51 protein-coding genes and 2 pseudogenes (1 of these 53 running past the window's edge) are annotated in these 57671 nt (G+C 43.7%); 39 read left to right on the plus strand and 14 right to left on the minus strand.

Going from position 1 to position 57671, the window contains the following annotated elements:
* Positions 1–200, plus strand: a pseudogene (locus FZC78_RS24025) (group II intron reverse transcriptase/maturase); the annotation flags it as partial.
* Positions 201–316: 116 nt separating this feature from the next.
* Here the strand turns inward: FZC78_RS24025 and FZC78_RS16055 are convergent.
* Complete coding sequence (locus FZC78_RS16055) at positions 317–592, minus strand: hypothetical protein (protein ID WP_148941119.1); 276 nt, start codon at positions 590–592, stop codon at positions 317–319.
* A gap of 177 nt (positions 593–769) precedes the next feature.
* Here FZC78_RS16055 and FZC78_RS16060 point away from each other — a divergent pair, with 177 nt between their 5' ends.
* The 17 genes from FZC78_RS16060 to FZC78_RS16140 all read left to right on the plus strand — a co-directional run bounded on the left by FZC78_RS16060 (position 770) and on the right by FZC78_RS16140 (position 14261).
* Complete coding sequence (locus FZC78_RS16060) at positions 770–2239, plus strand: DEAD/DEAH box helicase (protein WP_148941121.1); 1470 nt, start codon at positions 770–772, stop codon at positions 2237–2239.
* Entirely contained in the window at positions 2236–2946 is a 711-nt protein-coding gene (locus tag FZC78_RS16065; RefSeq protein WP_148941122.1) for a ComF family protein, read from the plus strand. Before FZC78_RS16060 ends, FZC78_RS16065 begins: the two co-directional genes overlap by 4 nt.
* Positions 2947–3015: 69 nt before the next feature.
* Positions 3016–3420, plus strand: coding sequence for a TIGR03826 family flagellar region protein (locus FZC78_RS16070; RefSeq protein WP_148941124.1), 405 nt, complete (start codon positions 3016–3018; stop codon positions 3418–3420).
* 98 nt (positions 3421–3518) lie between these two features.
* On the plus strand, positions 3519–3782 hold the full coding sequence (flgM, locus tag FZC78_RS16075) for a flagellar biosynthesis anti-sigma factor FlgM (protein WP_148941126.1): 264 nt from the start codon (positions 3519–3521) through the stop codon (positions 3780–3782).
* Between the two features lie 18 nt (positions 3783–3800).
* Positions 3801–4295, plus strand: coding sequence for a flagellar protein FlgN (locus tag FZC78_RS16080; RefSeq protein ID WP_148941128.1), 495 nt, complete (start codon positions 3801–3803; stop codon positions 4293–4295).
* Between the two features lie 33 nt (positions 4296–4328).
* Positions 4329–5930 (plus strand): flagellar hook-associated protein FlgK, encoded by a 1602-nt coding sequence (flgK, locus tag FZC78_RS16085; RefSeq protein ID WP_148941130.1) that lies wholly within the window; start codon positions 4329–4331, stop codon positions 5928–5930.
* A 15-nt stretch (positions 5931–5945) separates the two neighbouring features.
* A complete protein-coding gene (gene flgL, locus FZC78_RS16090) occupies positions 5946–6851 on the plus strand; it encodes a flagellar hook-associated protein FlgL (RefSeq protein WP_148941132.1) in 906 nt (301 codons plus the stop codon).
* Positions 6852–6926: 75 nt separating this feature from the next.
* Positions 6927–7517 (plus strand): DUF6470 family protein, encoded by a 591-nt coding sequence (locus FZC78_RS16095; RefSeq protein WP_148941134.1) that lies wholly within the window; start codon positions 6927–6929, stop codon positions 7515–7517.
* A gap of 17 nt (positions 7518–7534) precedes the next feature.
* Complete coding sequence (fliW, locus tag FZC78_RS16100; RefSeq protein WP_148941136.1) at positions 7535–7978, plus strand: flagellar assembly protein FliW; 444 nt, start codon at positions 7535–7537, stop codon at positions 7976–7978.
* 4 nt (positions 7979–7982) lie between these two features.
* Positions 7983–8204, plus strand: coding sequence for a carbon storage regulator CsrA (gene csrA / locus FZC78_RS16105; RefSeq protein WP_148941137.1), 222 nt, complete (start codon positions 7983–7985; stop codon positions 8202–8204).
* A 144-nt stretch (positions 8205–8348) separates the two neighbouring features.
* Complete coding sequence (locus tag FZC78_RS16110) at positions 8349–9563, plus strand: flagellin (RefSeq protein WP_148941139.1); 1215 nt, start codon at positions 8349–8351, stop codon at positions 9561–9563.
* Between the two features lie 520 nt (positions 9564–10083).
* A complete protein-coding gene (locus tag FZC78_RS16115; RefSeq protein WP_148941141.1) occupies positions 10084–10950 on the plus strand; it encodes a methyltransferase domain-containing protein in 867 nt (288 codons plus the stop codon).
* A gap of 202 nt (positions 10951–11152) precedes the next feature.
* Entirely contained in the window at positions 11153–11512 is a 360-nt protein-coding gene (gene flaG / locus FZC78_RS16120; protein WP_148941142.1) for a flagellar protein FlaG, read from the plus strand.
* Positions 11513–11527: 15 nt separating this feature from the next.
* Positions 11528–13084, plus strand: coding sequence for a flagellar hook-associated protein 2 (locus FZC78_RS16125; protein ID WP_148941144.1), 1557 nt, complete (start codon positions 11528–11530; stop codon positions 13082–13084).
* A gap of 21 nt (positions 13085–13105) precedes the next feature.
* On the plus strand, positions 13106–13510 hold the full coding sequence (fliS, locus tag FZC78_RS16130; protein WP_148941146.1) for a flagellar export chaperone FliS: 405 nt from the start codon (positions 13106–13108) through the stop codon (positions 13508–13510).
* Positions 13510–13857, plus strand: coding sequence for a flagellar protein FliT (locus FZC78_RS16135; protein WP_148941148.1), 348 nt, complete (start codon positions 13510–13512; stop codon positions 13855–13857). The genes fliS and FZC78_RS16135 overlap by 1 nt, the downstream gene beginning before the upstream one ends.
* 8 nt (positions 13858–13865) lie before the next feature.
* Complete coding sequence (locus FZC78_RS16140) at positions 13866–14261, plus strand: hypothetical protein (RefSeq protein ID WP_148941150.1); 396 nt, start codon at positions 13866–13868, stop codon at positions 14259–14261.
* Between the two features lie 168 nt (positions 14262–14429).
* On the opposite strand, the gene FZC78_RS16145 is transcribed toward FZC78_RS16140, so the two are convergent.
* Together FZC78_RS16145 and FZC78_RS16150 are read right to left on the minus strand one after the other, a co-directional pair.
* Positions 14430–14798: a hypothetical protein gene (locus FZC78_RS16145; RefSeq protein WP_148941152.1), complete on the minus strand. Its 369-nt coding sequence runs from the start codon at positions 14796–14798 to the stop codon at positions 14430–14432.
* A gap of 199 nt (positions 14799–14997) precedes the next feature.
* Positions 14998–17553, minus strand: a complete 2556-nt coding sequence (locus tag FZC78_RS16150; RefSeq protein WP_187444964.1) for an EAL domain-containing protein — start codon at positions 17551–17553, stop codon at positions 14998–15000.
* A 455-nt stretch (positions 17554–18008) separates the two neighbouring features.
* On the opposite strand from FZC78_RS16150, the gene hpf reads away from it, so the two are divergent.
* Both hpf and FZC78_RS16160 read left to right on the plus strand, forming a co-directional pair.
* A complete protein-coding gene (gene hpf / locus FZC78_RS16155) occupies positions 18009–18584 on the plus strand; it encodes a ribosome hibernation-promoting factor, HPF/YfiA family (protein WP_148941155.1) in 576 nt (191 codons plus the stop codon).
* Between the two features lie 368 nt (positions 18585–18952).
* Positions 18953–19786 (plus strand): DUF1028 domain-containing protein, encoded by an 834-nt coding sequence (locus tag FZC78_RS16160; RefSeq protein WP_148941157.1) that lies wholly within the window; start codon positions 18953–18955, stop codon positions 19784–19786.
* Positions 19787–20129: 343 nt separating this feature from the next.
* On the opposite strand, the gene FZC78_RS16165 is transcribed toward FZC78_RS16160, so the two are convergent.
* The gene (locus FZC78_RS16165) at positions 20130–21194 is read right to left on the minus strand and encodes a glycosyltransferase family 4 protein (protein WP_148941158.1); all 1065 of its coding nucleotides are present in this window, start codon (positions 21192–21194) and stop codon (positions 20130–20132) included.
* A gap of 36 nt (positions 21195–21230) precedes the next feature.
* Positions 21231–21980, minus strand: a complete 750-nt coding sequence (locus tag FZC78_RS16170; protein ID WP_148941159.1) for a sulfotransferase domain-containing protein — start codon at positions 21978–21980, stop codon at positions 21231–21233.
* Positions 21981–22285: 305 nt separating this feature from the next.
* Here FZC78_RS16170 and wecB point away from each other — a divergent pair, with 305 nt between their 5' ends.
* Genes wecB through FZC78_RS16190 form a run of 4 tightly spaced genes read left to right on the plus strand, consistent with a single transcriptional unit; the run spans position 22286 to position 26076 of the window.
* Complete coding sequence (gene wecB / locus FZC78_RS16175) at positions 22286–23380, plus strand: non-hydrolyzing UDP-N-acetylglucosamine 2-epimerase (protein ID WP_148941160.1); 1095 nt, start codon at positions 22286–22288, stop codon at positions 23378–23380.
* Positions 23364–24356: a polysaccharide biosynthesis protein gene (locus FZC78_RS16180; protein WP_187444965.1), complete on the plus strand. Its 993-nt coding sequence runs from the start codon at positions 23364–23366 to the stop codon at positions 24354–24356. Before wecB ends, FZC78_RS16180 begins: the two co-directional genes overlap by 17 nt.
* Positions 24356–25186: an SDR family oxidoreductase gene (locus FZC78_RS16185; RefSeq protein ID WP_148941162.1), complete on the plus strand. Its 831-nt coding sequence runs from the start codon at positions 24356–24358 to the stop codon at positions 25184–25186. The genes FZC78_RS16180 and FZC78_RS16185 overlap by 1 nt, the downstream gene beginning before the upstream one ends.
* On the plus strand, positions 25183–26076 hold the full coding sequence (locus tag FZC78_RS16190; RefSeq protein ID WP_148941163.1) for an NAD-dependent epimerase/dehydratase family protein: 894 nt from the start codon (positions 25183–25185) through the stop codon (positions 26074–26076). Before FZC78_RS16185 ends, FZC78_RS16190 begins: the two co-directional genes overlap by 4 nt.
* Before the next feature lie 311 nt (positions 26077–26387).
* On the opposite strand, the gene FZC78_RS16195 is transcribed toward FZC78_RS16190, so the two are convergent.
* The 5 genes and pseudogenes from FZC78_RS16195 to sat form a co-directional block, all read right to left on the minus strand.
* Positions 26388–27272: a glycosyltransferase gene (locus FZC78_RS16195; protein WP_148941164.1), complete on the minus strand. Its 885-nt coding sequence runs from the start codon at positions 27270–27272 to the stop codon at positions 26388–26390.
* A 174-nt stretch (positions 27273–27446) separates the two neighbouring features.
* Positions 27447–28043 (minus strand): adenylyl-sulfate kinase, encoded by a 597-nt coding sequence (gene cysC, locus FZC78_RS16200; RefSeq protein ID WP_148941165.1) that lies wholly within the window; start codon positions 28041–28043, stop codon positions 27447–27449.
* A 479-nt stretch (positions 28044–28522) separates the two neighbouring features.
* A pseudogene (locus FZC78_RS16205) lies at positions 28523–29616 on the minus strand (SLC13 family permease).
* Positions 29511–29948 carry a hypothetical protein gene (locus FZC78_RS23755; RefSeq protein WP_187444971.1) on the minus strand — a complete coding sequence of 146 codons (438 nt, stop codon included), beginning with the start codon at positions 29946–29948 and terminating at the stop codon, positions 29511–29513. The pseudogene FZC78_RS16205 and the gene FZC78_RS23755 overlap by 106 nt, the downstream one beginning before the upstream one ends.
* A 28-nt stretch (positions 29949–29976) precedes the next feature.
* Positions 29977–31125, minus strand: a complete 1149-nt coding sequence (gene sat / locus FZC78_RS16215) for a sulfate adenylyltransferase (protein WP_187444967.1) — start codon at positions 31123–31125, stop codon at positions 29977–29979.
* A 96-nt stretch (positions 31126–31221) separates the two neighbouring features.
* Here sat and FZC78_RS16220 point away from each other — a divergent pair, with 96 nt between their 5' ends.
* Complete coding sequence (locus FZC78_RS16220; RefSeq protein WP_148941169.1) at positions 31222–32640, plus strand: hypothetical protein; 1419 nt, start codon at positions 31222–31224, stop codon at positions 32638–32640.
* Between the two features lie 73 nt (positions 32641–32713).
* On the opposite strand, the gene FZC78_RS16225 is transcribed toward FZC78_RS16220, so the two are convergent.
* A complete protein-coding gene (locus tag FZC78_RS16225) occupies positions 32714–34027 on the minus strand; it encodes a hypothetical protein (RefSeq protein WP_148941170.1) in 1314 nt (437 codons plus the stop codon).
* Between the two features lie 1683 nt (positions 34028–35710).
* Here FZC78_RS16225 and FZC78_RS16230 point away from each other — a divergent pair.
* The 14 genes from FZC78_RS16230 to FZC78_RS16295 all read left to right on the plus strand — a co-directional run bounded on the left by FZC78_RS16230 (position 35711) and on the right by FZC78_RS16295 (position 54751).
* Positions 35711–36904, plus strand: a complete 1194-nt coding sequence (locus FZC78_RS16230; protein ID WP_148941171.1) for a hypothetical protein — start codon at positions 35711–35713, stop codon at positions 36902–36904.
* Positions 36905–36997: 93 nt separating this feature from the next.
* Entirely contained in the window at positions 36998–37630 is a 633-nt protein-coding gene (locus FZC78_RS16235) for a hypothetical protein (RefSeq protein WP_148941172.1), read from the plus strand.
* A 138-nt stretch (positions 37631–37768) separates the two neighbouring features.
* Complete coding sequence (locus FZC78_RS16240) at positions 37769–38188, plus strand: M67 family metallopeptidase (protein ID WP_252183649.1); 420 nt, start codon at positions 37769–37771, stop codon at positions 38186–38188.
* A gap of 107 nt (positions 38189–38295) precedes the next feature.
* On the plus strand, positions 38296–39048 hold the full coding sequence (locus tag FZC78_RS16245; protein WP_148941173.1) for a glycosyltransferase family 2 protein: 753 nt from the start codon (positions 38296–38298) through the stop codon (positions 39046–39048).
* A 242-nt stretch (positions 39049–39290) separates the two neighbouring features.
* On the plus strand, positions 39291–40523 hold the full coding sequence (locus tag FZC78_RS16250) for a glycosyltransferase family 4 protein (RefSeq protein WP_148941174.1): 1233 nt from the start codon (positions 39291–39293) through the stop codon (positions 40521–40523).
* Positions 40524–41523: 1000 nt separating this feature from the next.
* On the plus strand, positions 41524–42576 hold the full coding sequence (locus FZC78_RS16255; protein WP_148941175.1) for a YecA family protein: 1053 nt from the start codon (positions 41524–41526) through the stop codon (positions 42574–42576).
* Positions 42577–42761: 185 nt separating this feature from the next.
* The gene (locus tag FZC78_RS16260; protein ID WP_148941176.1) at positions 42762–44231 is read left to right on the plus strand and encodes a methyl-accepting chemotaxis protein; all 1470 of its coding nucleotides are present in this window, start codon (positions 42762–42764) and stop codon (positions 44229–44231) included.
* 529 nt (positions 44232–44760) lie between these two features.
* Positions 44761–47280, plus strand: coding sequence for a preprotein translocase subunit SecA (gene secA / locus FZC78_RS16265; protein ID WP_148941177.1), 2520 nt, complete (start codon positions 44761–44763; stop codon positions 47278–47280).
* Between the two features lie 785 nt (positions 47281–48065).
* A protein-coding gene (gene prfB, locus FZC78_RS16270) for a peptide chain release factor 2 (RefSeq protein ID WP_148941178.1) occupies positions 48066–49167 on the plus strand; the annotation gives its coding sequence in 2 pieces (ribosomal slippage) (positions 48066–48137 and positions 48139–49167; 1101 coding nt in all).
* Positions 49168–49610: 443 nt separating this feature from the next.
* Positions 49611–50486, plus strand: a complete 876-nt coding sequence (locus FZC78_RS16275) for a YitT family protein (protein WP_148941179.1) — start codon at positions 49611–49613, stop codon at positions 50484–50486.
* Between the two features lie 59 nt (positions 50487–50545).
* Entirely contained in the window at positions 50546–50902 is a 357-nt protein-coding gene (gene cccB, locus FZC78_RS16280; RefSeq protein WP_148941180.1) for a cytochrome c551, read from the plus strand.
* Positions 50903–51776: 874 nt separating this feature from the next.
* Positions 51777–52463, plus strand: a complete 687-nt coding sequence (ftsE, locus tag FZC78_RS16285; protein ID WP_148941181.1) for a cell division ATP-binding protein FtsE — start codon at positions 51777–51779, stop codon at positions 52461–52463.
* A complete protein-coding gene (ftsX, locus tag FZC78_RS16290) occupies positions 52453–53337 on the plus strand; it encodes a permease-like cell division protein FtsX (protein ID WP_148941182.1) in 885 nt (294 codons plus the stop codon). Before ftsE ends, ftsX begins: the two co-directional genes overlap by 11 nt.
* 31 nt (positions 53338–53368) lie before the next feature.
* Positions 53369–54751, plus strand: a complete 1383-nt coding sequence (locus FZC78_RS16295; RefSeq protein WP_148941183.1) for a murein hydrolase activator EnvC family protein — start codon at positions 53369–53371, stop codon at positions 54749–54751.
* A gap of 439 nt (positions 54752–55190) precedes the next feature.
* Here the strand turns inward: FZC78_RS16295 and FZC78_RS16300 are convergent, their stop codons facing one another.
* The 3 genes in view from FZC78_RS16300 to FZC78_RS16310 are tightly spaced (each overlapping or abutting the next) and all read right to left on the minus strand, a layout consistent with a single transcriptional unit that may run on beyond the window.
* Positions 55191–56414, minus strand: a complete 1224-nt coding sequence (locus FZC78_RS16300) for a Ger(x)C family spore germination protein (RefSeq protein WP_187444968.1) — start codon at positions 56412–56414, stop codon at positions 55191–55193.
* Positions 56411–57508 carry a GerAB/ArcD/ProY family transporter gene (locus FZC78_RS16305; protein WP_148941185.1) on the minus strand — a complete coding sequence of 366 codons (1098 nt, stop codon included), beginning with the start codon at positions 57506–57508 and terminating at the stop codon, positions 56411–56413. The genes FZC78_RS16300 and FZC78_RS16305 overlap by 4 nt, the downstream gene beginning before the upstream one ends.
* Positions 57505–57671, minus strand: partial view of a spore germination protein gene (locus FZC78_RS16310; RefSeq protein ID WP_148941186.1) — the 3' end only. Its footprint extends 1363 nt past the window's final position; the window shows 167 of its 1530 coding nt (coding positions 1364–1530); the start codon falls outside the window, past its right edge; its stop codon occupies positions 57505–57507. The genes FZC78_RS16305 and FZC78_RS16310 overlap by 4 nt, the downstream gene beginning before the upstream one ends.

Genomic DNA, 57671 nt, shown 5'->3' on the forward strand with positions numbered 1-57671 from the left:
AGAAAGTTAAAACAAAACATAGAAACCTAACGAAGTTAGGAATACAAACTAACAAGGCTTGGGAATGGGCAAATACTAGGTTGGGTTATTGGCGTATCGCTAAAAGCCCCATCTTAGATAGAGCCCTTGATAACCAATACTGGTCGAATCAAGGGCTCAAGAGTCTGCTTATGAGATATCAAACTTTGCGTTTGACTTAATTGAAACCGCCGTATACCGAACGGTACGTACGGTGGTGTGAGAGGTCGGGGGTTAGTCACCCCCTCCTACTCGATTTAATTATTTAAGTACGTTAGTCCGTATACTGGGACATGAATCATCCTTTGCGCCTCTTTATCTCCTCGAAGATAAAAACAATCAAAAAGAGAATAAGGCTTGCTCCTGTAACAAGCAATCCATCAGACACAGCCCCGGTTCCTGCCCAGCCGTTTGTATGATTTGTTCCAAGAACCATCATTCCGGAGCCGATGCCAAAAACAATAATGGGAATCAGATATCCATCATTTCTTTCAATCAAGGATCGCCCTTTTGTCGCCAGCCAAATCAAGGAAACTGACAAATATAAAATCTTAACTATTGTATGGCCTGTCACCTTCGTCCTCTCCTTGCTGCCCGCTATAATCAATTTATTTAGTGCTAAGGACCTAATCTCTGCCTGTTAGACGATTTTAATAGAAAAGTAGTTTCAATTAAAGTATTAACACCTAGACGCGCCAGGCAGGAATCCCTCCCATAGAGGAGAATATAAAAAGAGAAAGGAGTGTTTTTCTTGAGATCGCTCTATGATAAGGTAAAGTTTATTACCGAATCCCAAACAAACAACCAACCTTCCGACTTCCCTAGCAGCCCGCCCACTAACCCGTCATTCACATTTAACCCCGAACTCCAATCCCTTTTAGAAGGAAAAGCCCTCCTCCCGGACGAAATTCCCCACCCATTAGAAGTAATCCAAACTCACTATGAGAATGGCCACCTCTCTTATTCAAAAGGAATACAACTTCTAAAAACAAACCCACAATGCAATCGCTGCGGCAACCAGGATCCATCACTATTCGCCAGTTTCCCTTGCAGCCGCTGCAATGAGCAATGCACCTACTGCCGCAAATGCATCATGATGGGACGGGTCTCCCAGTGCACCCCCCTCATTCAATGGACCGGGCCTTCGCAAAACATAACAATCGACTCTCTGCAATGGAAAGGAACCCTTTCGCAAGGACAGCAAACGGCATCCGATAAAGTGACAGCATCCATTCAGGGAAACACAGACCTCCTGGTATGGGCGGTTTGCGGTGCAGGTAAAACAGAAGTGCTGTTCCATGGCATTCATCAAGCATTAAAAACGGGAAAAAGAGTCTGCATTGCCACGCCAAGAACCGATGTCATCCTGGAACTCGCTCCCCGCCTGCAAAAGGTCTTCCCGGAAGCCCATCCCATCGCCCTTTACGGAGGAAGCGAAGACCGGCACAAGTATTCCCAGCTCGTCCTCTCCACCACCCACCAGCTCTACCGGTACAAAGAAGCCTTCGACACCCTCATTGTCGATGAAGTCGATGCCTTTCCCTACTCATTCGATACGACCCTGCAATACGCTGTCGAAAAAGCGCGAAAACCAATGTCCTCTCTCATCTATCTTACCGCCACTCCCAACAGCACCCTGCAGAGAGAATGTTCCAGCGGTAAAAGAAATCACGTCACCATCCCGGCAAGATACCACAGACACCCTCTGCCGGTTCCCGCACTACAGTGGGGAGGAAACTGGAAAGCCGTTCTGGAAAAAGGAAAACTCGCACTTCCCATTAAAAAATGGACTGAAAAGAGGATCACAACAAACAAGAAAGCCCTCCTCTTCCTGCCGTCCGTCAAAACCATGGGAAAAGCACTGCCTCTTTTTCAAAAAATACACCCTGATATCCTATCAGTTCACGCCGAAGATCCCGAACGAAAAGAAAAAGTCCAAAAAATGAGAGACGGAGAGATTCCGATATTACTGACCACCACCATCCTGGAAAGAGGAGTAACCATCCCGAATATCGATGTCGCCGTCATGGGAGCCGAGGAAGAAATCTTCACAGAAAGCGCCCTCGTCCAAATAGCCGGCCGTGCCGGCAGAAGCGCAGAGCATCCTACAGGAGACATCACGTTCTTTCACTACGGAAAAACCCGCTCCATGATAAAATCCGTTCACCATATAAAAGAAATGAACCGGCAAGGAGCCAAAAGGGGGCTGTTAGACGAATGAATACCCATTGCCTCGACTGCCACAGTGAAATCGAGTACAACATGACATGGAATTCGTTTTTGTTCACACCAAAAGAACGCTGGCTCTGCGGAAAATGTGAAGTGCAGCTCCAATTCATAGCCGGAGAGGGATGCAGCATATGCTCCCGCCCGCTTTCCCTTTTAGAACCACAGCACATAAAAGAAGGCAACTGCCTCGACTGCCTGAGATGGGAGCAGGATCCCCAATGGAGGGGAGTCCTCACCAAAAACACCTCACTCTTCCTCTATAATGAATACATGAAAACATACCTGGCGAGATTCAAATACCGCGGAGACTACACCCTGTCAAAAGCCTTCGCCGCAAACATCAAAGAAGCCGTCTCAGCAATGAACACAAGTATCATCGTCCCGATACCGCTAAGCCCAGAGCGGCTCAAAGAACGAGGCTTCAACCAGGCAGAAGCACTGGCAAAAGAAGCCGGCCTTCAAACCCAGCACCTGCTCATCCGTAAACACTCCGAAAAACAATCCAAAAAATCCCGCCACGAACGAATCCACAGCGAAACGGTATTCGATCTGTCTCCCGATGAACTAAACATCAATAACCAATCCATCCTCCTCATAGACGATATCTACACCACCGGCACCACCCTCCGCCATGCCGCCCAATGCTTAAAGCAAGCCGGAGCAAAGCAAGTGTGCTCCCTGACTCTCGCACGGAGCTGATAAAGCTAAACAGTCCCGCGAGCCTGCCGATATAAAAAGCAGAGAGCAATCACGAGAGGTGGAAGGACCATGTCAGAACTACTAAATTGCCCAGAATGCAACGGGCTTTACGTGAAAAATATGTTTAAAGATACATGCGATAAATGCTTTAGAGAAGAAGAAAAAAAGTTTGAAGAGGTTTATGCGTTTTTAAGAAAACGTGAAAACCGTGCAGCATCAATTGAGCGTGTGGTGGAAGTCACAGGAGTCAGAGAAAAATTGATTCATAAATGGGTGCGGAAAAAACGACTCCAGCCTGCTCATTTCCCAAACATGGGTTATCCATGTGATAATTGCGGGAAGATAATACCAAAGGCAAAGCTTTGTGACGAGTGCACAAATAATCTGACGCAGGATCTGCAAAAGCTTTCCTCCGAACAAGCATTCCAAGATAAGAAAAAATTGACACAGCAATCTACCTACTATTCAAAATAGGAATAAACACCCACTGCGTAACACTAAACAAAATGAACCCGTATCCGATATAATGGGTATGAATATCTGAACGGACCAAAGAAAGCGAGGGAAGCCTCATGAAAATCAATAACATAAATAATTCAGGAATCAACCCTTATAAGCGCCAGATGAATAAAGTAGATCAAGCAGCAAAAACAAACCTTCAAAAAGCTGACAAGATTGAAATTTCTTCAGCGGCCAAGGAAATGCAGGGAACATCCAAGCTGGTACAAGAGCGGAAAGCGAAAGTAGAAGAATTAAAAATCAATGTGGAAAACGGTACGTACAAACCGGATCCTCAAAAGATTGCCACAGGACTTATCAATTTTTATAGAAACTAACAAAGGGAGGAAAGCATCATGCAAGCCGATCAGCTACTCACAACCTTAGAGAAACTTTATAAATTACATCGCAGCTTGTATGATCTTTCTCTGGAGAAAACGAACATCATCAAAAAGGGTGAGACGGAAGCCTTGAATGATGTCATGATAAAGGAGCAGAACTATCTGACAGCGATCAATACGCTGGAAATCAAAAGGCAGCAGCTTGCCGCTGAGTTTCTTACCTCAAAGGGAATCCGCTTTTGGGAAGCTCCGTCTCTAATGGATGTCATTGAAAGAGCGGACGAACCAGAAAAGGCCCGCCTGAATCAAATAAGGCAGAAGCTTTTGAAGGTTACCGAGGAACTGAAGGAGCAGAACGAACTGAATCAGAAACTGGTCTATCAGTCTCTGCAATTCGTCAATATGAATCTTTCCATGTTCCAGCCTCAGCCGCCTAAAGGGAACTACAGCAGGCCAAATCAGAAAAAAGAACAGTCGGAACAAACATCGATGTTTGATTCTAAAGCATAAATACAGAATAACGTTTGAAATGGAGGAAGCAGCATGCGTTCCACTTTTATGGGACTTGAAACCGCCAAGAGGGGAATGTTCACCCAGCAGGGAGCCCTTTATACAACTGGACATAATATCGCCAATGCCAATACACCAGGGTACAGCCGCCAGAGAGTGAACTTCCAGCAGACGGAGCCATATCCGCCTGTCTCCATGAACCGCCCGCAGATTCCAGGCCAGATGGGATCTGGTGTCGAAGCAGGTTCCGTTCAGCGTGTCCGCGAAAAATTCCTGGACGTTCAATACCGTGGAGAAAACAATAAGCTCGGCTACTGGGAAGGCAAAATGGAAGCCATGAAGAAGATGGAAGAGGTCATGAATGAACCTTCTGATTCCGGTTTGGCAAAAACCATGGATATGTTCTGGCAGTCCCTGCAAGATCTCGCGGTCAATCCGACCAACTCAGGGGCACGTTCGGTTGTGCGCCAGCGTGGAGTCGCAGTTGCCGAAACCTTTAACTACATATCTTCATCTCTATCAAGTATCCGTAAAGATCTGAAAAACGAGATAAACGTTTCAGAGAATCAACTTAATTCATTGACCAGGCAGATTGACAACCTGAACAAAAGAATCGGCGATGTCGAGCCGCATGGCTACCTGCCGAACGATCTGTACGATGAGCGTGACCGGTTGATTGATGATCTTTCGAAACTAGTAGATATACAAGTTACATACGAATCCAGCGGCGGCGCCTCAATGCCGATTGCAGACGGCCAAGCCAGGATCACCCTGATGAATGAAAATGGGCAGGCTTCTGCTGAGTTAGTAGGCGCAGACGGAGCGAAGGAAATCAAGGTTCTAACGGAAGGACCGAATGGAGAAGTCAGCAAGATCCAAGTCGGTACAACAGAATTGAATCCCAACGATTTTACCTCTGAAGGAAAATTAAGAGGGTTAATGGAAATGTACGGATACCAGGACTTCTCCGCCAATCCCCAAGGAGAAGTAAAGGGAGCGTACACGGATATGCTCTCTGAACTGGACAACCTCGCCTTTACGTTTGCCAGGGAATTCAATGAGATCCATGCGGCTGGTATGGGCCTTAACGAAATTGAGAATGGCACGAACGAGGAAAACGTATTCTTTGTTGAACCAGGGCAAGGAACAGGCGGAACATTGCCAACTGGCTCTAATTTAACAGACCATCTAGGCGAGCGAGAAGGCTTTGCGAGCAGAATCGGCATTTCTCAAGTCATCAAAAATGATTTAGATAATATTGCTTCCGCAGATGGAAGCAACCCTGCTGCCGGTACAGCTGGAGATGCTTCTGTCATAAAAGAACTCGCAGACTTGATTAATAAACCTTTTGAATATAAAGAAGGGAGCGGTGAAGAAGCCGACTTCCGTAACTACTATGAAGGTGTCATCGGTTCCATGGCCGTCATCTCCCAGGAATCAGTCAGAATGACCAATAACAGTGATGTCCTGCGCCAGGCAGTAGAAGAACGAAAAATGTCGGTCAGCGGCGTCTCGCTGGACGAAGAAATGACCAACATGATCAAATTTCAGCATGCCTACAACGCATCCGCAAGAATGATCACACTGCAAGACGAAATGCTCGATCGAATCATTAACGGCATGGGTGCCAGATAAGGATGGTGAAGTAATATGCGCGTAACACAAAGTATGCTCACAGGTAATTCAATGCGAAACTTAAGCTCCTCCTACGACAGGATGGGCAAGCTTCAGGACCAGCTGGCCACAGGCAAAAAAATCACCAAGCCTTCTGACGACCCAGTCGTGGCGATGAAAGGGATGTTTTACCGTTCGAACCTGACGGGAATCGAGCAGTATAAACGTAACCTTTCAGAATTATATCTTTGGATGGAAAACTCAGAATCAGGGATCGACCAGGCAAACCAGGGTCTTCAGCGAGTCCGGGAACTGACCATTCAAGGAAAGAGCGGTACGCTCAGTCAGCAAGATCAACAAGCCGTTGCGAAAGAGATAGACCAGATTAAACAAGACCTTGTTAATGTAGCTGATACTCAAGTAGCAGGAAGATATATTTTTCACGGTACGGATGTCAGTAAATCTCCTATTGCCAATAAAGGACTGGATAATACCCGAGCTCCACAGGTGGCAGCCAATATGGATGATCCTTCGATAGATAGCTATGAAATTGAAGTTTCCCGTGGGGTGTCTTTAAAGGCGAACGTTAGTCCGAATAATATTTTTAGTCAGAAAATGTTTGATACGGTGCATAATATTCAAAAGGCATTGGAAAATGGAGATACTGCGGGATTGGATGCAGAATTAGGCAGTCTTGATGATATTATGGATCAATTATCAGCAGAACGCTCAGAATTAGGTGCGAGATATAACCGCCTGGAAATGGTGGACGATCGCCTTATGCAACAGGAAATCACTGCAAGCAGAGTATTGTCAGATAATGAGGATGCTGACATTGAGCGTGTGATAACTGAACTGAAAACCCAAGAAAGTGTTCACAGAGCTGCACTTGGGGTAGGTGCAAGAATCATGCAGCCAACATTGATGGATTTCTTAAGATAAATCACGCTGAGGGACTGACCCTTTAAGGTGTACTGTCACCTTGGAGTCAGTCCTTTTTATTTTGGAGGTGAAACGATGAACTTTCCGCAAATCCGCTTGCAGTCCTCACCTGCAAGCATCTCAATACAGACCACTCCAGGCAGAGTCGAAATCGAACAGCCTCGAGCTCAGCTTGATATCCAGCAGCCAAAAGCTATACTGGACATAGAAACATCTTCTGGAAAGCTGACTATTGACCAAACAGAAGCATGGGCGGATATGAATATAAAAAGCGTCTTTCGAATGACTGAAGACAATGCCCAAGAAGGTCAGCAGGCTGTACTAGAAGCAACAGGATCTGCAGCGCAGGACGGCGATGAACTGATGAGGATTGAAAACGGAGGAGGAGCAATTGCCTTCCAAGCCAAACGTAATGGAGAATCACCTATATATGATTTTAATATCGGTTGGATACCGAGGCACGGAAGCGTCAAGATACAGTATGATCCTGCGTCAGTGATGATTGATGCCCGCCCTCAGGAAGTTATCAATAATACAAGGACTCAAAAACCAGTTATTGAACATGTGCCTTCTCAAGTAGATATTAGCCTGAAACAGCATGGAAGCCTGGATATTGATTTTGAAGGACTGAAATTTGTCGGCATCAATTACGAACAAGAAATCTAGTAGAAGGAATGTGAGATATGAAAATTCTAACAAAGTACCATGGTGAAATAGACATCAGCCAAGACGATATCTGGACTTTTGAAGGAGGAATTCCTGGCTTCCTCGATGAAAAGCAATTTGTACTCCTAGCTCTTCCGCAAATAGATGGCTTTTCAGTTTTACAATCTATCAGAACTCAAGAATTAGGGTTTGTTGTCAGTGATCCTTTTCAGTTTTTTACAGACTATGACTTCACACTGAGTAACTCTACTCTAGAACTCTTAAATTTAAATGAAGAGAAACATGTGAAGGTCCTATCTATTCTAACGGTAAAAGATCCCATAACAGAAACAACCGCAAACCTTCAGGCGCCCTTAATCTTTAATACAGAAAATAAAAAAGGAAAACAAGTCATCCTTAACGAAACAGATTACAAAACAAAGCACTTCATCTTCACAACAAAACAACCGGTGAAGGGGTGAGACAATGCTCGTACTGACAAGAAAAACAGGAGAAGCTATTAAAATCGGCGATGACATAGAAATCACTGTCCTGAGCCTTAAAGGCGACCAGATCAAGCTGGGCATCGAAGCTCCCAAAAATATTGACATTCATCGCAAAGAAATATACCTATCCATCCAGGACGAAAACGCAGAAGCATCACAAGGTGTCAACAACCTGCTTTCACTACTTTCTAAAAAACAATAAAAATATTTTTAAAAACTATTAAAAGCCAGAGCTTCCTGACGATATAAACAATGTAAAGAGAAAGAAAGGGCGGCCGACCTTTCACTCTCTAAAACAAGAAGTTCACAAGGATGTGGACTCTACATTCAAGGAGGAAATTATACAATGAGAATTAATCATAATATCGCTGCGTTAAACACGTACCGTCAGTTGGGTAATGCAAACAATGCACAACAAAGTTCAATGGAGAAACTATCTTCAGGTCTTCGTATCAATAGTGCGAAAGATGACGCTGCTGGCCTAGCAATTTCTGAAAAAATGCGTGCACAGGTACGTGGTTTAGATCAAGCTTCATCTAATGCTCAAGATGCTAACTCATTAATTCAAACAGCAGAAGGAGCTCTAAACGAAACAACAGACATTCTGCAACGTATGCGTGAATTAGCTGTACAAGCAGGAAATGATACAAATACAACCAATGACCGTGAAGAAATTCAAAAAGAAGTTAACCAATTAACTTCTGAAATCAACCGTATTGGTAATACTACTGAGTTTAATACTCAAAAGTTACTCAATGGTTCGAAGGATGCTGGTGCAGATGCTGTTGCTGCTACTCAAGTTGATGTTGGTGGCCTAACGTTTGATACTACAGGTGGAGCTCTTGAAGGATATACTTTTAAACTAGGTACTGTAGCTGACGGTACTAATGAATCTGCATCTGTAGACACAACGAATAAAACTATTACAGTTAATGGGGATTTCACTACCTCGGGTACATTTGCTGTTGCAGCAGATGTAGAAACTGCTATAAATGATGCATTAGAGGGCGAAGGGATTACTCAAACTGTAGATGTAGGGGGAACAGCTGAAGTAACTTCAACTGGTGCAGAATCTGCTACTGTTAGTGGTGGAGTAGATGCAGGTGCTTCTCTTCAATTCCAAATCGGTGCTAACGAAAATCAAAGCCTAACATTAGATATCTCTGATATGAGGGCTGCGAATTTAAATCTTACAAGAGATGGTACTGATGCTAAATTCGCTGTTACAGATGGTACAAGTAATGATGTTAAGGAAATGGCTCTTGATGTAACATCACACGCTAGTGCAGCGGATGCTGTAACAAAAATTCAAAATGCTATTGATACAGTTTCAGGTGAACGTTCTAAACTTGGTGCAACTCAAAACCGTTTAGACCACACTATCAATAACTTAAGCACATCTTCTGAGAACCTAACTGCTGCGGAATCTCGTATCCGTGATGTAGACATGGCGAAAGAAATGATGAATCAAACTAAGAATTCTATTCTTGGCCAAGCTGCTCAAGCTATGCTTGCTCAAGCTAACCAGCAGCCACAAGGAGTTCTTCAACTTCTACGTTAATTTTCATAACTCTTCAGGAGACTCTAGTTTGTTTTACTAGGGTCTCTTTTTGCTTGAAAGTATTTGATTAGATTTTGGAGCTTTTTTCACTCCGGTAATAAGGGAAGCCACCCTTGTAAATAACTGTAACCAGGCAAGGCAAAAGCAAAAGAGTAATACATTATACAATATATAGATTTAAGTAAATGTCACAATTCCTCCTAGAAAATTGGTGAAACTTCTTCTTTCATAAATTCTTCTGAGCTTCTTGTTAGACAAATTTACTACTTCTCTCCCTCTCAAAAACACCACTAAAACCTTCTTTCCATTGTTTTTTCGACTGAATTTTTACAGATCACCTTTATCATATTTAGATTCCTGTTATAATTCAAATCAGTATGGCTACTGTATAGATTTTTGTATGACAATCAAAGTAAAAAGAAATAATTTTCCTTTATAAAAGAGTGCTGGGGGAAAGAGTACAGATTTATACTAGTTAATAAAGTTATGATCATAAGAATAAAGATTAGGAAGTGAAAATATGTCATCTCAAGAGAAAGATAAATTAGGTCAGTTCATACCCTTACATTACCATTATCAAATGCTGTCTGATCGTGATAGAGTCCAGGCATTTAAGATGGCAATTGAACGGATTGTTAAACCAGGACATAGAGTGGTCGAGTTAGGAAGCGGTACTGGGGTATTATCCTTTTTCGCAGCAAAGCAAGGCGCGCAAGTTCAATCTATTGAATTCAATTCTGCCCTAGTAGAAAGAAGCAGAGTCTTGATAGAACAAAACGGGATGGGAGAACGCGTAGAGGTGATCGAAGCAGATGCATCCTTATGGGTTCCGTCAGAGCCAGTCGATGTAGTAGTTTGTGAAATGTTACATAGTGCTCTTTTGCGTGAAAAACAGGTCGAGGTAATTGAAGCCTTTCGAAAAAATCACAAAGAAAAATTCGGTGAAATTCCCATCATGATTCCTTCGGCAACCTTGCTCGGTGTCCAGCCTGTATTGCAGGAATATTCCTTCGAAGGTTATCATGCTCCGGTGCCGCTCTTTCAATCACCGTATACTCTTTCACCGGAAACGCAGGATGTTCATAACCCTGAAGTGTATCACATTATTGATTATGATCATGCAGAAGTGGAAGTTTATTCGTGTCATGCTTCATTTTCCTTTCAACGAGAGGCTGAGTTTAATGCCTTCCGGTTTATTACAAAGAACCTGCTAGCCAGTGGGCCGCAGGGTGAGGATATGGTTGATTGGCATAATCAATATCTGATTTTTCCTACTGAAAAGGAAATTTCGGTTAAGGCGGGACAAACAGTTTCAATCTCCTTTTCATACACCCCTGGCGATTCAATTGAAGTATTATCTCAATCTCTTAAGGTTTCTGTTCTTTAAAAAGGCCTTTAAGCAGTTCTGCTCAATCTAACGAGTATTTTAGCTAATTAATCCTAACCTAACTAACTGTAACTATTAAGAGACTCCAGTTCGCTGGTGTCTCTTTGTCGTTCGCAAAATGCTTCACGAAACGTTCCCATAAACTAAACATTTCTGTTTCTCCAACCGATATAACTCATATAACTCATAGGAGGATCAGAACATGATCGAAAAAGTGACAGGTGGTTCATCGGCTTTTCAATCAATATCTACTAGACAAAGCAGTGAAACGAAGGAAATAGACAAAATACATAGAGTGCAGGATAAACAACAAGAATCTCCTCCCCAAGAACCTGTCACAAAAGAGAAAGTGGAAGAAGTCGTTAATGGAGTGAATGATTTCTTAGAAGCTTCTAATACTTCTGTTCAATTTCAATTTCATGAAAAGTTAAAAGAGTACTATGTAACAATTGTAGATAATAATTCAAAAGAGGTCGTCCGTGAAATTCCTGCGAAGAAAATGTTGGATATGTATGCGGCGATGACTGAATATATAGGATTAATGGTAGACAAGAAGATTTAGAGATGAGGTGGCACTATGAGTGATATGCGTGTAGGTGGTTTGGCATCAGGAATGGATACCGATCAAATCATTAAGGATTTAATGAAGGCGGAAAAGTTGCCTTTGGATAAAATGGAACAGAAGAAAACTTATACGGAATGGCAGAGAGATGACTATCGGGAGATCAATAAAGAGCTGTTTGATTTTAGTAACTCGATTTTTGATGGTGTTATGAAGCAGAGTACTTATACACAGAAAACGGTGAATGTATCCGATCCTAATGCTGTTTCTGTTAAAAATATTAGTTCTGCTTCTGATTTCACCGGGAGCATTAAGGTTAACCGGTTGGCAACTGCTGCGACAATGTTTGGTTCTGGCCAAATCACAGACCCGGATGAACCTGAAAAGCCAGCCAGTCCTTCCGCAAAGCTTAGTGACTTATTTGGGATAACCGAAGACCAGTCAATTACAATAAAGGCTGTCAACAAGGAAGGAATCCTGGAAGGGAAAACTTTAACCCTTACAGAAGATATGACACTACAGGGTATGATTAATAAAATCAACTCTAAAACTGGAGTAGCTATGTTTTATGATCCTCATGAAAAAGTCATGTCGGTAACGGCTAAGAATACCGGAAGCAATGAGAACGGACCGGAAATTGAATTTTCGGAAGGATTCCTGACTACCCATCTGAAGCTGGATACTACGAATGTGATAGCAGCTGCAGCTGATGCGGATGGTAATGCAGAAACAGAGGGCAAAAGGGGTTCACTTGGAGAAAATGCATCTTTCATGTATAACGGCTTAACGACAGAAAGAGCCTCAAACACATTTCAGATTAACGGTTTTGAACTTTCACTTAAAGAGGCAAATCGCGATAAAACAATCACCTTCAGCTCTGCACCGGACACAGATAAAGTTCTAGAAAAAATTGTCAAATTCGTCGATGACTACAATAAACTCATCGAAAAAGTAAACGGTGAAATCGGGGAGAAAAAGTTCCGTGACTTCCAACCGTTATCGGCTGAACAGAAAGAAGCGATGGAAGAAAAGGAAATCGAGTTATGGGAAGAGAAGGCCCGCAGCGGCACCCTTCGTAATGACTCTGTGCTTTCTTCTGCTATGAATAAAATGCGGACAGACTTGTATACTCCGATTTCAGGGGGAACATCAGAGACGAATCAACTCGCTCAAATCGGTATTAAAACATCAAGCAATTACCTGGACCGAGGCAAATTGATCATTGATGAAAACAAGCTGAAAGAAGCCATTTCAAAAGATCCAAATGCGATCTATGAGCTTTTTGCCAAGAATGGAGAAGCGACAGGTGAAAAAGGGATCGCCCGCCGCTTAAGAGACACGATTGGTTCCACAATGGACAGTATTGAGCAGAAGGCAGGAAAGCTTACAAGCACAAATTCAACTTTTACATTGGGCAGAAATCTCGACAGCATCAATAATCAGATGAGCCGCTTCCAAGATCGTCTGGGACAAATAGAAGACCGCTACTGGCGCCAATTCACGGCGATGGAAAAAGCCATCCAGCAGGCAAATTCTCAATCATCGTACTTAATGCAGCAATTTAGTATGTAAATCAACTAAAGGAGTGTCATTATGGCAATCAACAATCCTTATAAAGCCTATCAAAATAACTCAGTAACAACAGCATCACCAGGGGAATTGACCCTGATGCTTTATAACGGAAGCTTAAAGTTTATCCATATCGCCCAAAAAGCCATTCAGGATAAAAATGTGGAAGTGAAAAACACCAACATCCAAAAGGCCCAGGCTATTGTACAGGAACTGATGGTGACGCTGAATATGGATATCCCTATGTCCAAAAACATCCTGTCACTTTATGACTACATCAACCGCCGCTTAATGGAAGCCAATATTAAGAGTGACGTCGCTATTCTTGATGAAGCGGAAGGTATGCTGACGGAACTGCGTGACACATGGAAACAGGCTATCCAGATTAACCGCCAGCAGCAGCACGGCGGCCAGCGTGACCAGGCGTAATGAGTAAGGTTCAAGAGTGCTGCATCATCACAGAGAAGCTGGTAAAGCTGGTAAAAAGCCCATATGAGACGCAGCGTGATGAGGTTATAGCTGAAGTAGAATCCTTATTGAAGCAACGGCAGGCAGTCATGGCCGACATGAAAGGGCCTTACTCAGAAGAAGAGAAGAAGCTGGGGAAGCAGATACTAGTTTGGAATTCGGAAATCGAAAGAGGCCTTGCGAATTTACGAAATGATATCAAGCGGAACATGAACAACGTGGCTAAAAAGAAAACCTCAGCCAAGAAGTATACGAACCCATATGAATCCATGCAGTTCGACGGCATGTTTTACGATAAAAAGAAATGAGTGATTCTTTGACTAACAAGGTGATACTAGACGAAACACAGCATACGTTCGTTGGGGAGTATAGCGAGATGCTTTCTACCATTGAAGAAGCATTCCATTATGTAATCGCCAGCTTTGAGGACTACGAAAAAACAGAAGGGGACACCATTCTTACAGACATCTTCCAAGCACTTGCTCAAATCGCTGAGAGCAATACCCTTTTAAAGAGTCTGTTCACAGACCAGCCTTTAATCACAGCGGCAATCAATCAGTATGAAGAAGTTACGAATGAAGCAATGAAGCTCGACGGCAGTTTCGCTGATCAGAATTTGAAAGAAACGGTGATTAAAGAAAACCTATATCCAGCTTTTGCTGCTTGGCACGGAGAAGTAAGAAGAGAGCTTGATCCATATACGAACAGTTAAAGACGCAGAAGACTGCGTCTTTTTTTATGAATAGGCATAAAGGCTATAGAAGAAACGTTTTGGTACTGTGGCCGTGCAGTCCTTAATAGCTTTAAGACTCTTCATTAACAGGTCTGTTGTCCGGCAGCAAAAAGATGCAGAGGTTTGCTTAAACTGATAGTCTTCGTACTAAGGAGTATTCATACCCAGCCGCTGTATAATGATGAAGGGTATGAATATCGAAAAGCAATACACATATAAGAAAACAATTTTATGGTAGTAATGTTGTGTGGGACCTTCATCTGAAGGATCAAACTTTAACCAGCCCATGAGTCCGACAATAACTAATATACTTCCATAGATTAAAGCACCCGTCTCGATTTGAAAGGTCTCTGTATCAATCACAAATTTAATATAATAGATTAAAAACAAAGCTAACAAGCCAAGGAAATATATTCTAAAAATAGTGAATAGCAACTTAAGGCGAGTAGAAAAAATATACCCAAATAGTACATATGATAAAATGAAGCCAGCAAATTCTACCCAATAGATCTTCATGATCGTTTCCCACCTTACAACAAGCTGTTTACCTAATAGTGAATAATCTAGGTCTGCCTATTTATAAAAGTTTAATACTGCTTTACTCTTCTACTGTAAGAGACCTTTCGCCCTACTGGGGAAAGGTCTCTTTTAGCTTACAGCCATGTGGAGTTGTGCGGGGGGAACGGAATTAAAACAGCCGCGAAAGAGTACTCTCTCAATGCTTCCCATCCTCCAAAAAAGAAAACAAATCCTTTTCTATCAATCCAGTATTCTCAGGAACACCGTCTCTCTTGAAAGCCAAAGAGAGTGCATTCAAGGACACGGTCAGAGATTCTCTTTCTGTCTCCGTCATTTGAAACTCCACTCCATATCGGCAGAACTCTTCGTCGGCTTCCTCTTTCCAAACCACTTTTCCTATGAGTGTGATCTCTTCTCCAAGTATTTTCAGGGAGAAATGCAGCAAGATGTCACGGTTTTCGGGAAATTGGATATGAGAGATGAACGCCAAGCCGCCTGGACCTATGTTGGTGATAGGAATTCGAGTTTTGCCAGTCGTGACTGTCCTTTTATTCATACTGGAGATCGTCACATACCCCTGCAGCGGAACAGGAGGCTGGATTCGGAAGTGACGGCGCCTTTCATGAGGAACATTTTTATTAACTGCTGAGAGGGGCTTGATGGTTTTGCCCTTCAGGATGGTTTCGAGTTCTGCACCTGGCACCGGCCTGCTGTAGATGTAGCCCTGTATCAAATGACACTGGATGTCATTAAGGACTTCTAGTTGTTCTTTCGTTTCGATTCCCTCGATTGTGGTTGACATATTTAAGTCAGCAGAGAGGTTTGCCAGGTTCTTGATGATGGCCCTGCTTTTCGGATCATGAGCCAGGCTCTTCGTGTATGAGCGGTCAATTTTAATCCCATCGACGGTCAGGTCCTTCAGATAAGCGAATGATGTGTATCCTGTTCCAAAATCGTCAATGAGGATTTTCATTCCGCTTTCTCTCAATTCTTCTATGGTCTGCTTGACGACCAGAGCTTGCTGAAGAAAGACGGCTTCCGTGATTTCCAGCTTGATAAGTGTTGGCGGGATATCATATTTTTCCAAAACGGAGAGGAAGCTGGTTTTTAAGTCTTTGACAAGAAAGTGCTGTGGAGAAAGGTTGATTGAAATCGGTACAAGGGGAATACCCCGCTTTCTCCATTCTTGAAGAGTTTGGCAGGCTTTTTCAAGTACCCATTCGCCTACCTGGACGATAAAACCATTTTCTTCCGCATAAGGAATGAAGTCATTGGGTGAAACGATTCCCCATTCGGGATGCTCCCAGCGCAGAAGTGCTTCTGCTCCAACTATTTGATTCAGGCGGGAATCGACTTGCGGCTGAAAGAAAAGCTGCAGTTCCTCCTTCATCAGGGCAAGCCTGAAGTCTTTTTCCAAGACAAAACGTTTGTAGGCATCAATACTGTTTTCCGGAGAAAAGATTTGAAAAGAGTTTCTGCCATTTTCTTTTGCCCTGTTCATTGCAGCGATACTATTTTGAAACAGATCGGTGATTCCGTTCGAATCGGATGGATAGAGGCTGACGCCAACCGATATCGTCAGCAGCAGTTCAAATTCCTTGATTTCATAAGGCTCTTTCAGACAATCGATGACCTCTTTGCACAAGCTGGAGACATTGGTCAAATTACCAAAGTCCTTTAGTAACACCACAAAGTCATCATTCGAAAATCGCGAGACGAAAATTCCTCTTTCCTGAAACCTTTTCAGTCTGCGCGCGGCCTCTTCCAAAATTGCATCTCCTATAACAGGACCCAATGTTTCGTTCATATATTTAAAACGGTTAAGATCGATATAAATCATGGCGAATTCCACATTCTCTTTGATGAGTGAGGTCATTTCCGTTTCAAGAGTCTTCCGGTTAGGCAGGGCGGTCAGTGAATCATGGTGAAGAAGATGCTTTACCCGGTCTCCCAGTTCTTTATCCTTGGTGATATCGGTGATGATGCCGTGATAGCGGATGATCCTGTTGTGATCATCTAGGATTGGAATGATCTTATCGTTTACCCATTTCATTTTTCCTGAAGGGGTGATGATTCGGTAATGATGGCAGATGGTTTTCCCTTGTTTTAAAGGCTTTCGGTCTTCATCAAACTTCTTTCGGTCATTTATGTAGACTAAATTTCTCCATTTGGTTTTTCCTTTTATAAATTCCTCTGCTTCGGTTTCGGCAATGAAGTTAATTCCCTGGGTGCAGAAGGTTATGGACTTTGTAAGGTTGTCATAGGACCAAATCGCTGCCTCCAGAGCTTGCGAAACCTGTTCCATTTCCTCCTCTTTCGTCTCGAGTGCGGACTGGAGGGCTGCTTTGTCTGATACTTCATGGATGATTGCATAAACCCCTGCTGTTTCTGTGTTCTCCTTAATAGGGATATAGGTAATGTCTATGTCTAAAAGATATCCATCTTTATGGTAAGCCTGGGAAGAAAAGTTCTCTATATTTCCATTCAACGCAGATTGAAAGTGCCTCCTTACCTGGTCTTTCAACCCATCTGGAGTATAGTCGGTAAGAGACGGGGGCTGATCAGGCAAGTGATGTCCGGTTATACAGGTAGTGGCTTTATTGATATTTAATAAATTCCCATTGTAATCAAAATGCAAAATGATGTCGGGTGAATGCTCAAAAAGAAGCTTGAAATATTCCAGTTCTGTTAAATTTGAATTCTTATGTACGGACTGGTTATTCATTTGAAGGGAATTTAGCAAAGTTGACAAGATACCACTCCTTTGGGAAAACATGCTGTATATCTAGTATAAAAGTACCAATAGAGTACAGCAATAGAAAATAAGACAAAAAATTCAAAAAATCGTGGTAATTCTTTCTTTTTTTGACGAAAAACGTCGTTTGCTAGTCTTAGAAGCTCGAATCTTGTCGAATAAAGAGAGGAATCTTAATGAAGATGCAGAAAGTTTGAGTTATTGAAATCATAGAAATCAGGGCTCTGAGCTCTTGATTGTGAATCAATTCACAAATATTTCGTTAATAATCTGCTTGCAAAAAGCATATCCATGAGAAAATAATAATAGAAATATATTTCTCTAAACCCTTTCATGACAGCCTTCTACAAGAATTTTGAGAAGTCGTCAAAATTTTTAGAAAGATTAAGAAGGAATATTGAAGGGAATAGAGAAATATATAAACATAGCTTTATCTAAAAGGAGGAGTTTACATGTTGAACTACAACATTCGAGGCGAGAACATTGAGGTAACTCCAGCGATTCGCGAACATCTGGAGAATAAGATTGATAAGATGAATCGTTACTTCAATGAAACTCCTGATGCTGACGTAAATGTTAACTTGAAGGTTTATCCTGATAAGAAGACAAAGGTCGAAGTGACAATCCCGATGCCGCACTTAGTACTGCGCGCTGAGGAACGCCACGACGATATGTACGCAGCAATTGACCTGATCGTAGATAAATTGGAGCGTCAAATCCGAAAACACAAAACTAAAGTGAATCGCAAAATGCGTGAAAAAGGCAGCCCGAAAGAATTTTTCGCCGCTCAGGAAGGCTTGACTACAGACCAGCTCAATGAAAAAGCGCAGGAAGATGAAACGGATATCCCTAATGAAGTCGTGAGAACAAAGCAATTCAACCTGAAGCCGATGGACAGCGAAGAAGCCATTCTTCAAATGGACCTTCTCGGCCACAATTTCTTCATCTTCACAGATGCTGAAACAAATGCGACAAACATCGTTTACAAACGCAGAGACGGTAAATATGGTTTGATTGAAACAACATAAGGTAAAGTCAGCATCCTGCAGGTTTACTGCAGGGTGTTTTTATATAGTAAAAGGTTCAGATGAAGTACCTGATTCTCGAAGTCGGTGCTATGTAATTTTACATAAAGGTTCATGAAGAGAAAGTGTAGTGCTGGATATGAAGCAAATTTTGCTAAAATAAGTTACTAACCTAGTTAACTGCGGATAGTTTTGTGTCAAAGAAGGTTGCTTCTTAATAAAAAGGTTGGACATATATATACAGTCCCGGTTGATTGGAGTCGTACACCTGAAGCGGAAATCTAACAACTCCTAGTGTATAAAGAAAAAAGGATTTATCCTTCGTGTGTCGAAATTAGTCTAATAGAATATTGATCAGGGAGGAAACGAGCATGACATTCAGTATCGTCGGGTTTGATCCAAAAGAGAAAGAGTGGGGGATCGCTGTTCAATCGAAGTTCATCGGGGTTGGCGCTGTGGTGCCGTTTGCCCGTGCAGGTGCGGGAGCGGTTGCGACACAATCTTATGCAAACACTGCTTACGGTCCTCAGGCTTTGCAGCTTATGGAAGAGGGGAAAACAGCGGAAGAAGCGGTGGAGCTCATTATGAAGGATGATCCGGAACGGCATTTGCGCCAGGTAGGGCTGATCGATGCCCAAGGCAATGCAGCCACTTTTACAGGAGAAGGCTGCTATGAATGGGCAGGCGGCATGACGGGGGAGCACTTTGCCGCACAAGGAAATATCCTCGTTGATCAGCGGACGGTTGAAGCGATGGCTGAAACTTTTGCTGAAACGGAGGGCACCTTGGCTGAACGCTTGCTGAAAGCGCTGGATGCCGGACAGGAAGCAGGCGGTGACTCACGCGGTAAGCAGTCTGCGGCCATCTATGTCGTCAAGGAAGCAGGCGGGTATGGTGGATTCAATGACCGTTTGATTGATCTCCGGGTCGATGACCATGGGGATCCCATCAAGGAACTCATCAGGATATTCAATCTTCATCAGCTTTATTTTGCACCATCCAAGCCGGAGCGGATTGTACCTGTGGACGGAGCAGTGCAGGAAGAATTGAAGGCCGAATTGGAGCGCCATGGCTATATGAAAGCCGACAAGACGGTGAGTCAGGCACTGCGGGATTACCTGCATACCGAGAACTTCGAGATGAGGGAGCATGAGGGAAGTATTGATCTCGATGTTCTGGAGTTTATGAAGAAGCAGGGGAGATAGCGGAAGGTGTTCACGTGATTGCAAAATGAGTAATATATATAGTAAAGATTAGCAAGAGGACGAAATCGCTTATGATTTCGTCCTCTTTTTTGATTGATATAGAAAGGTAGAGACTGTCAGCTAAAGGGCAATAAATAATTATCTTCCTGCTAGAACTTTATTCTCACTCTCTAATAAGGTGATTGAGCATTCCCAATTTGACTATGATCTTCGTGGAACCACTGCATCCGCATATTAACTCCCTCCAGAGACCAGCCCATCAGTGCAGCGGAAATTACACCAGGAACCTGTGACGATTGCCGGTAACAAATTACAATTCTCTACCGCATACCTGATTTCAGGCTCACAAAGCCCGAAGCATCTCCATAAAATTCTCGGCATAAATCTCAGGAGTGAAATGCTGTTTGATGTACTGCTGTGCATTCTGCCTTATTTGGGCTTTCAACGGTGCATTGTGGATGAGGTCTATGGCTTCGTGGGCAGCCCGCGTGACGTCTCCCTGCCGATAGATTTTGCCTGTTACGTTATGGAAGATGAAGCTTTTGATGCCGTCCGAGTCTGTGGTCAGTACCGGGCAGAGGCAGCACATCGCTTCCACAATGGCGTAACCGAACCCTTCATATTTTGAGGTGGAGCAGAGCATTCCGCCTGAGTTTCCGATTCTGGAGTAATAAGCCGGCATTTTGCTGTGTGGCACATTGGAAAAAATGGTGATATATTTACTCAGGTCAAGTGAGCGTACCATTCTTTTAAAGGCTGTCACTTCCTGTGGTGCGTTCAAATTGCTGTCGGTGAAGATCCAGATCCGTAAGTTGGAATAGCTGGAGGTGAGTTTTGCCGCCAGAAGCAGGAACTCCTTCCAGTTTTTGTTGTCTTCGAATCTTCCTACCCAGCCGAGCAGCATGTAAGGCTCGGTAGTCAGCCCCTCTGTGACATAGGAGAAATTTTTTGTATCGATGCAATTATGGAAAGAGAATTTTTTCTTTAATGGATAATACTTTTCAATGAGTGTGTTCAAGTGAGGTGTTTTGGGATAAAGGATGGCGTCTGCGTGCTTGTTGATTAAAGGCTGTGCATATTCAAGGATGACATCCGCCTCTTCAAACTGGCCCATTCCCTGAACCTCGTAGATCAGCTTTCCTGTAAAGCCGAGATTTCGCACCCTTTCAAGGAAAGCATAATCCGATCCCACTATGATGGCATCGAATTTTTCGGATGCTAAAATAGTGCGTATTTTAGTGTCATCATTGGTAATCCACGTTTTTTCTTTGATATTCTGCATCCCTGCTCCTTGGGCGAAAAACAGGAACTGAAACTGTACCCCTTTTGGTGCCAGTGCCTCGGTCCGCTGTCTGGCCAAGGTTTCGACACCTCCGCTCGGAACATAATAGACAAATAGAATTTTCATTGTATCAGACTCCTTTTTATCATTTATCTTGTGAGGCTACCAGTTATAATCCTTTTCATACCCCAGCCGGATTAATAGATCGCCGGCAACTTCCTTGAACACTCTCTTATGCTCGGGAGTGAAGTCCTTTCTCCAGTCTCCGATGCTTCCTTTCCTGAAAGTAGCCGACTTGTCAGGATTTACATTTCGGAGCATTCTTTCAACAATCTCTTCTTTGGTCAGGTTGAACACGTGCAGTCCATCCCAAAGGTGGTCAGTAATCCTCTGCAGGGTATTGTGTTTGGTTTCCGTGTCTCCTGCCAGGTCTTCGAATTTCACCCAGCACACATGCTCATAATCCAGCCATTTCATGATGTCAATCGAGTAGCCGCGGATATTCTGGATGATAAGCGGCCCCCCATATAGGGGATCTTCTACTTTTGCCCCCTTGATCATGGTCATGATTTGATCTTCGTAAGAATGAAGTCCCAGTCCAAGGTAAGGATTATAGGGATGGTTGTATTGATTCCGCAGGATAAAGTGAACGAGCGAGATGACATTGTCACGCAGGTCCCTTGTTATGAGAATCATTTTGATATTGTTCTTTCTTATATACTCTTCGGCCGAACTGCTGTAAGGGAGGTGTGCGGGCGCGAATATTCCTTCCTTTATAAGCGAGAGTTTTTCCTCCGGATCTATCCAGCTTCCTGCTATTTTCATCTTCGGTATCCCTTCGACAAGCTGAAGCATTAAGTGCGTCCCGCTTTTGGGGATGGAATTGACTAAGATTCTGCATGGATTTTTCAAAAGTATCTCCTCCTTTCATAAAATTTAAGTCATTTCTGTTTCCTATATGGGAGTGTGAATGGATTTCTTGTTCCTTTTAATTTTCGTAGCTCAGAAATGATATAAACCTATCAATATAGTATGTCCGGCTGGAATTTTTGGTATAGGCAGCCGTGTTCATTCTTACCCCTGCTGTTCAACAGGGCATGTCCCTCTTGTCCATGAGGCAGAAATGATAGAAGTTTCTGGAGTAAATTAGGAGATATAACTAGTACACTTTTTTTTTGCGAGAATAGGTTATTTATAGGAAGCAAAGGAGGGACAACATGAAAGTATTGACCATTTTGGGTACAAGGCCTGAAATCATCAGGCTGAGCCTCATTATGAAAAAACTGGATAAGCTGGCGGACTCTCATATCATTGTTCATACCGGGCAGAATTTTACTCATTCCTTAAACGACATTTTTTTTGATGAACTGGGATTGAGGGCACCTGATTATATTCTTTCATCTTCGCAGCAGTCGCTTGGCGGGCAGATGTCGATTCTCTTCCGGGAGCTGGAAACCATCCTTCTGCAAGAAAAGCCTGATAAAGTACTTGTGCTTGGTGACACCAACAGCGGATTGAGCGCTATTTTAGCAGAAAGAATGATGATTCCTGTCGTCCATATGGAAGCGGGAAACCGCTGCTTTGATCTCAACGTGCCGGAAGAAAAGAACAGGAAAGTGATCGATGCTGTGTCTTCTTTTAATCTGCCTTATACCTATAACAGCAAGCAGAATTTATTAAAAGAGGGAGTTTCACCTGGCAGGATCATGGTTTGCGGGAATCCAATTTATGAAGTGCTGACACATTACCAGGAGGAAATTGATAGCAGCAAGGTCTTGGAAACCTTACAGCTGAAGGAGCAGGACTATTTCTTAGTAACGATTCACCGAGCTGAGAATGTCGATAATCCGACTCATCTAAAAAGTATCGCTTCCGCCTTGAACAAACTGGCAGAACTCTATCAAAAGAGGATTATCTTCAGTACGCATCCGCGGACGAAATCAAAGCTTGATAGAGATCCTTCCATTAAAATGCATCCACTGGTGGAGAGCCTGGAGCCTTTTGGATTTTTTGACTTTGTAAATTTGGAACAGAAGGCTCTATGTGTGTTGACGGACAGCGGCACCGTTCAGGAAGAGTGCTGTCTTTTTCATGTGCCGGCAGTGACTGTGAGAAAGACCACGGAAAGACCTGAAACGGTGGACTGCGGAAGCAATCTGGTGTCAGGTCTGGAGGAGGCGGCCATCCTCACCGGCGTTAAGACGATGTTGAATGAGCCGAAAAACTGGGACTGCCCGGAAGAATATTTGAAACAGAATGTCTCGGCGACTGTGCTGAAAATCATATTGGGAGGGAATGAAATTGTTTACTGATAAAACGATTCTTGTAACAGGGGGAACCGGTTCGTGGGGCTATGAGCTGATCCGGCAATTGCTGGAAAAGAACCCACGGGAAATCAGGATATTTTCAAGAAATGAATCCAGTCAGGTGAGCATGCAGCAGAAATTTGACCACAATCCCAAGCTGAAGTTCATTATTGGCGATATTCGTGACAGGGAAGCGATGCTGGAGGCTTGCCGTCGAGTCAACTATGTTTTTCACTTGGCTGCTTTAAAGCATGTTCCGGTTTGCGAGTACCAGCCGCTTGAAGCGTTGAAAACAAATGTGACGGGCACTCAGAACGTCATCGACGCAAGTTTGGCAAACAAGGTGGATAAAGTGGTGTACATCTCAACGGATAAAGCTGCAAATCCATCCAATTTCTACGGATTCACGAAAGCGCTGGGAGAAAAGCTGATCATCAATGCCAATGCGCTGACAGATGACACAACGTTTGTCTGTGTGCGGGGCGGCAATGTTTTGGGAACGAACGGCAGCGTCATACATGTCTTTAGACATCAAATTGAAAAACATTCGAAGGTCGGAATTACGGATAAAAACATGACACGATTTTTCCTGACAATAGAAGATGCCATCAAGCTGCTTTTCAAAGCAACCTATGAAAGCTATGGCGGCGAGATTTTTGTCATGAAGATGCCTACCTGCAAGATTCTTGATTTGGCTCATGTGTTGATCGAAGAATATGAGGGCAAGGATATTGAGATTGAAGAACTGGGCATCAGACCGGGGGAGAAGCTGCATGAAATCCTTTTAACAGATTTCGAAAGCAACAATACGATTATATATGATGAAGAGTATTTCGTCATACTGCCGACCATTGAAATAGACGGACTGAATGAGTATTATCAGGCTTACCCTAAAGTGGATCTTGAGACGTATTGTTCGAGTGATAACACAATCAACAGGGAAGAGATCAAGCAAATGCTAAAAGATGGAGGCTTTCTGTAATGAACGTCCTCGTGCTCGGCGGCCAAGGCATGGCGGGACATATGATTGTGGACTACTTGAAGCGGCAGGAAGGATACGGGGTTCATTTTACAACAAGGACAGGGGGAGGCGATTCCATCCAGTTGGATGTGCGTGATCTCTCCTCGGTTTCAAGAGTGTTGAAAGAAATCCGCCCCGAGGTCGTGATCAATGCAGTTGGCTTGCTGAATGAAGCCGCAGAACAGAATCTTAAAGATTCCTTGATTATAAACGGCCTGCTTCCTCATCATATCACCGAAGTCCTTGAAGATATGGGAGCGGGCGGCAGGCTTGTTCATATCAGCACCGATTGTGTTTTCTCGGGAAAAGCGGGAGAGTATGATGAGCATGCCGTCAAGGATGGGGCGAGTGTCTATGCCAAGACAAAATCTCTTGGAGAAGTGACGAAGAGTCCCCACCTTACCATCAGGACCTCCATCATCGGACCGGAATTGAAGGAAGACGGACGCGGCCTATTTCTTTGGTTCATGAAGCAGGCCGGGGAGATCAAAGGATTTGACCGGGTCTACTGGAACGGTGTGACGACTTTGGAATTGGCAAAAGCGATCGAACACTCTCTCCGCGAAGGTATAGCAGGACTCTGGCATCTCTCACAGGAAGACAAAGTTTCCAAGTACCAGCTGTTAACGATGATGAAGGTGGTTTTTGATAAAAGCGATGTAACGATTCTGAAGGATACAGAACATTACAGTGATAAAAGCCTTGTCATTACACGAAAGGATATTGAGTACCGTGTGCCGGGATATCCTGTCATGCTGCAGGAAATGAGAAACTGGATGGAAGGCATATGACGGCGAGCCTGCTTATCACGGGGGTTTCGGGATATACCGGAGCGGAAGCCTGCCGTTATTTTGCCTCTAAAGGATATTCCGTAACCGGGATGGTCCGAAAAGCCAGGGAATCAGCAGAGGGAGTCTGTTATGCGGCATGTGACCTGCTGTGCAAGGAGGAGATGAATAGGCTCATAGAAACTCAAAAACCGGATTATATCCTTCATCTTGCGGGAGATAATCATGCGGGGGATTCCTGGCAGCGTCCTCTCGGGGTGCTCGAAACGAATGTGAATGGAACTCTGAACCTGATGGAGGCTGTAAGGAGGTATTCTCCGGCAACCAGAATCCTTGTAGCCGGATCAATGATTGACTATGATCCTTGTAAAATGGAAAGTCCGAATCATCCCTATGGAGTGACCAAATATCTTCAAACTTTTACCGCGAAGTGCTGGGGACACTTGTATGACATGGATATCGTCATTGCCCGGCCTTCCAATTTGATCGGTCCGGGGGATTCCTCTGGAATCTGCGCACTGTTAGCCTCGAAGCTTGTGGAGATGGAGCATGGACCTGGGAAAGGGAAACTGGAAATTCATAACTTGAAGTCGCAGCGTGATTTTCTTGATGTCAGAGATGTGGTGAGGGCTTATGAAATACTGCTTTTGAAGGGAAAATCGCTGCAGGATTACTCGATAGGATCCGGCGTGAGCAGGACTCTCGGTGAAGTTGCTGAAAACCTTGTGAAGCTGACGGATGCTGAGGTGGAAGTAAGTCATTCACTGGAGGAGGCAGAGGCTCCATTTCTTGTTGATTGCTCAAAAATGGAGAGCCTCGGCTGGTCACCGGGCATTACGTTTCAACAATCGATGAAGGATATTTTGGCGTACTATCGCAGCCGTTCTTGCTAGGAATAGAAAGAAGCTTATGAAAGGCAGCCATTGAGACAGCAGCGTCTCGAGGGGAGGCTCCATAAGCTTACATAGTTAGTTCTTTTAGAGAGTTCTTTAAAGTCTTTGTTTTGAGTTTTATTGGTCGGAGAGTCCTGGAGGCCGTTGAAGCCGAATTTCGAGTTAATTGGTCTCAAGGAGTTTCCAAGAGACCATTTGGAATCGAATTTCGAGTTGAAGTGGTCTCAAGAACTCAGTATTTCGAACACCCTGCGTTCCGTTGGACCCTAAAAGATAAGATGTTAAGAAATAACCATTCCTAACCCAAACTCCTAAAAATTAATCGAGAATTTTTTAAAGAACTCATCATCCGAGACGGATCTTTTACTCAAATACTCAGCCCTCTTTGTTTTTGCCCCATCTCCAAGGACTTTCTGTTCCACTTTTTTAACTGAGCTGGTGCGGCTTATCATCTGCCTCAGCTTCGCAATTCTCGCCTCGCTGAAATGGAGGTAGGCCATCCGCAGCTGATTATAATTGAGGTCATCAAAGTGAACTTGGTATGGATGTGAGGTTCTGAATAAATGCAGAATTTTTACATTCGGTTCACAGTGGCAGCGGTAGCCGAACAGCCATAATTTGATCGAAATCTCCACATCTTCATGGCCCCAGCTGGAGAAGCCGGTTTCGAAACCTCCGACGTCTGTGAATACCTTTTTCGGAATGATGAAGCATCCGCCGGGAATGATAGCTGTTTCAAATAGTGCCTTTCTGCGGTTGTTCCACGTGACTTTAAGGTTTTGTGAAAGAGACTGTCCAAAGCCGACAATGTGAGGGGCATCCATGGAGCCGATGGCCGGGCAGACGACATCGGAATTCCCTGCGAGCAGATGGAATAAGAGCCGGTCGATCCAGAAGTTTTCAAACGTCAGATGAGCATCGCAAAACAGCAGGTAATCATGGGAGGCTTCTTGTGCACCGAGGTTTCGCGCATTGGACGGTCCGATTCCCTGTGCATTGATCAGCCTGATTTTTTGTTTGTGAGGGTAAGTGGAGAGGAAATCACAGCACTTGTCCTCTGATGCATCATTAATAATGATCGTTTCAAATTCAACATTTGTTTTTACATTGAATAGTGAATCGCAGGTGTTTTTTACATTTATCCCTTCATTCTTCACGGGGAAGATAATGGATACCTTTGGTGGAGTATTCGGCATCAAGATCCTTCCTTTCCAAACTATTCTCCTCTCAGTGTATGAATCCGGTTTAGGTTTGTGACGTGATTTCCTTGGGTGAATCCTGGATGTGGCACCGTTAGGAAGAGAGACTTACGGGCTGCCTCAACGCCTTAAAGCACTAAGAGGAACTGTCCCTCATAGTGCTTTAAGGTGTTAAATATATTTTCTTTCTCGAAGGTAGGCGAGAACTTTTTCAGCTGATTGTTCGACGGTCTCTGTCTCGGTGTCGATGACCAGGGCGGGGGATAATGGCGTTTCATAGGGAGCGTCGATCCCTGTAAAGCCCTTGATTTCACCTGCTCTTGCCTTCCGGTAAAGTCCTTTGGGATCGCGTTTCTCGCATTCTTCCAAACTGGCATTCATATAGACCTCTATGAACTCTCCTTCTTCTACGATGGATTTCACCCATTCCCGGTCCTTCTGATAAGGAGAGATGAAGGCGGTCAGCACAATCGTGCCGGCATCGACAAAGAGTTTTGCTGTTTCGCCGACGCGGCGGATGTTCTCGTTCCTGTCTTTTTCAGAGAATCCCAGATTGCTGTTCAGGCCGTGCCGGAGGTTATCTCCGTCGAGCCTGTAGACCTGTCTGCCGGACTCGAACAAGCGCTTTTCCAGCTCAACTGATAAAGTCGACTTGCCTGAACCGGATAATCCGGTAAGCCAGATAATCATGCTTTTGTGGCCATTACGGTTCTGTCTCTTTTCCTTACTGATTCCTCCATTATGCCAAACGGTATTTTCCGATTTCATATTAAGTTTCCTCCTGTCTTTAGTAGATTTCATTAAGGGGATGTACATATAGCAGTTACGCCGATAACCTGGTTGAGTCCGCAGGTAAAGGGTGATCTCCACCGATAACCAGTTTCTGTCCCGCCCTCTCTCCCATTTTAAAACCACATATAGTAGACGACAGTCACTGCGACAGCCATCACAATTAAATTTAACGGAATGCCGATTCTTAAAAATCCTTAAAAGAATACCCCCTTGGACCATATACAATCAGGTTTGTCTGATAGCCGACCGGTGTTGAAAAGCTTGCTGATGCTGCAATAGCAACTATAATTGCAAGCGGAAGAAGCGGAATCGACTGGATTGGATAAGGGAAATTTTATATGCGATAGGAAACATGATGACCGCTGCGGCGTTGTTGGTGATGAATTCAGTAAGCAGGTTGGTGAAAAGGTAGAGAGCCAGGATCATGGTAAAAAGCCCAAGAGGAGCGAAAGTATTCAAGTGAAATGGGCGATGAATTCAGCGAGCCCTGAATTGGCCAGGGCCGCTCCAATCCCGAACGAACTGGCGATCAAAACCAATACATTCCATTGGATAAAGCTTTTGATTTCATTGTTAGAAATGATATTGAATAAGCAGAGAAGAAGGACGCCTGTACCATAGGCCTCTATGATTGAGATGATATCAGCTATTACCAGCAGGGCCATGAACCCTAGCAGGAAGAGGGACGTCCAGCCCTTTTTCCTGATGCTGGGGTTGAAAAGGGAATCGTTGAGTTGAGAGAGAAAGTAGAAATCAATGCTGGATGTTTCTTTCTTGAACTCTTTTCCCACGGCCAGCAAGAGTATATCACCGGGCTTCAAAACGATGTCTCCGATTTTGGACTGAAGATGCTTTCCGTGACGGTGCACCGCAAGGATAGCCGCATGATAGCTGCTGCGGAAATCAGTCTCTTTCACTTTCCGGAACAGGAGAGAGGAACGCGGAGTCACTGCTGCCTCGATCACTTTCATGTACTGAAACTGTCCCGCTTCCACGTGGGCTGGGATCTTTAAGCTTTTGGTTTTCTGCAGGGAGGAGATTCTGCTGATGTCACCTGAAAACAGCAGGATATCATCCTTTTTTATGACCATGGAACTTGGTACAGGAGTGAACTGCAAGGACCCGCGGAACAGACTGGCGAGAAAAACGCCCTCCAATTTCCTCAGCTTTGCCTGTTTAAGGTTTTTTCCGATATAAGGATAATCGCTTCCGACTTTGAACTCACACAGGTACTCTCTCCTTGCACCCTCTTCATCATGAGGTTTCACTGCTTTATCCGGGAGCAGTGTTCCTCCGAAGAAAATTAAAAAAGCGATTCCTATGATAGTGGCGGGCAGTCCCACTGCTGCGAGTTGAAAAAAAGCAAACCCCTCTCGCCCTGGTCGACCATCAGTCCATGGACGACCAGGTTGGTGGAGGTGCCCCTAATGGTCATCATTCCGCCTAAGATAGTGGCATAGGAAATAGGTATGAGGAGTTGAGAGGGTGATACATTATGCTCCCGGCACCAGTTCCGGATGATCGGAGTGAGCATGATGACGATTGGCATATTATTAAGGAAGGCCGAACAGATTGAAAGGGGGCAAGCAGCTTAAGAAGAAAAATCTTGTTGGGCCTGCTACCGCTTACTACCCTCTTAAAAAGGGTTTCCATCACACTGCTTTTATCAATGGTCCCTGCTAATATGAACAATAAGGCAATGGTGATTAATCCTTCATTAGAAAATACCAGCAATGCTTCCTGGGGGGAAATGATGCCTGTCAGTAAAAACAGGAGCATGACGGAAGATACGACAAGTTCAGGTCTTATAATGTCCCTGATCAGTAAGCCGACCATTCCGAGCAAACTGAGAAGGACAAACCCTGCTTCCCATCCCATCATGTGCCTCTTGAATGATAGGCGCTGCTGCTCATCCGTTCCCCAACCCTTTTATCAGGACTTCTGCGACTTCTCTTCGGGAAAACTCTTCAGGCGGAATTTCTCCTTTTCTCAGCATTTCCCTTACCTTTGTTCCGCTCAAATGGGTATGGTCCTCCCTCTGATGGGGGCAGGTCTTTGAAGTCGCCATGCTTTTACATTTCTTGCAGTAGAAGGCATGTTCAAATTTCAGGATTTCAATTCCGATTTCTTTTGGCCGGAAGCGGTTGAAGATTTCCTGCGCCTCGTATGTTCCGTAATAGTCTCCGACACCTGCGTGGTCTCTGCCGACAATGAAGTGGGTGCAGCCATAATTTTTCCGAACCAGCGCATGGAAAACGGCTTCCCTTGGTCCTGCATATCTCATGGCTGCCGGGAATACGGAGAGATGGACCCTTTCCTTGGGATAGTAATGCTTCAAAATCGCCTCATAGCTTTCCATCCGGATACCAGCAGGGATATCGTCCTTTTTGGTTTCGCCTACGAGAGGGTGAATCAGCAGGCCATCCACCATTTCCAGGGCGGTCTTCTGAAGATATTCATGTGCACGGTGTATGGGATTCCTGGTCTGGAAAGCAGCAACTTTGTCCCAGCCCTTTTCTTTAAAAAGCTCCCTTAACTGTGACGGCGTTCCATATGACCCAGGAAAGTCGACTGGCTGCTGGTGAAGCAGAGTGATCTTTCCAGCAAGATAGATTGGCGGCTGTTCAAAAAGAGAACAGACTCCGGGGTGATTTCGATCATTGGTCTTATAGATGGCAAGGGCTTCGGCTTCCTTGTCATACTCGAACTTTTCCTCCAAATCAAGGACTGCATAAGGAGTGCCGTCTTTGCCTTTCAATACAATTTTGTCCCCAGCATTAAGGCTTGAACTTATTTTTCTGGAGACAGGAAGGGTGATGGGAAGAGTCCATGCCGTGCCATCAGAAAGTCTCATGGTGCTGAGAATGGAGTAGTAGTCTTTACTGTTGACGAAGCCCTGCAGTGGACTGAGAGCACCGGTGGCGATTAGTTCCAAATCAGACAAAACCCTGCTGGAAACCTGTATTTCCGGGAAGGTCCCAATCATGCCCAGCAGCCTTTGTTTCTCTGAGGGATCTGCTATTCTATTGACTAACGTTCCTCCGTGAGGTTCAATCATCTTCAATTTCCTCCTTTGCTTTTTTATAGCAGTATATGATTCGACGGGGAACTTGTCCGGGCGTCCATCCATAGCGGCAGGGTGTTCTTCATCGGAATGGCGGGCATATCAGGAAAGCCTTCCCCATATAATGGATACTATGAACATATCTTCCCTGGCCCGGTTCAGACAGCTGCACGATCAGGCAGCGTGAATTTGGTATTTATGGAATTCGATGCAGCCAGCGGCGGAATCAGGCAGCATGGAATTGATATTTGTGGGAATCAATGCAGTCAGCAGTCCATTTTTAACTGCCATTATATATATCTAAACATCGAAGGGGTGAAAGTGATGAAAGTGAATCTTGTATTTAATGGGATGCCTGTCGGTGCCATTTCGTTTACGTCTCTTCCATCGGTCATGATTTATTTGGAGGAAAATGGATATAGATCCAAGTGGGACAGCGGCAGCCGAACTTTGGAGGTCGAACAGTTCCTTTTTGATAAAAAAATTCTGTTGCAGGTAAATACAGAGGATGATCAATTGGCGGGAGATTTGGGAAGGCAGTTGAAAGCGTTCCTCAAGCATATGGGGATTAAAACGGAAATTGTGAAAGAAGTGGAGGGCGGTGACAAGCTGGATGGTGATTTGCTGATCCGTCTGGTCCTCTCGACCGAAGCTCAAGTGACAACCAATACTGTTTCCATCTCCACAACCTCCGGGTTCGATCGGAGAATCTTGAAGGATAAGATCATTCCGCTGTTTAAGCAGCAGGATCATAAATGCAAGCACCTTCATGACGCGGTCAAAACATCGATTCCAACCGCTAATTTTAAAATGGAGTTCGCTGATTATGATCATGAGGATCTCTCTTTAAAGCTGGCAATGGCGGCGTACCATCTGCTGGGTAAGGATCTTCAGAAGTTGGATCTTTTCGATATTTATTGGGACCTGCAGGGAGGGACTGCAAAAAAAGCTGCGAGGGAACGGAATAACGTTAAGAGAGAAGAGGGGAAAACAGCAGGCCAGTCTATTGTGGAAGCAGTTGTGGAAAGAGCTGAGGAGGAAAAGCAAGCCCAGTGCGACCTGTTCTTTGATTATTCCGTCACGGCTGGGCGAAAGACGGAGAAGTATACCGTCTTTTCTTCCATCCATCTGCGGAACATCGGGGAGAGGGCATTGCATAATCCGGTCCTCTGCTTGAAGGTGGAGCCGGTAGACAGTGTCGATATCGGCGGGCAAGTTCTTCCTCCAGGCATGAGCGAGTTGTTTGCCGTCCAGGGGGAAGCGGGAGCCCGCGGGTGGGAATATATCGGAGAAGAGTGGCTGGAAAAAGCCTACACAACTGGAGAGTACTGGATCAAGCCGATTCAGGAGTTGACCATTCAACCCTCTGAAAGCGTCTTGCTGGAAGGCGTGCAGTTCTCCTTCGAGCCTCCTGAGCAGGCAGGGAAGATCTCCATTGCCGGGTTCGTTTATTTTCAGGATCAGAACCTGCAGTTTAAATCGTTGAATACGATTGTGTTTTCGTTCTAAAATCAATAACAAGATTTTTTGCATTTGGCATAGAAAAGGCCTGCGTGCTCGAGCGGCAAGCTGGCCTTCAGTCTTAAATAATTTTCTTAATAATCGATTGAGAAAATTCTTTTTGTTTCTTGATCCATTCTCTAATCATGTTCAGGTTGGAGGAAAGGAGGGCATTTTGCTTTTTCAATTCCTGCATGCCTTCATCAAAGTGATCGAGTCTGTTTTCGTGGTGCTGGAATCCTGACAGGAAGGACCGTTTGGTATCTTTGACTTTTTCTTGCAGAGCTGTATTTTTGTTTTCAACCTCCTGCAGCCTCTCGCTGTAAGCTTTCATGATTTGTTCAATATCCTGTAACTGGTTCTCAATCCAGCCTTCTTTTTCTTTAAATTCCTCTTTGTATACTTCGAAAGTTTCCTTCAGGGACTGCATCTTCATTTTTTCGGTGTCTATAAGCTGCTGCTTAGCCTCCTGCAGCTGCTTAAGGAGCCCATCTCTTTCTGCTGAGAGACTTTCAGCGGCTGCTGTGCCGGTGATGACTCTTTCATACAGCTCTTTCTTCGTGCTTTCCGAGGAGTGGAGTGCTTCAGTAAGGTCCTGGATTTGACTCTTGCTGTTCCGGACTTCTCCGTTCAGGGTTTCAATTAGCTGCTGTGCGTCTTGGTTTTCCTGCTGCAGCTCAAATTTTGCCGCTTCCAGTTCTTGATTGGAGCTTTTTAGGAGATTTAGTTCTGCCTTTAGCTGTTCGTTCTCCTCCAAAACTTCTTTTTTCTTCAGTTGTGACACTCTAAGTTCATGTTCTGTACTATTCAGTATTTCTTCGGCCATCTCAATTAAGGATGTTTTTTCGCCAAGGATTTCTTTTTGCTGGTTCAGTTTGGCCTGGAGTTCCTGCTGCTTTGCTTGCAGTTGCTGTTTTTCTATTGTCAGCTGGTCTTCCTTTGTTTGGAGGAGATTTACCTTTTTCAGGGCTGAAGTAAGAGATTCCTGGAGCTCTTTCAGGGATTCTTCCTGCTCCTTGTTCGTTTGAGCCAGTGAGGAGGCTTCATCCTGATGATGCAGGATTTCCTTACATGCCTCATCCAGATTACGTTTCAAATCATGGATATCCTGTTTGAATTGTAATGCCTCTTTTATCAGTTTTTTTTCTTGTGTGATGAGGCCTTCTGTCTTGGTATTAGCTTGAGAAAGCTTCTTCTCCAGGACCTGGATTCGTTGCTCGGCCTGTTTCTTTTCTGTGATCAGCCTGGTTTCATTCTCCTTGAACCGCTTGTTTTCAATGAACAGATAGGTCCGTGACATCTTCTTGATTTGTTTTTCGTATTCCTGAAGTCTGGATTTATAGAAAATGGTTTCTTGATTCGACAAATGGTAAAGGGGTTTTTCTGAACTTTCCACAACTTGTCAACTCGCTTTCTGGTCGCGTTTCTTATAATAAATTATGTGCTCATTTTCTTCTCCGTTACAATTGCCTGCGCCCAAATGCAAGACACCATACAACCTAAAAAGGATATCTTCCCGTACCGGGGAGATATCCTTTTCGCTGTTTTCCGTTCATTAAACTGTTTTTGTTCCTGACTTGCGGTCAGCAGTCTGTTCCCGCTTAGTCTGTTAAGAAAGGTTGGATTTCGATTACACGATAAGAATTCCCAGTGTTCTTATCGATTCTTTTCTTGTTGTTTCAGCGCTTCTTTTATATTTCCGTTCGGCATATTCATTTGAAACAGAATTGTACTCTATTTTACGTTTCATTTTTTATGATCAATTTAATTGAAAGAATATTTTTTTGAGAAAGGCGCCTCTGCCTTTCGATACTAGTATATGCAGGTTTGATATCAAGTGAACTGATAGATGTCTATTAATCAGCCTATTTTATTCTGTGAGAAGGAAAGGGTAGCGAAATTGGTGAGAGAGAAGGCGGTCAGGCAAATTTCTTAAGAACAATACTGCTGCATTCTGACTCTATATAGGCAATCTAGGAGCAGCTTGTTCCACTTATTAACACAATTGGCAGCCCGGTATTTAGGGATTTCTTCCCCTCGCTAGCCAGTAACCGTTACATGTGGCCCAAAGTTAGGAGGTTTCCGCAATTCATGACACCCATAAAGGAAGAAGGAAGACGTTCAAAACCGGCCTTGCACCATCTCCACTCGCCCCAACTTGATGAACAGCTGCTTCTAAATCTAATAGATGATAAATCCAAACAGGAGGTACAAATAGCAAAAAAGTTTACGAAAAGAGCCTTTTTTAAAAGGTGGGTCCGGTTAGTTAGTTGTTTTGGTGAAAATAGTGAGAACTAAATTTACTCAAAGAAATCAAAGATCCCTTCCTTTAAATAGTGATTTAATATCACATTTCCTCAGAAACAAGAAAGAAATCAGTTGATCTTCCCGTTAGAGAGAAAAATCTCAATATTCAACGGAATTCGAAAGAAACAATCTATTTGGAGTTCTCCTTTTTGGGAATGGGGGAGGAAGCTTGTTTAATAGGCTTTTTTCTAAGTTTAATGACTGTTTTAGAATCGATTTTACCTTCATACCTCTATAAATAGGAGCTGCCCGCCTGAGCGGAAATCCATTTCATTTAAAACAGCCACAATATATGCGAAAGGCTGTTTTCGCATATATTGTTGCTTTCGGACATCCCCGGATACTAAGAGTTGTAACTCTAAACGGGGAAGAGCGCTCTTTTCTTTTCGGTTTTTCCAGATTTCATCTTCGTAATAGGGTTATTTTTTTGAAATTAGTATTAAATAGCAACAAAGTTTACGAAAAGAGCCTTTAAGAAAGATGGTCCCTTTTCTTGCAGGTGAGGGAAACCAAAAGCCTATTAAAAAAAGCACTATTATTAGGATTTCATCAAAGAATATTGTTTCAAAGATTTTACTGAATTTGAAATCTTCTATAGGAAAGATCATAGAACCCCCTCTAGATAAGGGTCTGCATCATTCCTCTACTTCCTGGATGAATGTCCAATTGTATATTTTTTTACAAAAATAGGTTATTTATCTATACCAAAATCCTCTTTGTAAATAGGATAAAGTGTACCGAAAATATTCATTTGAAAGAAAGGAAGGATTTCATGAAGAAACGTCAACCTATCAGGGGTTCCCAGACTCCTACTCCATCACCTTCACCGATTCCATTGGATCCAAATGACTTGGCTCCGGAATGTATTAGGGTGGATAAAGTTTACGATTGGGTATTCTATGCCAACCGATATACAAATAAGAACTTCATTCCTTGCGAAGAATCCCGCGAAGCAGTAAGTGCGGCTCTTGCAGCAGGGCAGCGTATCGAAGTTCAATGTAACGCAGGAGATGCTGCTGATGTAGCGTGCAATGCAACCATCCAGGAGAATGGCAATCCAGGCCGTGTCTTGATTGTTTGGACTGTTCCGGTAGAGGTGACCATCCTTATTGACGGGGAAGCCATTACTACTTTCACAGTGAGAACACAATTCACAGATGAAATCATGCTGTGTGTACCTACTGGAATCACCAACGCTAACATCAACTGCCGCGCTACACAAGTCATTTGCCAAACGGGCGGAGTCTTGATGGGACCGGATCCATTTGGACCGATGATCCCGTTAACAGTCGTCATTTGTAAGGATGTGCAAGTAGAGTTCCCAGTTAAGCTGGAAGTTTTGGCGAAGTTCTGCTTCCCGCGGCCCAACAACATTCCCGTACCAGCCGATAAGATCAAGTGTGACTTGAATTTGTTGGAATTTCCCAGACAATGTCCTGGATTATTCCCTGTAGCCAACTGTGAGTGCCAGGCAACAGCATTGGCTCGTAATGAAGAAACGACAGCAGTATTCGGTGCAGGAACAGATGCACTGGATGTAACAGGCCTATCCAGCCTGCGCGCTGAAATTTGTCAAGAATGCTCGCTTGGTGACAGCACATTCAAATACTCTTTCACTGACACAGACACAGGTCCGACACCGACTCCAACGGCAACAGGATTGCAAGGAGATCTCAGCTTTACATTCAATCCATCATCTATTGACAACGTTACGTGCGGAACAGACTCTCTGACTGCAACAGGTGTAGGGGTAAGATATTTTGATGGACTTCCTGAGCAGTTAACCTATGAACTTCAAATCTTCACTGGATTATTAGGTCCTATTGAAGAAGGTTTCCGACTGATCTTGAGAAATGCGGCTAATACAATTGTATTCGACAGCGGCGTAGTAGAAGCCCTTGTGGAATTCGATGAGTGTGATACGTTCGCAGACCTGCTTGATAGCATTGAAGACTCGGATGACTAATGAGGAAGATGGGAGGAGAGTTTATGCTCCTCCTTATTTTTTGCAAATGGACATTCAAGAAGATGGTAACCAAAAATGAGGAGAGTGCTTGTTATGTTATGGAAATTATTTTTCGGTAAGAGCAAGGAGGAGTATTTACAAGAAGTGTTGGACCGGCTATCCGGTATGGACAGTCATTATTCTGACCTTACTACAGGAATGGAAGATGTGAGAGAGCTGCTTGAAGCTTCCAGGGTGAACGGGGGCCTGCAAGAGGAAAAACTGGATCGGCTGCTCACTATAATGGAAGACTGGATGAATACTTATGAGGAAAAAATACATCAGTTAGGAGCTGCTGATGACCAGGAATTGAAAAGAGAATTAGAGAGAGAAAGAGAAAGAGCCTCCTTGGAAGAACAGAAAGAAAGGGAGTATCAGCAGAGAATAGAACTTCTGCAAACTCAGGCAGAAGAGTATAAACAAAAACATGAAGAATCAGAGAAAAGTGTCTGGTCCATGCAAAAGGAAGTCCAGGCATTAAAAAAACAGTTTAACAGCATGCATAATCATCAGTTGAACTCCATTTCCAGCAGGAAAAAAAACGCAGGGTCCAGAAGGCAGGCAATTGCCGGCGGACAGGGGATGTCCAAAGAGGACCAATCTATGATGAAAGAACGCTATGGCAATATCCCTGTCAGCACAAGCTCGAAAACGACGATTTTTAACCCTATGAGATACAGCAAGTAAAGGGGGTGAACCATATGAGACGAGAAGACGTGCAAAAATTATATAAAGAAGCCACTAGAACGAAAATTTCTCCGACAAGAAGAAAAAAAGTAGAACCAGCTCCCCAAAAGTCCTCTTTCAAATTCAAAGGGTGCGGCTGTGGAGCGAGATAATCTGGTCCCACCCTGCTTCCTGATGAAAGAAGCCTATAATGAAATGATTCTGCACTCTATTCATGCATCACCGTATGAAGCATGCGGGCTGCTGTCCGGCAGAGGAATGAACTGTGAAACGGCATGGAAAATGAGAAATGTGGAAACTAGTGAACATTCATTTGCAATGGATCTGGATGAAATGGATAAAACATTCTCTTCCATAAAAGAAACAGGACATAATTTTAATGGAATCTATCATTCTCACCCTAGCGCCTCTCCGATCCCTTCTGCTGAAGATATTCAGTATGCGGTGTATCCGCAGGCGTTCTATTTCATCGTTTCTTTAAAGGAACCGAAACCGGAAGTGGCTTGCTATCTAATCGACAATGGGAATGTTACAGAAGTGGAGATCATTATTTTATAGAATAATCTGCCGCTGCCTGCTGTCTGGAGGCAGCGGCTCCTTCCTGCTTTATCCCGCGAAGTACGTGAACAAGAGAACTTGTAAATTTAAAAAAATGAGGTGATGAGATGAAGGTATCTATCATTATTCCATTCTATAACTGTCCATATATCGACCAGGCTGTCAAAAGTGCTCTTAACCAGACCTATCCCGATGTTGAAGTCATAGTCGTGAATGATGGATCCACCCAACAGACGGAAAAGCTGGCTCCCTTTCTTAACAGAATAAAATATATTGAAAAATCCAATGGAGGTACTGCGACAGCGTTGAATGCAGGCATTGAGGCAGCGACAGGCGACTATTTCGCATGGCTGAGTTCGGATGATCAGTTTTTGCCGGACAAGACTGCTGATCAGTTGGCATTTATGCTGAATGCCAAAGCAAGGGTATCCTATACCGCCTTCAGATTCATAGATTCGAATAGTGTAGTCACCAGTGATATGCGATACAGGCCATTGAGCTGGAAGGAGACCGTCCACACATTGGCTGACAGGTGCCCCATCAACGGTTGTACCGTCATGGCGGAAATGAACTTAATCAGACAGGCTGGAAAGTTTGATGAGAGCTTAAAGTACACCCACGACTATGATATGTGGTGCAAACTTTCTTTATTGACACATCTTCGGTATATGGATGAAATAACTGTGCATTACAGGGTACACGAAGACATGGGTTCGAAAAAGCATTATTTAGAGCAACAGCAGGGAGCTGAACAGGTTCGAAAGAGGTATAAGCAAGCATTTGAACTATTTAGGGAGAGCAATAAGCCATCTAAGGCGGCGGGAGCGATTCCATTAAGAAAAAGAGGCAAGCCGCTATAAAAAGTTATATTTAGGGGTTCATTTAAAATTCTTGCAACTGGCTGCATTTGTTTGAAAATCTACAATTGATAGTGAAAGTACTCGATAGTATGAAGATTGAATAGAATTTCACTATGCCTGCTCTATAAAATTCAAAAAGGCCATCACTTCACCGGGTATGGACTGATGGGTGAAAACCGGTGAAAGATCAAACTGCGTGAGAAAGTACTTTTAACACACTGCCAATCGAAAGGAGAGATATTATGAAAATATTATTGGCAACTGTATACCCACTTCCAGGCGGTGGAGGCATTTGGTCATTTGTATCTAACCTGCGTGCTGAATTCGAGCGCAAAGGACATACGGTAGATGTTTTAAGCACGGATGAAAAGAGTACGAAAATCAAGATTTTGAACAGCAGCACGGAGGTCGAGTTCGACCAGTATCAGGAAGCAGTCAGTCTTAACCTGCAAAAGACTTATCCCGGCCTGTTACCAAACTCGTTCATTTATTTCTGGGAGAAACATCGTTATTTGTATCAGGCTGCAGTATCAGAGCTGTCGTTGGAAACATACGATATCATTCACGCTCAGGATATCACAGCAGCCCTTGCGTTCAGCGCCATCAAGCCTGCTGGTGTTCCGCTGGTTACATCCGTGAACGGCTACTTCTCAGGAGAGATTTTCTTTCATTTGAAAACACTTCACCCAGATAGGTCAAATGAACAGTTATGGAGTACACCGGAATTAGTTTATTGCCAGGAATTTGAACGTCAGGGCTGTCAGGCAAGCGGCAGGCTTCATGCTGCCTCCAACTGGTTGACCCGTATTCTGACAGACAAGTATAGTGTTCCCCTCGCTAAGATTCACACTTTCGCTTATGGAATCGATCTAGAGAGGCTGCAGAAGAAAGGTCCGGCAGCACCTGCTAAAAATGAGGGAGACAAAAAAATCATTCTCTGTATGGGCAGGCTCGTGTACCTCAAAGGGATTGGACACTTGATCGACGCATTGTCTCACCTTAACAAGGAAAGAAAAGACTGGGAATGCTGGATCCTGGGGGAGGGAGATATGGGTGAACTCCTCAAAAAGCAGTGCGAGGAACTTGGTGTGAGGGACAAGGTGAAATTCAAAGGATTTGTAAAAAATGTCGTACCGATCTTACAGCAAGCAGATATCCTTGTTCATCCGAGTCTTCAGGAAACCCTGCCACACACTGTCATTGAAGCGCAGGCTGCCGGAATACCGGTGATTGTGAGTGATGCCGCCTCCATGCCTGAGATGGTCATTCACGGAGAAACGGGTCTAGTCTTTCCACATGGAAACAGCGAGGTCCTGTATACACAGATATCCACCCTTCTGAAGTCTCCGCAAATGAGGGAGGAATTGAGAATGAAAGCACTGGAGCGTGGGAAACACTATTGGGATTCAGGCAGGATGATTGCCAATATGGAAGATTTCTACCAGGAGGCCATTCAGGAGAATAAGGATGGCTGACTGAATATACTGCCCTCTGCAAAGTGAGCACACTGAAAAGTCCACAAAAGACTTTTAATGTAGTAGCATACCTTTTCCGCTTCAGGCGTTATGAAAGAGTGTTGGCTTCCGTTCAAGATGTCCATTCAGCTTGGTTGTGTACGTGATGGAATGGGCTTAATAGCTGAAGCGGTCTGTCATTTCATTATTGGGTATCCGGCGGTAGAAATAAGGAAACTTTTTCTCTTATTTTAGTTTTTTTCAGTCTTATGTAGTAAATATGAGTACCTTTTTCCTCTATTTACTATCTAAAATGCTGAACTACATTGAGAAGTGATGTCTGTCACTGTAGTGAATCAGCGTCTTTCTATCCACGCCCCGACAGGGAAACGTTTCAAAAAACATTAAAGAATTCTATACATTGCTTTCAAAGAAAAATTCAACTTTTATTCCTATTTAAGGAATGATAGTGGACTTTATCTTTGGTCATATGTAGATCAATAAATTCAATAGATCTCAGTGCCCTTCTGCACCATAACAATCCTGAACTTTGTTGAATGCATTGAGGTGAGTGGAATCAACCACTGATTAACCCTATGTACAGAATTAAAGGGACAACGGGTTTACTTGAAGTGCAAAACGTCATTCGCAGACCCAATCACATAGAATTCGCAGTTGAATGGTCTTAGAGATGCCAAGATCTCTAAGGCTGCTTCAGTCAATCCCCGTAAGGTGCAGAGGTTCATAGACGCTAAAAAGTTTTGATGAATAGGTGAAGAGATTCCTTTTTATGAATAAATACTTACTAATTAAAAATTTCGTTAACTCCAGAATCAGTGGGTATAAGTTCAATTTCTGAGTAAGCTGGTTTTTTGTCATTTCTTCCTTTCTTTATCGAATTAGAAAGTTTTACAAGAGGCCTCTTTTCCTCAAACAGTTTAATGTTTGGAGCAAGTAGACTATAATAATAGATTGTGAGCTTTATTTAAGGTACGAAAGAGAGCATCAGGAGGTACGACTTATGAAAACAATCGGCCGGAACGATCCGTGTGACTGCGGCAGCGGCAAGAAGTATAAAAAATGCTGTGGAAATCAAACAGCTGTCAATATTGATGACATGATTCTTGGGGAGCTTGAAATACTGCAAGCCCAGGCATATGACTATATTGCCGTACATAATAGTGAAGAACTTGAAAACGACTACCATCGTTATTTCTCAGAAATGGCGATGATGAATAAAGATCAGGAAATTTATGAAATGGCGTTCTTGAGCTGGTATGGAGTGACGAAAAAGCTGGAGGATGGACTTTCCCTGATTGAACGGTTTGTCGAGAAACAGGGCAAAACTGTAGGAAGGCCGCAAACGCTGGCAAGCCTCGAGAAGTGGAAGGCCCCGCGTCTGGCAGCCGGCATAGTGACATCCGCCAAGGGTTCAGAGCTTGTGATTCAGGATACCGTGGAAGGTGAGATATTCAATGTCAAAGGAGCCAACCCGGAAATCGTCGAAGGCTGCTTCTTTATTGGAATCCTTCTGCAAAATGGAACCACTTATCTTCCGTTTGCACAGTACTTTGTGTACCCGGGGATTGCTGAAATCTGCAAAGATGCCATGATTGAAAAGATGAGAAAAGCCGGAAAAGATTCTGTGGAAGAATACCTTGCTTCGGATTATCTTTATTTGGCCGATCATTGTTTTTACCTTTTCACAGGAAAGGGAGAGCAAAAGGAGGCTGAGACGGAGGCTGTGATTGAAATCGAAGAGAAGCAGAGCGTTGGTAATCCTGCTTATGCTGAAGCGGTTGAATCCATGGAATCCTTCTTGAAGGAACAGGGAGAAGCGCCGTCAAGCATTGAAAAAGCTGCAAAACTGCTGACCCAGTACTTCGAGAGCGAGTCTCCGAAAATCCGTAACCCGCAAATCTATTCGGCTTCGATTGTGGAAGTCATCAAAGCGGATACCGACTTGAAAAAGGACTATCTGCAGAAAGACCTGGCCGAAGCATTCGGCGTATCCGCCAACAGCATTTCCAGAAGGTCCAAGGAAATGAAGAAAATCCTGCTGGCAGCGGTTTAATCCATCACCGCGTCACCGCGTGAAGAGGGACAGTCCCTTTTAGTGCTTTAGAGCATTAATTGGGGACTGTCCCTCTTTGTGCGTTATGGTAATTTCTTATTAACGAAATGTAAAGATTTTGTCGAAAGAGTCGATATATAAGTTAAGCAATTATTTTACATTTTGTAAGAAAGTAGGAATTATTTATGAATGCAGTAGAGCAGCTTAGATTGGGCGATGTGAAAAAGAAAAATCTTCTCATGTTCATTACGTTTTTAGTTTCGCTGGTGGCAGCAGGGAGTTCATCTGCGGTGTCAGGGGAATTTTCTAAAACCATGCTATATTTGACAGAGTCGATCGTTTTCACTCTGATATTTATCACTTTTCAATTTGTAGTGAAGAAGTACAGGCTGTTTCCTTTGGTAAGCATCATTGTCATTCAGGCCTTTACCTTCTCGGCTCTTTTTGTCCTGTCTCCTGCCTGGGATATGGTACCGGTCATTTTTGTGCTCGGAATAATCTCAGCGCTGCATTTTAACAAGGTGGTTTTCGCGATAGGCTACCTGCTGGGGTTGGCCATCTTGATCACCAATTTTAATCTTATCGAAAAAACACCTTTAATGGAGAGTTTCGTTCCAACTGCGCTATTGGCTTATGTACTGAGCGGTGTCATGTTAGGAGTGATGATTTTCCTTAATAGAAAGCAGGACGAAAAGCTGCAGGAAATGATGCTGACGGCAGAGGAAGAGGCGGAGAGGCAAAAACAACTTAAGCTGACTCTTGAAGAAAAGGTGAGCGGTATTATTGGAGGCTTGTCCTCAGTCAATCAGCAGGTACAAGCGAATCTTGCTTCACAGGAAGAAATGAAAACGGCCATCGGTGAAGTTGCCTCCGGAAGCCAGGTGCAGACGGAACAGATCACGGACATTACCGAGAATGCGCTCAATACAAAGAGTTCGATGGAGCACTTGCATTCTGTTTCAGGGCAGCTCCAGGAAGAAACTGATAAAGCAAACCGCCATATATCCGATAGTGAAGAGAAAACTACAGAGCTGAACGAGGATATCCAGGAGCTTGCCGTTTTGGTCACAGAGCTGAATCAAACCTTCTCTATCCTTACCGAAACCATCAAGGAAACCAATACTTTTACAGGAACGATTAAAGCAATCACCGATCAAACGAACCTTCTCGCTCTTAATGCTTCCATTGAAGCAGCGCGGGCGGGCGAAGCGGGGAAAGGCTTTGCCGTTGTCGCCGACGAAATTCGAAAGCTTGCTGAGATGAGCAGCAGGACAACTGACCGGATCAACGATAATTTGGTGAAGCTGAACCAAAACAACGATGAAGCTCTGCAAAAAGTTAAAACAAGCAGTGACTTCATTACGAAAGGCATTGAGTCCACCAAGCATGTGACCAATTCATTCGGCCAGACGTCGGTTGTTTTCGCCAACCTGCAGGAACACGTGGGAACCCTTCTGCAGCTGTCAGAAGAAGTCAGCAGACAGTCGGAAAAAACACAGGGCTCGACAGCTGAATTGGCAGCAATCATCGAACAGTCCTCTGCAAGTCTTGAAGAAATGAGCGCTACTGTAGAATGCTTAACAAACGATAACCATTCGATAGCAGAATTGATGGGTGAGACAAGCGAAAAAGCGAACTCGATCCTTAATAACTGAAGCCCTAGGAATAGTGGCGTGCGGAAACCCGCACGCCGCTGTTTTTATGTTCATGCTCTGCCGAAAGGGACAGTATCACTTTGAGCTGTAACGCATTAAATCACACCGCTTTGCCGGTTGTTGTCACTACTTCACGATAGTGGTAATATTAATAGGGAATATTGCGTTTTTTTAAAAGGGTGTTTCCGTTTAAATTATTGCTTTCGGAAAAATCCAAAGAGCCGCATTTTTCCCCGAATATTAGGGGGTTCTTTTTAACGGAGACAGCAGCTCTTTTCCTATTTGCTTACCAGGATATTTCTGATGATCAAAGAGATATTCTTTTGAATTTATTTTCTATAGAAGATAAGTTTACGAAAAGAGCCTTTATTAAAGGATTTTGCACATAAATAGAGAACAATTACTAATGAAGATTTTATCAAGTTTGTGATGGCAGTATACTCTGCCTGCTGATATAACAATTAATGTACTGGCTGCGGCTCTATGCAGCTTTTTACAATACTATTTCGACTAGAAGGAGCGCTCATAGATGATTGGAATTTTGAATAAAGTGTTCGACCCCAACAAACGCGAGCTGAAAAAACTGGAGAAGTATGCAGACCAAATCGAGGCTCTTGGTCCGGATATGGCCAAGCTGTCTGATGACGGCATCCGCCAAAAAACAGAAGAGTTCAAGAAGCGCTACCAGGATGGCGAGTCCCTGGACAGTCTGCTTGTCGAAGCGTTTGCAGTTGTCCGTGAAGCAGCAAAGCGCGTCCTTGGTCTGTATCCTTACCGCGTCCAGCTCATGGGTGGTGCTTCCCTGCACGAGGGGAACATCTCCGAGATGAAAACAGGTGAAGGTAAGACGCTGACATCCACGATGCCTGTCTACCTTAACGCATTGACGGGAAAAGGCGTCCACGTTGTCACCGTCAATGAATACCTTGCCAGCCGTGATGCAGAGGAAATGGGGCAGTTGTATAACTTCCTTGGTCTATCTGTCGGACTTAACCTTAATTCCTTGTCGAAAGAAGAGAAGCGTGAAGCTTATGAAGCTGATGTCACTTACAGCACGAACAATGAGCTTGGTTTCGATTATCTGCGTGACAATATGGTTCTTTATAAAAATCAAATGGTGCAGCGCCCGCTTCACTTTGCCGTCATCGATGAGGTCGATTCCATCCTGATTGATGAAGCACGTACACCTCTGATCATCTCAGGGCAGGCACAGAAATCGACTCAGCTTTATATGCAGGCGAATGCTGTGGTCCGCATGCTGAGCAAAGAAACCGACTTTACTTATGATGAAAAAACAAAAGGTGTTCAATTGACGGAAGAAGGAATCACGAAGGTGGAGAAAGCCTTCAATATCGAAAATCTCTTCGATTTGTCTCATGTCACACTGAATCACCATATTCTTCAAGGCTTGAAAGCCCATGTCAGCATGCACAAGGATGTTGACTATGTTGTCCAGGACGATGAAATTGTCATTGTCGATTCCTTCACCGGCCGTTTGATGAAAGGCCGCCGTTACAGTGACGGTCTTCACCAGGCGATTGAAGCCAAGGAAGGGGTGGAGATCCAGAACGAAAGTATGACAATGGCAACCATCACATTCCAGAACTTCTTCCGTATGTATGAAAAGCTTTCCGGGATGACTGGTACAGCAAAAACGGAAGAAGAAGAATTCCGTAACATCTATAACATGAATGTGGTCGTGATTCCGACGAACAAACCGATTGCCCGTGATGACCGTGCAGATTTAATTTATGCATCCATGGAAGGCAAGTACCGTGCTGTGGTAGAAGAAATCGCAGAACGCTATCAAAAAGGCCAGCCGGTGCTGGTTGGTACGGTTGCGGTTGAAACGTCCGAGTTAATCTCAAGGCTTTTGACGAAAAAAGGCGTGCGCCACAACGTGTTGAATGCGAAAAACCATGAACGTGAAGCGGAAATCATCTTGGAAGCAGGTCAGCGCGGCTCAGTGACCATCGCGACGAACATGGCCGGCCGTGGTACGGATATCAAGCTGGGAGAGGGTGTCATTGATCTTGGCGGATTAGCCGTCATCGGTACAGAACGCCATGAATCCCGCCGTATCGATAATCAGCTTCGCGGTCGTTCCGGACGTCAAGGTGACCCGGGTGTGACTCAATTCTATCTTTCAATGGAAGATGAATTGATGCGCCGCTTTGGTTCCGATAACATGAAATCCATGATGGAACGCCTGGGCATGGCAGATGACCAGCCAATCCAGAGCAAAATGGTCAGCAGAGCGGTTGAATCTGCGCAGAAACGAGTCGAGGGGAACAACTTCGATGCCCGTAAACAGCTTCTTTCTTATGATGATGTCCTTCGCCAGCAGCGTGAAATCATCTACAAACAGCGTTTCGAAGTGCTTGATTCCGAAAACCTTCGTGAAATCGTCGAGTCCATGATCAAATCGGTCATCGCCCGCTCTGTGGAGGCTCATGCGCCGATTATCGAAGAAGAAGAAAAGTGGAACCTTAAAGGAATGGTTGATTACATCAACGCCACACTTCTGCAAGAGGGTGACATTGCGGAAGCTGACTTGACAGGCAAAGAGCCTGAAGCCATGATTGAACTGATTTATGCGAAGGTTCAAGAAAGATATAACCAAAAAGAAGAAGAACTGACATCTGAGCAGATGCGCGAGTTTGAAAAAGTCGTCCTTCTTCGTGCGGTAGATACAAAATGGATCGACCATATCGATGCGATGGATCACCTCCGCCAAGGTATTCACCTGCGTGCCTATGGACAGACAGATCCTCTTCGCGAGTATCAGCATGAAGGATTCGCGATGTTTGAAAACATGGTGGTTGCCATCGAGGAAGATGCTGCCCGCTATGTGATGAAAGCCGAAATCCGCAACAACCTTCAGCGTCAGGAAGTCGCAAAAGGCCAAGCGGTCAATCCGAAAGAGGATACCAGCGGAAAAACCAAAAAGAAACAGCCTGTACGCAAAGCAGAAGATATCGGACGGAACGATCCATGTCCTTGCGGAAGCGGTCAGAAATTCAAAAACTGCCATGGGAAAGTAGAGTAAGTTCTTATTCATTTAGCCTGCTGAAGTGATGATGGGGATTTCCTGACGCTTGTTATGATGAGTGTGTTCCTGCCTATTTCACTTCATATTAATAAACTTTAGATGGCGATAAGAATAGTAATTTGTTGCGGTAGTGAGAAAGTCGAGTACTCCGTTATAAAAGATGTGATTTGAGGAAAGTTTCATTCTCACTCCACTTCTTTATATAGGACGGATCTTCGCTGCAGGCGTGCGACCTCCTGCGGGACTAGCGGTCGTCTAGTTCCAGCGCCTAGCCCCTCGGGGTCAAATAACCTCAAGAGAATAAAAGGAAAAATCGCCTTTTTTTCTCTTGAGAACATTTGCCTGTCAGGGCTAACCAAGGCGCTTCCACTTTTGCTGACAGGTGAGACCCCCAATCCAGTTGCAGCGCCCAGCGACTATCAGATTTCGGTCTCTCTCCTTGCGATAAGTCATCATCGAATCGCTAACGCTCTTCGTGATTCCTTTATCTCATACGAGAGCCCTAAAATCTGTACGTCGCTAAACGGCCGCTTCCGCTTTTTATGAAGCCGAGGAGGCTCAGCGCCCGCCTCGTGGAGTCGTACGCCTGGAGTGGAAATCCACTATATTTCTAACTAGAATAATATGTACGTTATTAACGCAAAAAAACTACCTGATTTCTCTACAGCCAAAAGAGTGTCAGGTAGTTTTTTGCAGAATGAACAACCATGAAACTTTGCTAATTCTATGAAACAAACGTTATAATTAAACTTATGCTTACTAATTAAACAGAGGTGAATTTGATGGAACTTTTTGAAGTGAAATCACAATTGGAAAATACAGCTAGGAAACTTGCGGACTTCAGGGGGTCTCTTTGACCTCGAGAACAAAGAAGCGCGCATAGCTGAATTGGATGAAGTCATGCTGCAGCCTGACTTTTGGAATGACCAGCAGTCAGCCCAGGGTGTCATCAATGAAGCGAACGGATTGAAAGAACTTGTTAATGAATATAGGGATATGGAAGAGATGCAGGAAAATCTCGAAGTGACGCTGGAACTTGTTAAAGAAGAAAACGATGCAGAACTTCAGGAAGAGCTTGTAGAAGAGACAATTGATTTAAACAAACGTTTGAATGAATATGAACTTCAGCTTCTGCTGAGCGAAACGCATGACAAAAACAACGCAATCCTTGAGCTTCACCCGGGTGCAGGCGGAACGGAATCACAGGATTGGGGTTCCATGCTGCTGCGTATGTACCAGCGCTGGGGAGAGAAAAAAGGATTCAAGGTGGAAACGCTTGACTACCTTCCTGGAGATGAAGCGGGGATCAAAAGTGTGACCCTTCTGATCAAAGGCCATAATGCGTATGGTTACCTGAAAGCTGAAAAAGGTGTCCACCGTCTTGTCAGGATTTCACCGTTCGATTCATCAGGCCGCCGCCATACTTCATTTGTGTCTTGTGAAGTAATGCCGGAGTTCAATGAAGAAATCGAGATTGAAATCCGTACAGAGGATCTCAAGATTGACACGTACCGTGCGAGCGGTGCAGGCGGACAGCATATCAACACAACTGACTCTGCTGTGCGTATCACTCACCAGCCGACTGGCGTTGTCGTGACGTGCCAATCTGAACGTTCTCAGATTAAAAACCGCGAGCAGGCGATGAAAATGCTGAAAGCGAAGCTCTATCAGAGACGGATTGAAGAGCAGGAGCAGGAAATGCTGGAAATCCGCGGCGAGCAAAAAGAGATCGGCTGGGGAAGCCAGATCCGTTCCTATGTATTCCACCCATACTCAATGGTCAAGGACCACCGTACCAATACAGAAGTGGGGAACGTGCAAGCGGTCATGGACGGAGACATTAATAACTTTATCGATGCCTATCTTCGTTCCCGCATTAACTAAATCAGTTCAACGTAAACCTTCCTTATTAATAAGGAAGGTTTTTTTCGTGAATGGAGATAACATAACAATTCGGTTCTGAATTGATATAACCCGATGAGAATAAAAGTTAAGACTGCCTTTTTTCTCTTCAGCATAATACCTGCCGGCGCACTTCCGTTTTCTAATCGCTAAAAGGGACAGTCCCTCTTCGTGCGGTGATGCATTAACACGTTAAAGTGGCAATATTTACAGCACCCATCCCTCATGCTATACTCTCAAAGGCTGAAGCATAAGCGGTATAGCTGGCAAACGCTGCCTGTGAATTAAATGAGCGCTTTAACGTTTTAAAGTGCAAAGAGGGACAGTCCCTATTCGTGCTTTAAAGTGCTAAAGCCCAACTCTATAAGTGAATTCAGGGTTGTTGGCTATACTAACTACTACTACATCAAAGGAGAATGACTGAGATGGGAAACAAGGAAAAAAGACGCCGCGGGAACACATATAATCCCAGGCTTGAGAAAATTTTGGAATATGTTTATGTACTCGTTGGATCGGCGATAGTCGGGATTGCCTTCAACGTATTTTTACTCCCGAATGAAGTCGCATCCGGTGGTGTGAGCGGGATTTCCACTATTACAAAAACGGTCTTTGAATGGAAGCCGGCCTTTGTTCAGTGGGCCTTCAACGTTCCTCTGTTTATTGCAGGACTTATTTTCCTGGGATATCAGTTCGGCTTCAAAACCGCTTTAGGAACCATCTTCCTTCCGTTCGTGGTTTATTTGACAGAAGACTGGGAAGCCTGGACGATGGATCCGCTTCTGGGTGCACTTTTCGGAGGAATTGGGGTTGGCCTGGGGCTTGGAACCGTTTTTAGAGGGAAAGCTTCAACAGGCGGAACCGATTTGGCTGCACAGATCATCAATAAATATTCCGGGCTGACACTCGGTACATGTGTAGCGATAATTGATGGAATGATTGTTTTGGCAGCTGCCATTGTTTTTGATATTGAAAGAGGATTGTACGCCCTGATTGGTTTGTATGTTACAAGTAAAACCATTGACCTGGTCCAAGTCGGCTTCGGCCGTTCCAAAATGGCATTAATCATCACAAACCGCCAAGAGGAAATCAGAGAAGGCATTTTGAATAAAATTGACCGCGGCGTGACAAAACTATCTGCATACGGCGGATATACCGATGATGAGCGTCCCATCCTCATGGTCGTAGTCGATCAAAGAGAGTTCACAAGATTGAAACAACTGGTCAAAAGCATTGATTCGACTGCGTTCGTCGTAACAATGGATGCCTCCGAGGTTCTGGGAGAAGGTTTTAAACGGGTGTAATCCTGGTATAATAAGGAATGAGAGGGAGTATCATTTCTTTTCAGTCGGGAGGAATTATTATGAAAAAGACATTAATGGCTTTTTTGCTGGGTTCGACCTTGGTACTAGGAGCTTGCGGCAACAATGATGACACTGCATCAGAAGAAGCCAGTGACGCAAACAATCCGCAGGAAGCTGCGGATAGCGCACTTGGAAATGATATTGACCCAGAAAAGATTGTTAATCAGAAGTGTTCCAGCTGCCACGGCGGCGACCTTTCAGGTGGAATGGGGCCGGCTTTGAAAAACATCGGATCTGAGTTAAGTGCAGATGAAATTCTATCAGTCATTCAAAATGGTAAAGGCGCAATGCCGAAAAACATCATTGAAGGTGACGAAGCAGAAGCAGTTGCTGACTGGCTGGCGAATAAAAAGTAAAAGAGAGAAAAGAGAGTCTTCGGGCTTTCTTTTTTCATTTTTGGATAAAAAATTAGGCAGAGTTCCTGAGTCCTGCTTCTGGCTGTTCCTATGGAGCAGACCTATACATAGTCACCGAAAATGGATCACTCCCTGCCGAAGTAACTCCAACGTCATACATATCTCAAAGAAATTGGCCTACTCCCGACCGAAGCAATCCCATTCTCATACAATCCTGCGTGCGATCGGGAGGACCTAAGTAAATGACGGTTATACCTCGTTATAATTAGCTCCTTCCACAAGGAAGCTCTGATCTTTATCAATTCCAGATTGGCCTGTGATTATATCGAATAAGAAGACAACTTTCCTTTTAAAAGAGATAAAAAAAAGTGCCAAACGGCAAATTTAAAACCAGTAAGGTAAATTCAAGCACTTCATTACTCAGCTAGCTTGAAAAACTCTATTAGAAAATAGGTTTATTGAAATTATAGTAGGGTAAAGTCTTTTAGATATACATTTTCCACACCTTATACTGAAAAAATTCTCCTCTAATAATCCGACACCATAAACCTTCAAGAAAAGCTTAATGGCTCTCCTGCCAACCTACAAAAAATTCATATAGTGATATTCTCCTATAACAAATCTTCCTCATTCTCTTAATTTCGTTAAAATTTCCCATTGCAATTCCGACCAAAAAAACCAATTCTTTAACTATTTGATATCAAACTGTAATATAAATTTTCCTTAACTTCCTAGGCAATGATGTTATAATACTTTTAGAAACTTTTTAATTCGAGTTTTTTCTACATTTTATTTTATAGTTTATTTCCTAATCCATGTGAAAAATAACATCTTTGTTAGAACACTATAAATGTTTAATTTGGGTGGTTTAAAAATGATCAAAATGAAAGACGTATATAAGCAGTACCCCAATGGGATCATGGCTGCAAATGGATTCGATGTACATATTAAACAAGGCGAATTCGTTTATGTAGTTGGACCGAGCGGGGCTGGCAAGTCGACCTTCATCAAAATGATGTACAGGGAAGAAAGGGCGACTAAAGGAGAAATCGCGGTTAACGGCATTGACTTGGTTAAGCTTAAAAACAAACGGGTTCCATACCTAAGAAGGAACATCGGTGTGGTCTTCCAGGATTTTAAACTTCTTCCTTCACTCACAGTCTTTGAGAATATCGCATTTGCCCTTGAAGTTATTGAGGAAACGCCAAAAAATATTCAGAAACGCGTTATGGAAGTCCTTGATATGGTAAGGCTTAAACACAAAGCAAGGATGTTTCCAGATGAATTGTCAGGCGGGGAACAGCAAAGGGTCTCCCTTGCACGCTCGATCGTCAATAAGCCCCACTTAATCATCGCGGATGAGCCGACGGGTAACCTTGATCCTGAAACTTCATGGGAAATCATGAATGTCTTTGAAGAAATCAATACACAGGGAACGACAGTAGTAATGGCGACACATAACCGCGAAATCGTGAACACAATCAAGCATCGGGTAATCGCCATCGAAAATGGCCGGATTGTCCGGGACGAACAGCGGGGTGACTACGGTTATGAAGCCTAGAACAATCTTAAGGCACTTTCGCGAAAGCTTAAAGAGCCTGGGGCGTAATGGCTGGATGACCTTTGCATCGGTCAGTGCTGTCACAGTCACGCTGCTTCTTGTAGGCGTGTTCGTAGTTCTTATGCTCAATATGAATAAAATTGCTTCAGACATTGAAAAAGATGTCGAGGTACGGGTGCTTGTCGAGTTAGGTGCTGAAGAGCCGCAAATAGAAGAATTGCAGACTAATATTGAACAGATAAACGGCATCGAGAGTATAGATTTTTCTTCTAAAGAAGATGAGCTGCGAAACTTGATGGAAGATATGGGGGAAGATTTCCGCCTGTTTGAACAGGATAACCCTCTATACGATGTTTTTATTGTGAAAGCAGAAAATCCAGTTGAAACACAAAGAATTGCAAATGAAATAAAAGGGTTTGAAAATGTAAATGATGCCCTGTATGGGGAAGCGAAGATTGAAAGACTATTCAGCTTTCTTCAAATGAGTCGCAATGTTGGTTTGGTATTGATAATCGGACTTCTTTTCACTGCAATGTTCTTAATCTCTAATACAATTAAGATTACAATCGTTGCGCGCCGAAAAGAAATTGAAATCATGAAACTTGTCGGTGCAACAAACTGGTTTGTCCGCTGGCCGTTTATATTAGAAGGTTTATGGCTGGGAATTCTCGGTTCCATCATCCCGATAGCGATAGTATCAGCAGGATATTACTACGCCTATCAGTTCATTGAACCAAAATTGCGAAATCATTTTATTCAGATACTCGATTATACCCCGTTCATTTATCAGGTAAACTTCCTGATTATCCTAATGGGATGCCTTATCGGCGCGTGGGGAAGCTTTATGTCCGTCAGAAAGTTTTTAAGAGTTTAATAGGATGAGAGAACCGAAAGGAGCATGTCGCTTGAAAAGGAAAACATTAGTCACTTTATCAATTGCTGCAACACTAACAATCGGGGGTCTTCAAACTACTGGAAGCACAGCCAGTGCTCATTCTTCAGTGTCTGATTTGAAGAATAAACAAGAAGAGGTTCAAAGCAAGAAAGAAAATGTTAATCAAGAGATCGATAAGAAAGAAAGTCAAATCTCTGATAACGTTTCCCGTCAGGAAAAAATAAAAAAAGAAATCGCTGAGCTTGATAATAAAACACGTGATACAGAAGATCGCATTAAAGAGAAAACAGCGGAAATTGAAAAAACAAATGCAGAGATTGAAAAGCTGAATGCAGAGATAGAAGAACTTAAGAAAAAAATCGCTGAAAGAAATGAACTTCTTAAAGAAAGAGCTCGTTCCATGCAGGAAAAAGGCGGTTCTGCAAGCTATATGGACGTTTTGCTTGGAGCGGAAAGCTTCGGAGATTTCATCAACCGCATCACGGCTGTCAATGCAATTGTAAGCGCGGATAAGAAAATTATTGAAGAGCAGGAGGCTGACCAGGCTTCTCTTGAGAAGAAACAGGCTGAGGTGAAGGACAAGCTTGCTCAACTGGAAGAGGCTAAAGCAAACCTTGTTTCTCTGAAGAAAGATTTGGAAAGCCAAAAAGGCCAGAAGAATGAGTTGTTCAAGCAATTAGAACAGGAACAATCAGAGCTTAAAGTAGAAAAAACAGAACTTGTGGCACATGCAAATGAGCTGGAAAAGATGGAGAAAGAAATCGGCGGCCAAATCCAGGCTGAGCAGGCACGTTTGGCTGAACTTGCCCGCCAGAAAGAAATTGAGCGCCAGAAAGAACTGGAAGCACAGCGCAAAGCTGAAGCGGAAAGATTGGCAGCGCAGCAGGCAGCTCAGCAAGCGGCCCAGAAAAGTTCAGGTGGAAGCAGCAACAGCAGTTCCACAGTTGAGGCACCTGCGCCAACAGCATCTACCCCTGTATCAGAAGGCAGATGGACAAGACCTTCTGCAGGCTATATCACTACTGAATTTGGCTGGGATACATTGAATGGCAAGCCGCGCTACCATTATGGTACTGATATCGCTGCTGGCGGAAATGTTCCAATCGTTGCTGCGGCTGATGGATATGTTATTAAAAGTCATTACAGTTCAAGCTATGGAAATGTAGTTTACATGACGCATTCTATCAACGGTCAAACGTTCACGACTGTTTACGCTCATATGTCTGGAGCAGGAGTAAGCAGTGGTCAGTTTGTAGAAAAAGGACAAAGAATTGGTACAATGGGTAATACTGGTTATTCTTTCGGACAGCATCTTCACTTTGAATTGCATGCCGGTGCATGGAATAACAGTAAATCCAACGCAGTGAATCCACGTAAATACATCAATATGTAATAAGATTAAAACGGCGAAAGGGCTCTCCCTTTCGCCGTTTTTTTACGCTTAAGAAATTATACAATCATCATGGATAGTCGGAAAATCTAGACCAATGTTAACCATATCATGTCCCAGCGCATGAGAGTCTGTAACAAATGGAACGGACTTTAGGCCTTAGGGGGCATTACCCCGAAGAGTATAGTGCGAGACCGCTTTTTGTCTCATCAGAAAATTGCCTTCCTGGTCTGATTATAGCGCTTTCACTTTTGTTCTTTATTTGTCCAAGAACAACCAAAAGTTAAGGAAAGGCATTGTGAATAATATGATTGCCAATAATCCGACCATGGAAGCTCCAAGTTTATTTTTGTTTTTCCAGACAAGCCTTGCATAACGGAGTGAGTAATAGCTTAAATAAGCACAGATTATAAGTGTTAACCAGAACATGATATCACCCCTTTTAATCAATGATCGCCTCTTTTGAACGCGGGCGGAGTATTTTACCGAAGCTTTCAATAGTTGTGTGGACGTTGATTGTCACCTTGGCATCCGGATAGGAGTGCATCCAATCATATTCCTCGTATTCTTTAACTGTGAAGAACTTTTTGCGCGCAGCAAGAGACCAGTTGAATGCCTCTGCTTTTAATTCAGTTTGTGTTTTTTCTACTAGTTCGTCTGCCCGTTCTTTAAACCTTTTTTCAAGTGAATCATCGAGGACCTCTTGTTTTTGTGAATCCTCAACGTAGTTGATCATGCTGGGGATTCCTAGTATCTTTACACTCAGCCATACATCCACTGTTATATCAGGTGCTGGTTTGCTGACATCGACTTTAACTTTGGTTTTTGTATTGGTCAATTTTCCTGTCACACGAAATTCCTCATTCAACGGGTCAGGAAAGGTAAAGGTCACTTCCTTTGGCTGCAGGTGTTCTGTCAGCATTGCTCTGGCTCTGACAGCCTCGCCAGTCAATGCCCCAACCATCTTTCCGTCCCTGAAGGCAGCTGCACCAATGATTTGGACAGGTGTACCTCCTTTTTTTAGTAACTCACCTGGATAGTAGTTGTCTTCATTCGTTTTCAAATTTACATCTTCTTCAGTAGTTGCATAAATGGCCAATGCCAATCCTGCATCCGCTTCTGTATCATGGATGATCGTATGAAGGGTGGCTCTTGGAACTAATGAGTTATTTTCCCACCTCCTGGTAACAAAGTCGTAAAATTTATGCGGACTTGCTTCGAAAGCGGGATGATTATGATTGAGGAACTTATTCGCTCTCTCCTTGGAAACCAGGAGATTCATATCTCTTCTTGACTGAGTATCCCTGACGATAGTTGATAAAACCTCAAGAAATTTGTCAGACCGTGCAAGTTCTTCACTGATAATGAGAGCTTTGGTATGGTAAAAATTAATGTTCCTTGTTTCTGAGATATTGAGCATATCCCGGGCGGCAATCAGGTCCGGGACACGGATCATGATGGTCTTGAACTCTGATGAATCCGGCTGGCTGCCCGGATTGCCGGCCTGAGGATCAGCCATTTGAAAGGTAATGTCATAGCCCGTCCCTCCATCCTCAGGGAGGTCGACTCCGATTACCAGTACGAATCCTTCCTCCTCCACTTCTATCTTGTCCGCGCATCCAGCCAATATCAGTATAGATAAACAAAGTGCAATACATAATTTCACTTGTTTAATTCCCCCTTAAGCTTGGCAGTCAACAATAATGCCACTGGTATGGTGAATATAAGGATGGAGGTTATCATTAAGATGGCCTGGCTTCTAAGAATGAGGACGTTCTGGACGACGTTTTCCGGTATCAGGCCAAGCATGATGGTCAATCCTGCAAATGGCAGGATTAATGGTTCAAACTCCTTAATTTTCACAGTATATGAAAAAATCGCAGTAGAGATATACAGATAAAGAGCGAACCGTATTAAACTGGCGACGCTCCAAAATGCGAAAAATAAAGCTTCTATATTAGAGACGTACCTTCCGAAAGTGACCATACGGGTAATTTCGTGAAAAGGGTAGGCGATATATTTAATCAATGGATAGTCAAAAAAGGCAATGAATACAGCGAAAAAGACTGTCAATTCCAAACTGGCCACAATAATTCCTAAAACCGTTGCCTTTTTGAATGATTTATAACTTTTGAAGAATGGATAAAGAACGGTCAGGAAAAGTAAGTCACTTGTAATAGATGCGTAGCTTACTCCATTGTGGGCAATTTCTTTCAGACCATATCCACCAAAAGGAAAAAGATAGCCGAAAAATAATTCATTCCAAATCAGTACTATGATAAAGAATAGGGAGGCCTTTATATACGGTAGCGATATCCAGGCTGTCCTGCCGATAGCGAGCAATCCCCTATTGGCCAGGAAGTAGCTTGCCCCTATCAGGATAAAATAGATTTGGGTCGTACTCGTCGATGTGAAATACATGGTGTTGATGATGTCGATATAACTCCTGCTATCAACAACAGTTGCAGAAAATGCAATATAAAAGAGAACCATTCCAATAACGAAGCCCATATACCTGCCGGTGACCTGGTAAGTAATGTCGATGATATTTTTATCCTTAAAGCTTTTAACTAGTTTTAGCAGGCATATCAATGGAATGATCATGACCGCCCCAGAAATAAGGGGAATCATCCATGCAGCCTGGGCTGTTTCTTTGAAGAGAAGTGTGGCTGTCATATCTGTAAATTTAATACCCAGGGTAATTGTAACTAGAGCAAAAATCTCCCGGGATCCAAGTCTGCGGTCTGCAGGAGAAATCATTTATTGTTCTCTCCTTCCGGCTTTTTCATCTTTTCCTTCTCAATCGGGAAGATATTCAATGGACGCAGCCATTGTTTCCATATTGGCGGCCTGATTATCAAATCTTTTGAGGACGGATAGTGAGGGGCCATTGGCGAAAGAAATGGAACATCAAAGGAAGTGA

Origin of the sequence: Rossellomorea vietnamensis, assembly GCF_008180415.1 — a bacterium.
GTDB classification, from domain to species: Bacteria; Bacillota; Bacilli; order Bacillales; family Bacillaceae_B; genus Rossellomorea; species Rossellomorea vietnamensis_C.

What these genes read in the sequence shown, in the direction of transcription:
- FZC78_RS16065 (WP_148941122.1), top strand. Translation starts at nt 2,236, where the DNA reads ATGAATACCCATTGCCTCGACTGCCACAGTGAAATCGAGTACAACATG.
- FZC78_RS16070 (WP_148941124.1), top strand. Translation starts at nt 3,016, where the DNA reads ATGTCAGAACTACTAAATTGCCCAGAATGCAACGGGCTTTACGTGAAA.
- flgM (WP_148941126.1), top strand. Translation starts at nt 3,519, where the DNA reads ATGAAAATCAATAACATAAATAATTCAGGAATCAACCCTTATAAGCGC.
- FZC78_RS16080 (WP_148941128.1), top strand. Translation starts at nt 3,801, where the DNA reads ATGCAAGCCGATCAGCTACTCACAACCTTAGAGAAACTTTATAAATTA.
- flgK (WP_148941130.1), top strand. Translation starts at nt 4,329, where the DNA reads ATGCGTTCCACTTTTATGGGACTTGAAACCGCCAAGAGGGGAATGTTC.
- flgL (WP_148941132.1), top strand. Translation starts at nt 5,946, where the DNA reads ATGCGCGTAACACAAAGTATGCTCACAGGTAATTCAATGCGAAACTTA.
- FZC78_RS16095 (WP_148941134.1), top strand. Translation starts at nt 6,927, where the DNA reads ATGAACTTTCCGCAAATCCGCTTGCAGTCCTCACCTGCAAGCATCTCA.
- fliW (WP_148941136.1), top strand. Translation starts at nt 7,535, where the DNA reads ATGAAAATTCTAACAAAGTACCATGGTGAAATAGACATCAGCCAAGAC.
- csrA (WP_148941137.1), top strand. Translation starts at nt 7,983, where the DNA reads ATGCTCGTACTGACAAGAAAAACAGGAGAAGCTATTAAAATCGGCGAT.
- FZC78_RS16110 (WP_148941139.1), top strand. Translation starts at nt 8,349, where the DNA reads ATGAGAATTAATCATAATATCGCTGCGTTAAACACGTACCGTCAGTTG.
- FZC78_RS16115 (WP_148941141.1), top strand. Translation starts at nt 10,084, where the DNA reads ATGTCATCTCAAGAGAAAGATAAATTAGGTCAGTTCATACCCTTACAT.
- flaG (WP_148941142.1), top strand. Translation starts at nt 11,153, where the DNA reads ATGATCGAAAAAGTGACAGGTGGTTCATCGGCTTTTCAATCAATATCT.
- FZC78_RS16125 (WP_148941144.1), top strand. Translation starts at nt 11,528, where the DNA reads ATGAGTGATATGCGTGTAGGTGGTTTGGCATCAGGAATGGATACCGAT.
- fliS (WP_148941146.1), top strand. Translation starts at nt 13,106, where the DNA reads ATGGCAATCAACAATCCTTATAAAGCCTATCAAAATAACTCAGTAACA.
- FZC78_RS16135 (WP_148941148.1), top strand. Translation starts at nt 13,510, where the DNA reads ATGAGTAAGGTTCAAGAGTGCTGCATCATCACAGAGAAGCTGGTAAAG.
- FZC78_RS16145 (WP_148941152.1), bottom strand. Translation starts at nt 14,798, where the DNA reads ATGAAGATCTATTGGGTAGAATTTGCTGGCTTCATTTTATCATATGTA.
- hpf (WP_148941155.1), top strand. Translation starts at nt 18,009, where the DNA reads ATGTTGAACTACAACATTCGAGGCGAGAACATTGAGGTAACTCCAGCG.
- FZC78_RS16160 (WP_148941157.1), top strand. Translation starts at nt 18,953, where the DNA reads ATGACATTCAGTATCGTCGGGTTTGATCCAAAAGAGAAAGAGTGGGGG.
- FZC78_RS16165 (WP_148941158.1), bottom strand. Translation starts at nt 21,194, where the DNA reads ATGAAAATTCTATTTGTCTATTATGTTCCGAGCGGAGGTGTCGAAACC.
- wecB (WP_148941160.1), top strand. Translation starts at nt 22,286, where the DNA reads ATGAAAGTATTGACCATTTTGGGTACAAGGCCTGAAATCATCAGGCTG.
- FZC78_RS16180 (WP_187444965.1), top strand. Translation starts at nt 23,364, where the DNA reads ATGAAATTGTTTACTGATAAAACGATTCTTGTAACAGGGGGAACCGGT.
- FZC78_RS16185 (WP_148941162.1), top strand. Translation starts at nt 24,356, where the DNA reads ATGAACGTCCTCGTGCTCGGCGGCCAAGGCATGGCGGGACATATGATT.
- FZC78_RS16190 (WP_148941163.1), top strand. Translation starts at nt 25,183, where the DNA reads ATGACGGCGAGCCTGCTTATCACGGGGGTTTCGGGATATACCGGAGCG.
- FZC78_RS16195 (WP_148941164.1), bottom strand. Translation starts at nt 27,272, where the DNA reads ATGCCGAATACTCCACCAAAGGTATCCATTATCTTCCCCGTGAAGAAT.
- cysC (WP_148941165.1), bottom strand. Translation starts at nt 28,043, where the DNA reads ATGAAATCGGAAAATACCGTTTGGCATAATGGAGGAATCAGTAAGGAA.
- FZC78_RS23755 (WP_187444971.1), bottom strand. Translation starts at nt 29,948, where the DNA reads ATGATGGGATGGGAAGCAGGGTTTGTCCTTCTCAGTTTGCTCGGAATG.
- sat (WP_187444967.1), bottom strand. Translation starts at nt 31,125, where the DNA reads ATGATTGAACCTCACGGAGGAACGTTAGTCAATAGAATAGCAGATCCC.
- FZC78_RS16220 (WP_148941169.1), top strand. Translation starts at nt 31,222, where the DNA reads ATGGCGGGCATATCAGGAAAGCCTTCCCCATATAATGGATACTATGAA.
- FZC78_RS16230 (WP_148941171.1), top strand. Translation starts at nt 35,711, where the DNA reads ATGAAGAAACGTCAACCTATCAGGGGTTCCCAGACTCCTACTCCATCA.
- FZC78_RS16235 (WP_148941172.1), top strand. Translation starts at nt 36,998, where the DNA reads ATGTTATGGAAATTATTTTTCGGTAAGAGCAAGGAGGAGTATTTACAA.
- FZC78_RS16245 (WP_148941173.1), top strand. Translation starts at nt 38,296, where the DNA reads ATGAAGGTATCTATCATTATTCCATTCTATAACTGTCCATATATCGAC.
- FZC78_RS16250 (WP_148941174.1), top strand. Translation starts at nt 39,291, where the DNA reads ATGAAAATATTATTGGCAACTGTATACCCACTTCCAGGCGGTGGAGGC.
- FZC78_RS16255 (WP_148941175.1), top strand. Translation starts at nt 41,524, where the DNA reads ATGAAAACAATCGGCCGGAACGATCCGTGTGACTGCGGCAGCGGCAAG.
- FZC78_RS16260 (WP_148941176.1), top strand. Translation starts at nt 42,762, where the DNA reads ATGAATGCAGTAGAGCAGCTTAGATTGGGCGATGTGAAAAAGAAAAAT.
- secA (WP_148941177.1), top strand. Translation starts at nt 44,761, where the DNA reads ATGATTGGAATTTTGAATAAAGTGTTCGACCCCAACAAACGCGAGCTG.
- FZC78_RS16275 (WP_148941179.1), top strand. Translation starts at nt 49,611, where the DNA reads ATGGGAAACAAGGAAAAAAGACGCCGCGGGAACACATATAATCCCAGG.
- cccB (WP_148941180.1), top strand. Translation starts at nt 50,546, where the DNA reads ATGAAAAAGACATTAATGGCTTTTTTGCTGGGTTCGACCTTGGTACTA.
- ftsE (WP_148941181.1), top strand. Translation starts at nt 51,777, where the DNA reads ATGATCAAAATGAAAGACGTATATAAGCAGTACCCCAATGGGATCATG.
- ftsX (WP_148941182.1), top strand. Translation starts at nt 52,453, where the DNA reads ATGAAGCCTAGAACAATCTTAAGGCACTTTCGCGAAAGCTTAAAGAGC.
- FZC78_RS16305 (WP_148941185.1), bottom strand. Translation starts at nt 57,508, where the DNA reads ATGATTTCTCCTGCAGACCGCAGACTTGGATCCCGGGAGATTTTTGCT.